The sequence below is a fragment of the Pseudomonas sp. KBN12P06040 genome, assembly GCF_037574965.1.
Taxonomy (GTDB): Bacteria; Pseudomonadota; Gammaproteobacteria; order Pseudomonadales; family Pseudomonadaceae; genus Pseudomonas; species Pseudomonas aeruginosa.
On sequence record NZ_JBBELS010000003.1, the window covers coordinates 1 to 50982 of the forward strand.

The 50982-nt window shown below is 59.4% G+C and carries 65 protein-coding genes and 2 pseudogenes; 8 read left to right on the top strand and 59 right to left on the bottom strand.

Annotated features, from left to right (window positions below; all coding sequences use genetic code 11):
- The 20 genes and pseudogenes from VQ067_RS33165 to VQ067_RS33260 form a co-directional block, all read right to left on the bottom strand.
- Nucleotides 1–1304: pseudogene (locus VQ067_RS33165) on the bottom strand (hypothetical protein); the annotation flags it as partial.
- A gap of 66 nt (nucleotides 1305–1370) precedes the next feature.
- Nucleotides 1371–2984 carry a type IV secretory system conjugative DNA transfer family protein gene (locus VQ067_RS33170; RefSeq protein WP_235195426.1) on the bottom strand — a complete coding sequence of 538 codons (1614 nt, stop codon included), beginning with the start codon at nucleotides 2982–2984 and terminating at the stop codon, nucleotides 1371–1373.
- The gene (locus VQ067_RS33175) at nucleotides 2977–3612 is read right to left on the bottom strand and encodes a DUF6012 family protein (RefSeq protein WP_033980993.1); all 636 of its coding nucleotides are present in this window, start codon (nucleotides 3610–3612) and stop codon (nucleotides 2977–2979) included. The genes VQ067_RS33170 and VQ067_RS33175 overlap by 8 nt, the downstream gene beginning before the upstream one ends.
- A gap of 66 nt (nucleotides 3613–3678) precedes the next feature.
- Entirely contained in the window at nucleotides 3679–4023 is a 345-nt protein-coding gene (locus VQ067_RS33180; RefSeq protein WP_033949710.1) for a hypothetical protein, read from the bottom strand.
- Nucleotides 4024–4025: 2 nt separating this feature from the next.
- The gene (gene virB11, locus VQ067_RS33185) at nucleotides 4026–5069 is read right to left on the bottom strand and encodes a P-type DNA transfer ATPase VirB11 (protein WP_126071769.1); all 1044 of its coding nucleotides are present in this window, start codon (nucleotides 5067–5069) and stop codon (nucleotides 4026–4028) included.
- Between the two features lie 262 nt (nucleotides 5070–5331).
- Entirely contained in the window at nucleotides 5332–6678 is a 1347-nt protein-coding gene (locus VQ067_RS33190; protein ID WP_126071749.1) for a TrbI/VirB10 family protein, read from the bottom strand.
- Nucleotides 6662–6970 carry a hypothetical protein gene (locus VQ067_RS33195; protein ID WP_121295125.1) on the bottom strand — a complete coding sequence of 103 codons (309 nt, stop codon included), beginning with the start codon at nucleotides 6968–6970 and terminating at the stop codon, nucleotides 6662–6664. Before VQ067_RS33195 ends, VQ067_RS33190 begins: the two co-directional genes overlap by 17 nt.
- A complete protein-coding gene (locus VQ067_RS33200) occupies nucleotides 6954–7259 on the bottom strand; it encodes a hypothetical protein (RefSeq protein WP_126071750.1) in 306 nt (101 codons plus the stop codon). The genes VQ067_RS33195 and VQ067_RS33200 overlap by 17 nt, the downstream gene beginning before the upstream one ends.
- Entirely contained in the window at nucleotides 7243–7971 is a 729-nt protein-coding gene (locus VQ067_RS33205; protein ID WP_235195430.1) for a TrbG/VirB9 family P-type conjugative transfer protein, read from the bottom strand. The genes VQ067_RS33200 and VQ067_RS33205 overlap by 17 nt, the downstream gene beginning before the upstream one ends.
- Nucleotides 7972–8060: 89 nt before the next feature.
- Nucleotides 8061–8876, bottom strand: a complete 816-nt coding sequence (locus tag VQ067_RS33210; RefSeq protein WP_003142959.1) for a virB8 family protein — start codon at nucleotides 8874–8876, stop codon at nucleotides 8061–8063.
- 331 nt (nucleotides 8877–9207) lie between these two features.
- Nucleotides 9208–10173, bottom strand: a complete 966-nt coding sequence (locus VQ067_RS33215) for a type IV secretion system protein (RefSeq protein ID WP_052150347.1) — start codon at nucleotides 10171–10173, stop codon at nucleotides 9208–9210.
- Between the two features lie 2 nt (nucleotides 10174–10175).
- Nucleotides 10176–10520 (bottom strand): hypothetical protein, encoded by a 345-nt coding sequence (locus VQ067_RS33220; protein ID WP_124120339.1) that lies wholly within the window; start codon nucleotides 10518–10520, stop codon nucleotides 10176–10178.
- 9 nt (nucleotides 10521–10529) lie between these two features.
- Complete coding sequence (virB5, locus tag VQ067_RS33225) at nucleotides 10530–11198, bottom strand: P-type DNA transfer protein VirB5 (RefSeq protein WP_033949718.1); 669 nt, start codon at nucleotides 11196–11198, stop codon at nucleotides 10530–10532.
- Between the two features lie 23 nt (nucleotides 11199–11221).
- Nucleotides 11222–11449, bottom strand: coding sequence for a hypothetical protein (locus VQ067_RS33230; RefSeq protein WP_033951589.1), 228 nt, complete (start codon nucleotides 11447–11449; stop codon nucleotides 11222–11224).
- Between the two features lie 2 nt (nucleotides 11450–11451).
- The gene (locus VQ067_RS33235; RefSeq protein ID WP_412060797.1) at nucleotides 11452–13914 is read right to left on the bottom strand and encodes a VirB4 family type IV secretion system protein; all 2463 of its coding nucleotides are present in this window, start codon (nucleotides 13912–13914) and stop codon (nucleotides 11452–11454) included.
- The gene (locus tag VQ067_RS33240; RefSeq protein ID WP_033951607.1) at nucleotides 13841–14239 is read right to left on the bottom strand and encodes a VirB3 family type IV secretion system protein; all 399 of its coding nucleotides are present in this window, start codon (nucleotides 14237–14239) and stop codon (nucleotides 13841–13843) included. Before VQ067_RS33240 ends, VQ067_RS33235 begins: the two co-directional genes overlap by 74 nt.
- A 10-nt stretch (nucleotides 14240–14249) precedes the next feature.
- Nucleotides 14250–14588 carry a type IV secretion system protein VirB2 gene (locus VQ067_RS33245; protein WP_126071751.1) on the bottom strand — a complete coding sequence of 113 codons (339 nt, stop codon included), beginning with the start codon at nucleotides 14586–14588 and terminating at the stop codon, nucleotides 14250–14252.
- Nucleotides 14569–15276 (bottom strand): lytic transglycosylase domain-containing protein, encoded by a 708-nt coding sequence (locus tag VQ067_RS33250; RefSeq protein WP_124176496.1) that lies wholly within the window; start codon nucleotides 15274–15276, stop codon nucleotides 14569–14571. Before VQ067_RS33250 ends, VQ067_RS33245 begins: the two co-directional genes overlap by 20 nt.
- A complete protein-coding gene (locus VQ067_RS33255; protein ID WP_235195427.1) occupies nucleotides 15277–15489 on the bottom strand; it encodes a hypothetical protein in 213 nt (70 codons plus the stop codon). It lies immediately after the preceding gene.
- Between the two features lie 90 nt (nucleotides 15490–15579).
- The gene (locus tag VQ067_RS33260; protein ID WP_031667928.1) at nucleotides 15580–16086 is read right to left on the bottom strand and encodes a transcription termination/antitermination NusG family protein; all 507 of its coding nucleotides are present in this window, start codon (nucleotides 16084–16086) and stop codon (nucleotides 15580–15582) included.
- Between the two features lie 267 nt (nucleotides 16087–16353).
- Here VQ067_RS33260 and VQ067_RS33265 point away from each other — a divergent pair, with 267 nt between their 5' ends.
- A complete protein-coding gene (locus tag VQ067_RS33265; RefSeq protein WP_023131924.1) occupies nucleotides 16354–16701 on the top strand; it encodes a helix-turn-helix domain-containing protein in 348 nt (115 codons plus the stop codon).
- A 27-nt stretch (nucleotides 16702–16728) separates the two neighbouring features.
- Here VQ067_RS33265 and VQ067_RS33270 read toward each other — a convergent pair whose 3' ends face one another.
- Entirely contained in the window at nucleotides 16729–17832 is a 1104-nt protein-coding gene (locus tag VQ067_RS33270) for a polyamine ABC transporter substrate-binding protein (protein ID WP_126071753.1), read from the bottom strand.
- Nucleotides 17833–17963: 131 nt separating this feature from the next.
- Here VQ067_RS33270 and VQ067_RS33275 point away from each other — a divergent pair, with 131 nt between their 5' ends.
- The 4 genes from VQ067_RS33275 (at nucleotide 17964) to VQ067_RS33295 (ending at nucleotide 20574) form a co-directional block, all read left to right on the top strand.
- Nucleotides 17964–18779, top strand: coding sequence for a LuxR C-terminal-related transcriptional regulator (locus VQ067_RS33275; RefSeq protein ID WP_126071754.1), 816 nt, complete (start codon nucleotides 17964–17966; stop codon nucleotides 18777–18779).
- Nucleotides 18780–19214: 435 nt separating this feature from the next.
- Entirely contained in the window at nucleotides 19215–19625 is a 411-nt protein-coding gene (locus tag VQ067_RS33285; RefSeq protein ID WP_126071755.1) for a hypothetical protein, read from the top strand.
- Nucleotides 19626–19664: 39 nt separating this feature from the next.
- On the top strand, nucleotides 19665–20207 hold the full coding sequence (locus tag VQ067_RS33290; protein ID WP_126071756.1) for a hypothetical protein: 543 nt from the start codon (nucleotides 19665–19667) through the stop codon (nucleotides 20205–20207).
- Between the two features lie 4 nt (nucleotides 20208–20211).
- Entirely contained in the window at nucleotides 20212–20574 is a 363-nt protein-coding gene (locus VQ067_RS33295) for a histone-like nucleoid-structuring protein, MvaT/MvaU family (RefSeq protein ID WP_033949742.1), read from the top strand.
- 60 nt (nucleotides 20575–20634) lie between these two features.
- On the opposite strand, the gene VQ067_RS33300 is transcribed toward VQ067_RS33295, so the two are convergent.
- The 22 genes from VQ067_RS33300 to VQ067_RS33405 all read right to left on the bottom strand — a co-directional run bounded on the left by VQ067_RS33300 (nucleotide 20635) and on the right by VQ067_RS33405 (nucleotide 30275).
- Nucleotides 20635–20931 (bottom strand): HigA family addiction module antitoxin, encoded by a 297-nt coding sequence (locus VQ067_RS33300; RefSeq protein WP_033981001.1) that lies wholly within the window; start codon nucleotides 20929–20931, stop codon nucleotides 20635–20637.
- 10 nt (nucleotides 20932–20941) lie between these two features.
- Nucleotides 20942–21220, bottom strand: a complete 279-nt coding sequence (locus VQ067_RS33305) for a type II toxin-antitoxin system RelE/ParE family toxin (RefSeq protein ID WP_003142937.1) — start codon at nucleotides 21218–21220, stop codon at nucleotides 20942–20944.
- A 123-nt stretch (nucleotides 21221–21343) separates the two neighbouring features.
- The gene (locus VQ067_RS33310; RefSeq protein ID WP_124119388.1) at nucleotides 21344–21652 is read right to left on the bottom strand and encodes a hypothetical protein; all 309 of its coding nucleotides are present in this window, start codon (nucleotides 21650–21652) and stop codon (nucleotides 21344–21346) included.
- A gap of 94 nt (nucleotides 21653–21746) precedes the next feature.
- Nucleotides 21747–22010 carry a hypothetical protein gene (locus VQ067_RS33315; RefSeq protein ID WP_033949747.1) on the bottom strand — a complete coding sequence of 88 codons (264 nt, stop codon included), beginning with the start codon at nucleotides 22008–22010 and terminating at the stop codon, nucleotides 21747–21749.
- Between the two features lie 148 nt (nucleotides 22011–22158).
- A complete protein-coding gene (locus VQ067_RS33320) occupies nucleotides 22159–22362 on the bottom strand; it encodes a helix-turn-helix domain-containing protein (protein WP_126071757.1) in 204 nt (67 codons plus the stop codon).
- Nucleotides 22359–22598 (bottom strand): anti-CRISPR protein, encoded by a 240-nt coding sequence (gene acrF / locus VQ067_RS33325; protein ID WP_033949750.1) that lies wholly within the window; start codon nucleotides 22596–22598, stop codon nucleotides 22359–22361. The genes VQ067_RS33320 and acrF overlap by 4 nt, the downstream gene beginning before the upstream one ends.
- Nucleotides 22595–23014 (bottom strand): anti-CRISPR protein AcrF3, encoded by a 420-nt coding sequence (gene acrF3, locus VQ067_RS33330; RefSeq protein ID WP_033949754.1) that lies wholly within the window; start codon nucleotides 23012–23014, stop codon nucleotides 22595–22597. Before acrF3 ends, acrF begins: the two co-directional genes overlap by 4 nt.
- Before the next feature lie 56 nt (nucleotides 23015–23070).
- The gene (locus tag VQ067_RS33335) at nucleotides 23071–23325 is read right to left on the bottom strand and encodes a hypothetical protein (RefSeq protein ID WP_033949757.1); all 255 of its coding nucleotides are present in this window, start codon (nucleotides 23323–23325) and stop codon (nucleotides 23071–23073) included.
- Between the two features lie 110 nt (nucleotides 23326–23435).
- Nucleotides 23436–24113, bottom strand: coding sequence for an SOS response-associated peptidase (locus VQ067_RS33340; protein WP_126071758.1), 678 nt, complete (start codon nucleotides 24111–24113; stop codon nucleotides 23436–23438).
- Between the two features lie 101 nt (nucleotides 24114–24214).
- Nucleotides 24215–24748 (bottom strand): hypothetical protein, encoded by a 534-nt coding sequence (locus VQ067_RS33345; RefSeq protein WP_033949763.1) that lies wholly within the window; start codon nucleotides 24746–24748, stop codon nucleotides 24215–24217.
- 32 nt (nucleotides 24749–24780) lie between these two features.
- Nucleotides 24781–25023 carry a hypothetical protein gene (locus VQ067_RS33350; protein ID WP_003142927.1) on the bottom strand — a complete coding sequence of 81 codons (243 nt, stop codon included), beginning with the start codon at nucleotides 25021–25023 and terminating at the stop codon, nucleotides 24781–24783.
- Nucleotides 25024–25313: 290 nt separating this feature from the next.
- Nucleotides 25314–25616 (bottom strand): hypothetical protein, encoded by a 303-nt coding sequence (locus VQ067_RS33355; RefSeq protein WP_164550116.1) that lies wholly within the window; start codon nucleotides 25614–25616, stop codon nucleotides 25314–25316.
- Entirely contained in the window at nucleotides 25613–25843 is a 231-nt protein-coding gene (locus VQ067_RS33360; protein WP_164550117.1) for a hypothetical protein, read from the bottom strand. Before VQ067_RS33360 ends, VQ067_RS33355 begins: the two co-directional genes overlap by 4 nt.
- A 56-nt stretch (nucleotides 25844–25899) precedes the next feature.
- Nucleotides 25900–26352: a hypothetical protein gene (locus VQ067_RS33365; RefSeq protein ID WP_074198637.1), complete on the bottom strand. Its 453-nt coding sequence runs from the start codon at nucleotides 26350–26352 to the stop codon at nucleotides 25900–25902.
- 14 nt (nucleotides 26353–26366) lie between these two features.
- Nucleotides 26367–27422 (bottom strand): DNA-binding protein, encoded by a 1056-nt coding sequence (locus VQ067_RS33370; protein WP_164550118.1) that lies wholly within the window; start codon nucleotides 27420–27422, stop codon nucleotides 26367–26369.
- Nucleotides 27423–27588: 166 nt separating this feature from the next.
- Nucleotides 27589–27783, bottom strand: a complete 195-nt coding sequence (locus VQ067_RS33375) for a hypothetical protein (RefSeq protein ID WP_033949778.1) — start codon at nucleotides 27781–27783, stop codon at nucleotides 27589–27591.
- Nucleotides 27784–27811: 28 nt separating this feature from the next.
- Nucleotides 27812–28000, bottom strand: a complete 189-nt coding sequence (locus VQ067_RS33380; protein WP_033949781.1) for a hypothetical protein — start codon at nucleotides 27998–28000, stop codon at nucleotides 27812–27814.
- A 378-nt stretch (nucleotides 28001–28378) separates the two neighbouring features.
- Nucleotides 28379–28861, bottom strand: a complete 483-nt coding sequence (locus tag VQ067_RS33385; RefSeq protein WP_042165505.1) for a hypothetical protein — start codon at nucleotides 28859–28861, stop codon at nucleotides 28379–28381.
- Nucleotides 28862–28876: 15 nt separating this feature from the next.
- Nucleotides 28877–29062: a hypothetical protein gene (locus tag VQ067_RS33390; RefSeq protein ID WP_073655361.1), complete on the bottom strand. Its 186-nt coding sequence runs from the start codon at nucleotides 29060–29062 to the stop codon at nucleotides 28877–28879.
- 76 nt (nucleotides 29063–29138) lie between these two features.
- A complete protein-coding gene (locus VQ067_RS33395) occupies nucleotides 29139–29360 on the bottom strand; it encodes a hypothetical protein (RefSeq protein WP_058130760.1) in 222 nt (73 codons plus the stop codon).
- A gap of 76 nt (nucleotides 29361–29436) precedes the next feature.
- Nucleotides 29437–29694, bottom strand: a complete 258-nt coding sequence (locus VQ067_RS33400) for a PapB/FocB family fimbrial expression transcriptional regulator (protein WP_071577160.1) — start codon at nucleotides 29692–29694, stop codon at nucleotides 29437–29439.
- Between the two features lie 290 nt (nucleotides 29695–29984).
- Complete coding sequence (locus tag VQ067_RS33405) at nucleotides 29985–30275, bottom strand: TrfB-related DNA-binding protein (RefSeq protein WP_033949796.1); 291 nt, start codon at nucleotides 30273–30275, stop codon at nucleotides 29985–29987.
- Between the two features lie 91 nt (nucleotides 30276–30366).
- On the opposite strand from VQ067_RS33405, the gene VQ067_RS33410 reads away from it, so the two are divergent.
- A protein-coding gene (locus tag VQ067_RS33410; protein ID WP_105446839.1) for an IS3 family transposase occupies nucleotides 30367–31523 on the top strand; the annotation gives its coding sequence in 2 pieces (ribosomal slippage) (nucleotides 30367–30625 and nucleotides 30625–31523; 1158 coding nt in all).
- 114 nt (nucleotides 31524–31637) lie between these two features.
- Here the strand turns inward: VQ067_RS33410 and VQ067_RS33415 are convergent.
- The 10 genes from VQ067_RS33415 to VQ067_RS33460 form a co-directional block, all read right to left on the bottom strand.
- The gene (locus tag VQ067_RS33415; protein ID WP_033949799.1) at nucleotides 31638–31865 is read right to left on the bottom strand and encodes a hypothetical protein; all 228 of its coding nucleotides are present in this window, start codon (nucleotides 31863–31865) and stop codon (nucleotides 31638–31640) included.
- A 21-nt stretch (nucleotides 31866–31886) separates the two neighbouring features.
- Nucleotides 31887–32273: a hypothetical protein gene (locus VQ067_RS33420; protein WP_033949800.1), complete on the bottom strand. Its 387-nt coding sequence runs from the start codon at nucleotides 32271–32273 to the stop codon at nucleotides 31887–31889.
- Between the two features lie 356 nt (nucleotides 32274–32629).
- Nucleotides 32630–33043 (bottom strand): hypothetical protein, encoded by a 414-nt coding sequence (locus VQ067_RS33425; protein WP_033981015.1) that lies wholly within the window; start codon nucleotides 33041–33043, stop codon nucleotides 32630–32632.
- A gap of 515 nt (nucleotides 33044–33558) precedes the next feature.
- Entirely contained in the window at nucleotides 33559–35073 is a 1515-nt protein-coding gene (locus VQ067_RS33430; protein WP_126071764.1) for a cell division protein ZapB, read from the bottom strand.
- Between the two features lie 2188 nt (nucleotides 35074–37261).
- Nucleotides 37262–38410 carry a replication protein RepA gene (locus VQ067_RS33435; protein WP_075116722.1) on the bottom strand — a complete coding sequence of 383 codons (1149 nt, stop codon included), beginning with the start codon at nucleotides 38408–38410 and terminating at the stop codon, nucleotides 37262–37264.
- Between the two features lie 261 nt (nucleotides 38411–38671).
- On the bottom strand, nucleotides 38672–39001 hold the full coding sequence (locus VQ067_RS33440; RefSeq protein WP_206437408.1) for a hypothetical protein: 330 nt from the start codon (nucleotides 38999–39001) through the stop codon (nucleotides 38672–38674).
- Entirely contained in the window at nucleotides 38994–39638 is a 645-nt protein-coding gene (locus VQ067_RS33445; RefSeq protein WP_033946165.1) for an AAA family ATPase, read from the bottom strand. Before VQ067_RS33445 ends, VQ067_RS33440 begins: the two co-directional genes overlap by 8 nt.
- 85 nt (nucleotides 39639–39723) lie before the next feature.
- Nucleotides 39724–41754, bottom strand: coding sequence for an LPD7 domain-containing protein (locus VQ067_RS33450; protein ID WP_164550119.1), 2031 nt, complete (start codon nucleotides 41752–41754; stop codon nucleotides 39724–39726).
- A 407-nt stretch (nucleotides 41755–42161) separates the two neighbouring features.
- Nucleotides 42162–42521: a hypothetical protein gene (locus VQ067_RS33455; protein ID WP_235195429.1), complete on the bottom strand. Its 360-nt coding sequence runs from the start codon at nucleotides 42519–42521 to the stop codon at nucleotides 42162–42164.
- A gap of 980 nt (nucleotides 42522–43501) precedes the next feature.
- Entirely contained in the window at nucleotides 43502–43858 is a 357-nt protein-coding gene (locus VQ067_RS33460) for a plasmid mobilization protein (RefSeq protein ID WP_033949811.1), read from the bottom strand.
- A gap of 292 nt (nucleotides 43859–44150) precedes the next feature.
- Here VQ067_RS33460 and VQ067_RS33465 point away from each other — a divergent pair, with 292 nt between their 5' ends.
- Together VQ067_RS33465 and VQ067_RS33470 are read left to right on the top strand one after the other, a co-directional pair.
- Nucleotides 44151–44438, top strand: a complete 288-nt coding sequence (locus VQ067_RS33465) for a hypothetical protein (protein ID WP_126071765.1) — start codon at nucleotides 44151–44153, stop codon at nucleotides 44436–44438.
- Entirely contained in the window at nucleotides 44435–44833 is a 399-nt protein-coding gene (locus VQ067_RS33470; protein WP_126071766.1) for a hypothetical protein, read from the top strand. The genes VQ067_RS33465 and VQ067_RS33470 overlap by 4 nt, the downstream gene beginning before the upstream one ends.
- Before the next feature lie 21 nt (nucleotides 44834–44854).
- Here the strand turns inward: VQ067_RS33470 and VQ067_RS33475 are convergent, their stop codons facing one another.
- The 6 genes and pseudogenes from VQ067_RS33475 to VQ067_RS33500 all read right to left on the bottom strand — a co-directional run.
- On the bottom strand, nucleotides 44855–45343 hold the full coding sequence (locus VQ067_RS33475; protein ID WP_033995777.1) for a hypothetical protein: 489 nt from the start codon (nucleotides 45341–45343) through the stop codon (nucleotides 44855–44857).
- A complete protein-coding gene (locus VQ067_RS33480) occupies nucleotides 45336–46091 on the bottom strand; it encodes a nucleotide-binding protein (RefSeq protein WP_033995779.1) in 756 nt (251 codons plus the stop codon). Before VQ067_RS33480 ends, VQ067_RS33475 begins: the two co-directional genes overlap by 8 nt.
- A gap of 137 nt (nucleotides 46092–46228) precedes the next feature.
- Nucleotides 46229–46372: pseudogene (gene ssb / locus VQ067_RS33485) on the bottom strand (single-stranded DNA-binding protein); the annotation flags it as partial.
- A gap of 503 nt (nucleotides 46373–46875) precedes the next feature.
- Entirely contained in the window at nucleotides 46876–49071 is a 2196-nt protein-coding gene (locus tag VQ067_RS33490; RefSeq protein ID WP_126071767.1) for a type IA DNA topoisomerase, read from the bottom strand.
- A 111-nt stretch (nucleotides 49072–49182) separates the two neighbouring features.
- On the bottom strand, nucleotides 49183–49515 hold the full coding sequence (locus tag VQ067_RS33495) for a TrbM/KikA/MpfK family conjugal transfer protein (RefSeq protein WP_033949823.1): 333 nt from the start codon (nucleotides 49513–49515) through the stop codon (nucleotides 49183–49185).
- Between the two features lie 2 nt (nucleotides 49516–49517).
- Nucleotides 49518–50982 (bottom strand): YadA-like family protein (locus VQ067_RS33500; protein ID WP_340081069.1); only part of this gene is annotated, 1465 nt, incomplete at its 5' end.

Sequence of the window (50982 nt, forward strand, 5' to 3'; positions counted from 1 at the left end):
CTGGCCAACGTCGCGGCGTCGCCATCCGCACGCGCCTGGGCCTCGGCGTCGACGCGCTGGTTGGTGTGGTCCTTCGCGCTGGCCAACGTCGCGGCGTCGCCATCCGCACGCGCCTGGGCCTCGGCGTCGACGCGCTGGTTGGTGTGGTCCTTCGCGCTGGCCAACGTCGCGGCGTCACCTTCCGCCCGTGCCTGGGCCTCGGCGTCGACACGGCTGTTGGTGTGGTCCTTCGCGCTGGCCAATGTCGCAGCGTCGCCATCCGCCCGCGCCTGAGCCTCGGCGTCAACACGGCTGTTGGTGTGGTCCTGGGCAGTTTTCAGCGTCGTCGCGTCACCATCTTCCCGGGCTTTCGCTTCAGTCTTGATCGCGCTGTCAGTGTGGTTGTTCGCGCTCGCCAAGGTTGCAGCATCGCCGGCGTGGCGGGCTTGAGCCTCGGCCGCCACTTGCTGATTCGCATGATCGATCGCCTCGCCGAGGACGCGTGCGTCCTCTTGTCCGCGTGTTTGCGCTTCGTTGGCGACAGCCTGGTTCGTGTGGTTCGTGGCCGTGCTGAGAACCCGGTTATCCTCGTCTGCCCGCTTCTGCGCCTCTGCGCTCACCTGGGTGTCGGTGTAGCCCTTCGCCGCGGCCAGGGTCGCGGCGTCACCGTCCTGGACCTGGCCGAGATTCGATGCATCGGTCCGCGCGGATCCTCCGGCAACGTTGGTGATCTGTCGTTCGGCGCCGGCGGCGCCGACAGATACGGTGTTGTCCCGGTTGTTGCTAGACCCTGTGCCGAGGGTGACGCTGTTGCTGGCCGTCGTCGTGGTTGCCTCACCGATCGCAACGGATCCCCGGCCCGTCATCGTATGACCGTTGCCAACAGCCGTGTTGCTCTGCCCGGTGACGTTGTTGCTGGAGCCAATAACCGTTGTTGTCCCGTTCGCCGCATCGATCTTGTTCGAGTCCCCGACCAGTTGGCCATATGCGTTAGAGACTGTGTTGCTCTCGCCTTTAACTGCGATATCGCTGTTGGTGACGGTGTTGTAGTTGCCAATGATCTCCGACGACATAGTGTTGTTCAGGGTGTTGTGGTTACCAACGATCACCTGGTCATTGGCCGAGGTCGCGCCCGAAAAGTGGGTATCGCGGTTGCCGGTTACGCTGTTCCCGTCGCCAGTGACAATGGTGTTGGTGAACCTGGAGTCAACCGTATTTGCAGCGTGAGCCACGCCTGTTGCGGTAACCATCAGGGCGACGCCCGTGATGAAGTGTTTTTTCGAACGGCAATAGAGTGCCGCCGCACGATTAACGCGCCTGCACATAGTTAGTTTTTCCTTTCAAATAAGTGTGTTGCTGATACAGCCCTTGCGAACTGCGATGGTGTGCGCTTACTGCTGCGCGTTTTTGGAAGTTCGTTTCTGTTTTACGTTTTTGGAAGTTGGTTTCTGTTTCGCGCTTTTGGAAGTTCGTTTCTGTTGTTCCGCTTTTATCTGTGCGTCATGCGGTGCCACCACTGCGGCTGTCTTCTCCTCGATCCGGACCGGAACGGTGATGCTCTTGAGTTTCTCCAAGTCTGCTGTCGGCAGCGCTGGCGGGAGCATGTTGGCCCGTTCCTGGAACACCGGCTCTTCGTACCAGAAAATTTTTCGGGCCCGAATGCTCAGCGACGGGTGTTCCTTCGTCGCCCCGATGAAGATCAGTTCCTCGTCATATGGCAGCTCGTTGACTTCCTGCGGCAGCATGAGCGGGCGGGCTTGCTCGCTGTAGCTGCGCCCTCTGGTGCGCTTGTCGCCGTAGTTCACTGAATCATTCGCGACTCGAACAGTGGTGTTGCCCAGCCGCTTGCTGTACTCGGTAGCGAGTTCGATATCGTTCGGCGTATAGACGATCTCGGCGTGGAACGCCTTCATGATCCCGTCGCCCCCCTCGCGGCCGTATGTACGTTCGGCCCGGAGCTGGTCTTTGCTCTGAAAGATGATCAAGAAGCGCAGACCTGCACCACGCATCAGCGCCGGCGCTGTTTCCATGACCTCCATCCGCCCCATCACGGCGATTTCATCGATCAAGAACAGCAGCTGGTGCTTCAAGCGCAGCGAACCATCGGCACAGTGCCCGCCCTGCTCGGGTAACACCTTTGAGTTCTCGTTGATCGCTTGCGAGAAGAACAGGTTCATCAGCGGCGCGAATTTCTTCAGCGCGTTACTCGTCACGCAGAAATAGACGCTGGTCTTCTCTTCCCGGGGCTTGGAGAAGTCGATGTCATCGCCCGAAAGAGCCCACGCAACCGTCTTCTCGCCGTATATGGCCAGCACGTCGCGCACAATGTCGCTCGTAGTCGACCAGCCCGAGGACTTGTTCTGCGAGGCGACATAGACGCTGTACAGCTCACGCCGGCATTCCTCTGAAAGCGCGTTTTCCCCGTCGGATCGATCGCTGATGACTTGCTGCGCCCACTGCCCCAGGCCGGTCCCCAACGAAGCCAGCTCGTAGAGCTGCGGCAGAGTGCAGGGCAGCTCTGGCGTTTCCATCAGGTACAGCACCAGGGCGCCGAACACGTTCGCGGCCTTGTTGTACCACTCTTGGTTTTTCGGGTTGTCCGACACGAACAGCACGCTGGCCAGGCTGCGAATGTCCCCCAACCGGTACAGCGGATCCCGGCGCAGGCCCGACAGCGGGTTCCAACGGTGGGTCTCCAGACGTTCCGGTGAGAATCGGAAAACTTTCTGCCCCATCGCTGCGCGGAAGCCCGCCGTCGTATCCCAGTTCTCGAACTTCGGATCGTTAACCACGACCGAATCCGGGTAGCTGAGCAAGTTCGGAATGACGATCCCCACACCCTTGCCGCTCCCTGGGGGAGCGGCAAGCATGACGAACGTCTGCCCGTAGGTCGCCAGGAACGCGTCTTTGCGCGGATGCTTGCCGAGCAACAGCGGGGGATACTGAGTGATTCGCCGCTGCGGCCGGGAAGGACTGTACTGTGGCACCCCTGCCGCGCTAGCCATAGTTGACCTCCTCGGCCCTCACGACGAAAGCCAACTCCCGCGACGGCAAGCGACTCTGGATATCGTTATCCCGAGGCAGCAGCCGACCGGGTTCGATAGTCGGCATGCGGAACTGCTCGCAAATTTCGACCGGCGACACAGGCCTGCGGGTCCTGTCGTCGAACGACGGTGGATCGAAGGTCGCCCGAGGGTAAGACAACCCAAGAGGACAACCTCGCTCCTTTGCTTGCTGCAACAGCACGTCGGTGACACGGTTCGGGAAGTCACCCATCTCGAAGCACAACCCGTTCCACAACACGGGGTAGTCCGTGACCGCATCGAACTCATCATCGAGCACGACGTATTCCACCCGATGCTGCACAACAATCTCGCCGGCGATCTTCCAGCGGGTGATGACAGTGAAGTACGGCACCTGGCCCGGCACGTCGATCAGCAACCCGTTCGTTGCCTTACGGCCTTTGTTCCGGCAAGCCACGTAGTAGCGCTTATTGGGAAATGGCTGGCGGGCCACTACGTCGTGCCCACCGGCAAGCAGTAGACCGAACTCTTTCACCTGCACGTCAACTAAATCGCAGGCAGAAGGGAAGGACCTAGGCACTAAGAGCCTAGGAGCGATGTGAATCAGCATGATTTTTCTCCGAAGGAGGATCCCGGCAAGCGGGAAAAGACGAAGTTGTGAAGCGCCTGCAGGCGCCTACTGGTACTCGCCGCGGTACTCGAACAGGCGCAGCTCGCGTTCGTTGGCGAACCGCGCGTCGCCGTGCAACGACTGTTTCGTTGAAAAGCGGCTCATGAAGGCCAGCAACGTGACCCCTACCGGCAGGAACGTCAGCGCTGCCGTTACGCACCAGGACCACGGCACATAGAGCAGTCGAGGATCGGACAGGGGCATCTTCGAAGCCACGAATAACGTGGTGAGCCCCACATCCCCTGGGTTCGCATCGGTCAGCCAGAGGAACAGTGCACCACCGGCATACAGCCCGCCGATGAAGAACAGCAGCATCAGGACCAGGACCAGCAGCACCACCTTCCACCACACGATCAGGCCCTCCCTTGGTTGAGCAGGGCCAGTTTGGCCTCCGGCTCGTAATGCACTTCAAGGATGTGGGTCCGTTCCATGTAGACCACGACGTCGAAGCTGATCCGCACTTGGCGTTCGATATAGGCCATGTCCAGGCCCTGGCCGACCACGGACTGCTTCACCAGGCCTCCGACCCGGGCATAGCCCGACACGCTGTCGTTGGCGTGCGCCGTGGTTACAGTGCCGGGGTTGCCGGTGTTGAGGATCTCCATGAAGTGCCAGGCTTCATCGCCCGTCAGCTCGGCCAAGAACAAGTGGTCGGGCTTCATCCGCAGACAGCTCGCCACCAGCTCCTTGGCCGTCACCGTCGCCCCGTACAGCAGGTGGACGTGGTTGGCGTGGAACGGCAACTTCATCTCGTTGATCTCCTCAATGGTGATCAACCGCCGGTCACGGGGGAACAGGTCCATCAGGGCTTTGCCGAGGGTGGTCTTTCCCGACCCGGGGCCGCCGAAGATGATGATGTTCAGCCGGTGCTGTATCGCCAGGGCAAAGAACTCGCTCCAGGCCCCGGCCGCGTGCAGTTCCTTCAACTCACGTTGCCAGTCCGCAAGCTCGACAGTCGAAGTCGCCACCGACTGCGCCTGGTCGAACCGGCCGCTGTCGATGTAGTCCTGCAGGCTGAATCGGTCGAGTGATGGCTTGCGCACCGTGAGCGATATCGTGCCCTTCTCGCATGCAGGAGGCATCACGATCTGGCAGCGCTCGCCGTTCGGTAGCTCGACGGTGTGGATAGGCGTCTCCGCCGAAAGATGGCGGTGGCTGTAGGCCGCCAAGGCGTTCGCGACCTGGCGGCAGAGGTCAAACGTCAGCCACGGCGCCTCTTCGCGTTGCCACCCGTCTACACCCTCGGTCCAGATCTCGCCGGGACGGTTGATCGCCACTTCACTGACGCCAGGCCTGTCCAGCCGCTCACTGATGCCGGCCTTGTTCAGGAAATCGCGCGCCAGGGTCGCCCCGTCCAGTTCATCACCAGTGTGCTGAGGCTTTCTCTCTTTCCACATCTGAATAGCTCCGAAAATTGGCTCAAGGACGGTGGACTGTTCCGGTGTGATACGGAGGACCTCGGCGTCCTTGGTTTTCATGGCTGCAACAAAATCCCGCATGCTGGCACCTACCGGCAGGCCAACCAATACGGCACAAACGGCAGATTTCTGATCGGCGCTAAGGCTATTTCCGGTTGCCTGTTCCAGCATCCGAACTACAAAGACAGGATCAGTGCGGGTAGGCCAGTTCGGGTTGAACTCGAAGCTCATATGCCACTCCTTAACGGTTCTCGAAGACCGTGGAAAAGTCGATATCGCGGGCAACCACTACGGTCATGACCGTGCCCGGCAGGATGTAGGCCGTTGGCGGAATGTTGATGCTGTTCTCCAGCGCCCGATCAGCCATGTTCTCGACGCTGCTTTCGGTGTTGTTCACCGTGTAGCCATCGGAGTTGTTCTTCTGCGAGCGGTTGACCAGGATCTGCATGCCATCCTTGAACACCGACAACATCACCGCGCCCATGAAGCGGTCGGCCAGGTGCTTGTCGATGTAGGCCTCGGTGCCGCTGGCCCCCATCGGCCCAGCCCCCAAGCTGTCCAGTCGTGCGCGTACTCCAGAGGCGGTTTCCAGCTCGGTCCAGGCAGTGAACACCCGGGTTTGGCCGGGCCGAACCTCGGTGCGCTGCTCTCCGGTCAGCCGGTCCCCGGCTTCAGCGATCACCGTGGACCCATCCGCCGAATACAACGGCTCTGTGAGTCGGCATTCGATCAGGCTCGGGTTGTCCGTGACGATCTCTGTGTACAGCACGCAACTGGTGTACGTGTTGTGCCGCACCAAGTACTTGCCCGGCGGAGCCAGGACAGCTTTGCTCGGAACGAAGGTAGTACCGCCCAATTGGTCCAGGCGTGCCCGTCCACTGTTCGTATCCGTATCCAAAGCCACGCCACCGCTTCCTGAGTCGGCTTGCCCTTGTCCCATCAGGTCCAAGGCTGTCGGTGGCGTGCCGGCGCCCGCTGCTGGTCGTCCTGCACCTGAGTTGGATCCGGTGGTCGAGGAGGCGTTGTAGGCCGAGCCACTGGCAACCTGGGCTTGCACCACAACCCCACCCGCGAGCTTCCGTTCCAGAGGGCTCGGCGGTACATCTTGATTGCTGGCCGTGGTCGTCGAACCAGCCGGAGTAGCAGAGGCGCTACCGCGCTCAACGTGCTCTGCCGGTGCCTCCGGCGCCGGTGTCCTTGCCGCTTCAGCCTCCGCGGCGGCCCTCCGTTGCGCCTCTTCCATTTCCCGGAGCTTCTGCTCTTTGATCCGCTGCATCGTGGCATCGTCCTGTTCCTGGACTTCCAGCGTTGCATCAGCCTTGACCTGGCTCTCGTCGATATCGCTGGTGTCTGAACGCATTTCCGAGATAACCCACATCCAGCCGGCAACAATAATCGCCACCACTACAAGAACGAGCACTCCGATCCCCACGTAGAGACCGCTCCGCCCCTCACGCTTGATCTTGCCCTTGCGCAGGTCGAATGCCCCGCGCGCCTGAGTCGACGCTTCTGCCGCTGCATCAGCCCCCTGCACCTGGTCGTCGGTCTGGTGGTCTTTCGGATCGAGCGTTTCAGTGTTCGAGGTCATTCTCTTCCCCCTTCCTTGCCGCTTCGTCCTTCTTCACCTCCGCGATCAGTCGGTCGATCTCGCTGCCACCGAACAGCACCGGGAAGACCACCAAAGCGGTAGCGACTATCGACCACAAGACCGCCCCGGCTTGCCACCAGCCCTCACCACCTGGGCTTAGCAATGCCGCCATGTCCTCGACAATGGACAAGGAAAGCCACAGAGCCAAGGCAAAGCTGAGACCGGACAAAACCCACGCAACGGGCCTTAATTGCGATTCCCATTTTTTGAAATCTTCAATGCTCGGTTTCACGGCTCACCTCCGGCTGTTGCGGGGCGCGCCCCTGTTTCTTCCAGCGGTACGCCACGCATCCGAGTAGGATCAGCGCCCTCATAAACCCAGCCAGAAACACCGCGGCGATAATTACCAAGTCCGCTAGCACTACCGTCATCCAGGCAATGGTGGCGGGCTCACGATCCAACTGGGCCCAGTTGACGAACCCAGCAATGAAGAACCCCACGAAGAACATGTGTGCGATAGCCATGACGAATGTGATCATCACCCAGTCATCGGCATTAAGCCCCTTATTGCTCGGTTGCATGTTTCACCTCCCGCACCTGCCCCGTGGTGGTGCCGTCGTAGTTGTAGAAACCGCCGCCCTGGTGCCGCGTCCGCACAGCCAGTACCTGCCGGTTCAGTCGGAAGCGGTATTCGTCGCTGATCCCGTGGACGACGACGATGTTGTGTACCTGGTGCCAGTTCGCCAGGGTTTCGGTTCCGTCCGGCAGGACGCGATAGACCACTGGCCGTGGCATGGCCGTGCTGAAGCGGAAGCACGTCAGCATGCCGTTGTCCCAGGCTTCCGAAGGAGACAGCTCCATGTCGCCGCGCTTCTGGTAGCGACGGTTCTGGAACGTGCCCGCGCAAGGGTCGGCGTTGAGGTTGCGGCCGGCGGTGGGCTTCTTCGGTGGTTCCGGGTAGCGAAAGCGCAGCAGGTACGTCATGTCCGCCACGCGCTGGGCCAGGCGCAGTTCCAAGACGTACACGCGGCGGTTGGTGTTGATGATCAGGTTGGTGTCCGGGTCCTGGTCAGACATAGGCTTGATCGCCACCAGATTGCCCGCCTGGTTCACACCGATGGTCCAGGCGCCGGGATCTCCACTGACGATCAGACCAGTGTCACCGTTGACGGTCTCGCCCTGCCCGAGCTGGATGAGCGAGGACCGTCCCACTACCGACTGCACTCGGTAGACGTTTTCCGGCGAGTACAGCGCGGTCTGGATACGCGCGTCGAAAGGAGACCCTCCACCCATTACCTCGGCGCCAGACGGCACCGCGGCGAGGCTGACCCATGCCCCGAGGATCAATGCCGCACACAGCGGCTTCAGCTTCTGGCTCTGCTTCATTGCGAACCTCCAACTTCCTGTGCCACCGAATACGCCGCCACGCCAAAGCCCAAGGGGTTCAGCCAGCGCTGTTTGCGGGTCTTCGGCGCGTTGCCGTAGTCGAAACTGATCGTGCCCAGCCATGTCACAGGAGCCATGCCGAGGACCGGCACACCGTTGCGATCGAGGACGGTCTTGGTGAAGCGAACCTGGGCGGTTCGGAACTTCTTCGTGCTGCCGGGCAGCGAGCCATCGGCATCCAGGAACACGATATTGTTGATGTCCACGCGCAGCTGCCGGTTATCCCCCAGCACCTGGGTGTACCCCTTACTCGACAACTGGAAGTTCCGGTACTCGGCGAACGCTCCCGAGTACGACAGCAGCCGGACCATGCCGTAGTTCACGTCGGCGCCGGCGAAGCTGTAGCTTTCGCGGAAACGCACATAGGTAGCCAGCCAGAACTCATCTTGTGTGTCCTGCTCATCGCCGCCGCCAGTTCGGTCTTTCATCACCGGCACAACGTCGGTGAACCCGGTGTTGTTGTCGACCCGTACCAGGAAAGCCTCCACTGTCTTCAGCGGCGTCAACCCCAGCACCGCGCCCACCGCCATGAAGGCCAGCAGGCCGAACACGATTGCGATCGCCCGCCAGGTCCTCGCCTTGCTCCGCTCCTGCTTGGCCACCGAGCTTTCGAACCAGCGTGCCGCGTCTGTGTACGCTTTCAGAGCCAGGCTCGCTTCGCGTGAGGCCTCCCCCACCAACGGCTGAGCCTCCAACTGTTGTTCGCGCTCGGCCAGCGCCTTGAAACGTTGCTTACTGCGCCCCTTTAACATCTCGACCTCCCGAGCCTTCCAGTGTCGAAACCCGTGCCGCCGGCGGGGTAGTCGCGGGCTTGCTTGTCTGTGCTTTTGCCTTCACCGCCGGTGGATTCAGGTCCACCCACGATCCCGTTGGCTGGGAAAGTTCAGGGGGCGAGCTGCACCCCGACAGGCAGGCAGCACAAAGCAGCCCGCCCCAAAAGAGCTTGGTCATGTCATTCACCTGTTTTCTGTGCGTCTGAGTGAGCCGATCCGGCTCAGAAATCACCCGGCAGAACGCCGGTTTGAAGGAAGTGCGCGGTTGGAGCTGGCATTGAATTCAGATTGACCGCCAGCGTCTTGGTTATCAGCTGATTCTGTTTCCTCGGGCCCTCGACAGAAGTCTGCGCCCAGCCCCTGCTACTCCTTTAGCCATCCGCATCGCCGGGTGCAGACCCAATCCACGTTTGACTAGACCACCAAGCCCTCCACCCGCTGAGGTCGGCGCCCCTGCCATGATGGTGGCCGCGTAGTTTGGGATCTCCAGTGCAATAGCTGTAAATGCTGAAAAGTAGAACAGGATGGAAAGGGCCCCTGTCAGGTCGCTCGGGATATTACCGTCATGGACAACGATCTCGTTGATGAACCTCATCTGCAAGCCGAGGATCACCGAGAACAGAACCTGAGCCAGCATAAAACCACCCAATACGCCTACCCACCCCCAAAACCATTGTCGGGTCTGAGGGAAGATTGCAAAGGCAATGAACAGCGGTCCTACTACCAAGATCACTGTGGTGCTGGCTTTTAATGTAACCAGGGTTCCGACTGCGACCAATAAGAACGGAATTCCTCCCAGGAGCATGTAAAAAATCCCAAGCCCTGAAAAGAAGGTTTCTGAGAAGTTGCTTATCGGATTAAACTTAAAAGCCTTCACCAAGTTCATTACAGAGCTAAAAAAGCCACTAATGAGCTGATCGACCTGGTTTGTGAACCTCCCGTCCCCTCCTGATAACGTCTGCGCCATCCACAAAGGAAGTCCTTGAACCACGGGCACTACCCAGTTCCAGTATGTTGCAACGCTGAACGCAATCGAAATCAAAAAGGCTATTTTGATGAATTCCATCGTAACTTCTTGAAACGGCACATCGAGCCCCGTCCAAAGCCAGCGAATGGCGCGCATCATCAGGTGAACCAACCAAAATGTCCCAAAAACCGCCCCCATGACCAGCATGACCTTGGCCATTCCGACCATGATCATGCTTTGTAGAGCGGAGTCGATGAACGTGTAGAGGTTCTTGGTGAACTCTACCTTGATGTTTCCATCTTCATCCATACCTACTCTCTCCGTTCATAAACATCCGAATTCCAGTAAATTTTCCCATCCTTAAACTTAGCGCTCCCCCCATTACCCTCCCAGACAAGAAGGTTTTCGTTTTCAATCCGGGCATTAGATATCTCAGGCTTCGAGTACTTGCTATTGAACGGGTACCATATGGTTTTCTGAACTTCACAAAACCCTTTGTCACAAGTAATATCCAGAAGAGCCGGCTTAACAAAACTGTTCCTTTCAACATCAATCCATGCCCCTTCAAAGCTCTTTCCAGACGGCTCAAAACATCCGGTCAACGCAGTAGCCAGCAACGCGGTTACTACCACTTGAATTTTTGCTTTCTTCTTCATCGCAAATCCTCACTTAGGTAGAGGTCTTTTACCGTTAAGGTAATCCATGACCTCTTGTGCTCGTTTGTCGCTCTCGATGCGTTCTTTCTGCTCCGTGAGCACTTTCATATTCGCCAGGCGCATCTGCTGGTTCTGTAGCTCCAGGAACTCTTGCTGGTAGCGCAGCTCCAGGTCCTGTTTCTGCTGTGGCGTCTGCACCTGGTCCAACTGCTCCCGCAACCGGGCCGCGTTCTCCACCCGCCGGTTGCTGGCCTTGTAGTTGCGTTCCAGGGCATCGGTCACGGCCAGCAGCTTGTCGAACTGGGCCTGCACCCGGCTGTCGCTTGATACCAGACCGTAGCGGTTCCGCAAACTAGCCATATCGCGAGCGCTGCTGTACACATCGGCCCAGTCGCCCAGGGGCAGTACCTGGTTCAACGTCGGGTCGTTTAGAAATCCGCCCAGCTTGTCGTTGCCATTGATGAGCGACTTGTAATGCTCATATTGCTGCCTGGCTTGCTCGATCCCGCGCTTAGCCTCGTTGAGGGCCTTCAACGCCTCTTCAGCCTGCTGTTTGGCATTCATCCCCAGCTGCAACACCGTGGCCGCATCTAAGGTCGGGATACCGCTGGCCTGTATCAACGGCGCAGCCGTTACCGTCACAGCGGCCAGCGCCGCCGCCAGTAAGGTCTTTTTCATCGTCTTTTTCCTGCAGATATGTTTCAGAAGTCCAGACGGCTCTTCACCGTCCGGTCCAGCTCAATGCGCCGATCAATCAGCGCGTCTATGAGCCGTTGCGTTGCCGCCGTCAGCACTTCTTTCCAGGGACTGGACTCGACGATAGGGTCACCGTCCAGAGCGAGTTCCAAGGCCTTGAGTTCACGCAGACTCAACAGAACCGGAACCGGGCGGCCCTGCTCTTCAGCGGGGTACTCGAAGTAGCTAGCCATCGCTACCCTCCCCCCTCGCCTTCAGTCACCAGGGACTGCCGCTGCATCTCGTCCAGGAACGGCTTCACCCACACTGCGGGATCGTCTGTTCCCAGCTCGGCACGGATCCGAGCGGCCACGGCCGCGTTCTCCGTCGTCGTGGACAGCAGCGGCAGCCAGTACTTCAGCTCGTCCCGCACCTCGGTATGCGTGGAAAGGTCCATCTTCAGACGCACCGACCGGGGCCCCTGTACAACCACTGCCTGGCGGTCGTACCGGTCCTGCTCGGCGACCGCCTCGAACAGCCGTCCCTCGATACCGAACTTCGCGTAGCTCTCGGCCGTGGCCTTGTCGTTGGCCAACCAGATCGAGGTCACCACCTGCTGCACGACTGCCGGCGCATACGGCGTTGCTAACGCATCTTCCGGCGACTGGGTATCCATCATCAGGATCTCTCCCCGCAGCCTGCCCGCCTTCAGCACCTCCTTGATCAGCTCCGCCGTGCTCTCGAAGGAAAGCGGCGCCCAGTACTCCGCGACGAAGTTCAGCAAGAGGCTGCCCGGCTGGGTCTGGTGCATCAGCCGCTTCATGAAGAACAAGGTCTTCAAGAGCACCTCCATTTCAGCCGGGTGCCTGCTGACATACTCCTTTTTCAGGATGTGCGTGCAGTCGAACGCAAGGCGTTGGTAGGCAGTGGGATCGAACAGGTTCCGCGGCGAGTCCAGCACCCATGCGCAGCTCCCTTCCCGACCGCCATCGGCACGCAGTCGACACCAACGCGACAGACGCGTGTGCAGGCAGTTTCCCCCCCTGGGGGTGATGTTCTGGAGCAACAGGGACATACCTCGGTGTTCAACCGTCGAGTGGGCCATCACCGCATCGATCGATGCCTGGATCTCCCGTTCCTCGACCTCATCCACCAGCCCGCCGCTACCGTCTTCCTTCTTCATCCCACCGGCGCAGGTGATCACCACATCGAGCAGAAATTGCCGCAACTGCGGCGTGTCCTGGAGCTGGAACGGGTTCAACCCGGTCGACACTCCCGGATCGATAGCGAAGTACTGCGTGCCTAGGGCCCGTAGCAGGTTCTCCAGAGAGTGGTTGTAGTCGATGCCGAACAGCATCGGCTTCCATCGGCTGAAGAAGGTCAACAAGACCGCCTCCAGAGTGGTCTTGCCAGCGCCCGTCATGCCCGTCACCGCGAGGTGTCCAGGCAATTTCTCGCCCAGGTTGTTCTGGCCTGGCGGGCTGTCGTGGGCGTTGAGCAGGAACATCCCGTCGCTGAGCGTGCGCATCGGCACCAAGGCGGAGCCGTCGCCAATCGGGTTGCCGCGTGCCTTGCCGCTGGGAGTGGCATGCAGGGAAAACCCGCAGGCCAGGTTCTCGGTGGATTTCATCATCGGGTACATGGCCTGCGTCACCCCGGGGAACTGGGTGTACCATGTGTACACGTTGCTCAGGGTCGACCGTACGAACGTCGCGTCCTTCGCGCTGAATAACGACTCCATCTTCGAACCGTTCGTGATCGCCTCGTCCGGCGTATCGCCGTAGACGATCAGCGAAGCGTGGTAGCGCCCAAAGCTCTTGATGCCCTGCGCGATTTCGCTCGCCGCATCATCCAGCTCGTCGGTCTGCTTCGACTCACCCTCTACCGAGGCCAGGTCCGCTATCTGTTTCTTGAAGTTGCGCTTGATCTCGTTGCGCTCCTCGAACATGAACGCCTGTACCAGGGTGAAGTCCAGCGGCTGCTCAATCGCCTCGTCCCACATCCCCGGCCGGCTGCCCTCGCTGGGGTAGTCGCGCAGGTCGTAGGTAGTAGCGAACCGCCGGCCACCGTGGTTCGGGCGGTTCTCGACGAAGTCATAGGCGCCGAAGCTGGTCACGCTATCGATGATCGCCTCGCCCAGGCGCGTATCGGACAACCGGACCGCTTGCTCACGGCCATTGAACAGCAGGCTGTAGAAGCGCCCGATCTGCGAGTAGAACGCCCCTGTCTCCGTCTCCTCCACTCCCAGCAGAACGGGTTCGAAGCGCTTGAGCATACTGATCGAGGTGATCAACAGGTCCTGCATGCGCCGGATACCGTCGTCCAGATCGCGGTACTTCAAGATCACCGCCAGGTGGTAGCTCACCTCCCGGTAGCTGCCCTGTTTGAACGGACGCACGTAGGCGTCGACGAACTCCTGCAGCACCGGTAGATCGAGCTGGTACTCACCGTCCAGCTCTAACTGGCTCTTGGTGACGTACGTCTGGAGCATCAAGCTTTTGCCTTCTTTCTTGCCGAGCGTGAAGAAGTAGCGGTTGAGCCGGTGGAACAGTTGGTCCAGGTCGGCCTTGTCACGGGTTTCGTGAGAAACGCCCTTGAGCCGGATCAAGCTCAGCAGACGGTTTCCCGTCAGGGTCACCATGTGCTCATGCACGTGATATTTCATCAGCGGCGCCAAAGCTTCCGCCGGCATGACGACGTTGTGCGAAACGCTTGCCATAGAACACACTCCAAAGGGGATTGATCGGCGTCAGGCACACCCCGCGGCCGTATCTCAGGTTCAAGGAAAAACGACGCATGGCGTAGACGATTCGGCGCATGTAGCGGGCGTCGAATGAACTCACCACGGAAAAGCCGACCAAGGCCAGGAACAGGGGCGAGGCCAACAGCAACGCCCCCCACCACGGAAACAGCAGGAAACCGATTGTGCCGACCACCAACAACGCGACCGCAATTCCTACGAAGGGCAGGATCGGCACACCCAGGAACGTCGCCGGGCGGCTCATGGCGTTGTAACTTGGGAACAGCAGTTCCTCATCGTTCATCGGCCAGCCCTCACGCAATCGTGCCGCCGCCAAAGAACGCCCAGGCCCACGCCCCGAGGAGCAAAACCCCACCCACTACGCCCAACACACCTACTTGCTTCACGTAGTCCATGAACGTAGTGCTGTGGTCGCCCGCGGCCCTGGATGACATCCAGCCAATGCCGACCCACAGCAGGCAGATCAGGGCGATGCTGCCACCCACGGCGAACATCCCCAGGCGGATATTTCTGCCCAGCGTCACCAGCTTCTGATCCCACTCGTCGGCCATCGCCATGTATGGCGTGTAGACGGCCAGGAATACCGCCAGCCGCTGCAACATCTCGCGGGACTTACTCTTCAGTTTTTGCATCGCTCTTTACCTCTCGATCCTGGTCTTCCAGGGGTTGTGGTTGTGCCTGCGGCTGACTTGCCGCCGGCGGGTCATAACGGGGGTACTGCCGAAGCACATCCCAGCTCTGGTAAGTCGGCTGGGGGGCGACGGGAACATTTGCCGTTCCGGCCGGAAGGGTTGGCGCAGCTGGAGGTTGTGCCTGAAGCGCCGGGACGTACGCTGGTAGATCCGCGTTGGCCAGAACCCGCTGAACATGGCTCGTTCCGCCAAATTCGGGCTCGGGCCGGAAGCCGGTGGTGAAGTTGCCGCTGTAGTAGCAGCTGTAGGCCTTGCGGATGGCTTCCTGGTCTGAGCTGCTGACCGGTCGCGCCTGGCCATAGCAGCGGCGCAGTTCCTCAGCAGAGCGTTTCAGGTTGTGGCAAGGCTCGAACATTTCGGCCACCTGCCGGGGATCGCTGGCATCGAAATGCTGCCGATGGACCTGGCCCAGCCCCACAGCGAAGCTCTTGCCCTCTTCCACCAGCTTTTTCACCGCCGCCAAGGCCTCCGCAAGGCTTTGCGGCTGACGCGACAAAGCACCGTCCTTCACACCGATGGCGTAAGGATTGAGGGCGGATTCGGCTTTAACGACGGGATACAGCGTGGAGGGATGGACAGCAGGAGCACATTGCAGGGCCAGCGCCATGAAGGCACTGGTAGTAAGCATTTAAATCTCCTTTTTAATCAGCTCTTGCAGCATTTCTTGCGCAGCCTGCTTCGAGAGTCGATCGATCATCCATTGCACAAATTGCGAGGGGGTGATCTGCACCCGACTTTCCTGGCTTACATCGATTGCGAGTTGCAGAAGCGTTTCAAATCGCTCATTGCCAACATAGACGTTTACCGTCTTCTTTCCGGTTCTCACTTTTGGAATTTCCATAGACTCTCCTTGAAATAGCAAAACCAGCCGAAAGGCTGTTATGCCTAACGACCGGTTCTGCGATGGGTTTATTGGAAACGCCGATGAGAGCTAGGCGATTGCACTACAAAGGCGTGACTGCTTCTTACTTTCCAAGCGTCGCCACAAATCTTGCTGCTGAAGCAACGCATAAAAAGCAACCTTACGGCGCTCATCATCTTGCATCAGCACAATTAGTCGAAGCGACTTTTCGAACTCGGATGGCAGATTTCTGTACTCGACTACATCGAGCCCCTTATCTGTGCGAAGCAGCAGTGTTTCCTTCAATGTTTCAATCACTGAGTCCGAAATCACATAAGGCGCACCACCAAACCGAACGAACCCTTGCACACCGGCTATATCCGTGATCGTCGTTGTGTGGACCACTTCAGGGTCGAAGCGAAGGAACAGATAGCCGGGAAAGAGCTGTCGCGTCGTCTTGCGCTGGGAGGGGCGATCTACCCTGCGACGAAGCTCCGTCCGCGTTGGTGCGTACAGCTCAACATCCAGAGCCTCCACCTTGCTCGTAACCCACTCCAGCGCATTGCGGTTATGGGTCATCAGGTACCAATTGCGCACTCTAAAATCCTCCCTTTTCGGGCACGCTCCTCCAAAACCCGACCCGTCTGGGGGGCGAATCTGGTACGGCATTCTGGAGCCGAAACACTGTATATGCATACAGTGTTTCTAAAGGTTACATTCGCTCGAACTCTCGATGCAAGAGAGTTTTGCTAGTGGGAATGATAGAGAAATTTCGCCAAAAGTAAACACGACAGCCTAATTTAGGCTGATCACCCTTTCTAGGTAGCCTAATCTAATGAAATCCTTGGATTTTCTGGAGAGATCATGGATACCCTCCGAAAATCTATCGGGGCCAAGATAAAAGCGTTCAGAACAGCCCGCTCTCTCACCCAAGACGAGCTAGCATCGGTTGTTGAAACGGACTCGGTATCCGTCAGCCGCTACGAACGTGGCGTCAGCACCCCGAGCGTTGAACAGCTCCTCAAGATCGCTCGTGCCCTGAACGTAACCCCAGGTGAACTCCTTCCCGTTGACCAGGACCTCGACAGGGAACGCCTCATCGCCCTCCGCCGGGATCTGGCCGAGAAAGCGCTCAAAATCGAATCCACCACTGCCCTGGAACAGCTCAACCGCCTGGCCGACTCTTTCCTCTTGGACAGGAAAAAATCCTAGGCCAGCCAAGCGGCCGATCTGGATGCTCTACAGCCCGCTCTTGATCCGGTTCCACACCCGCGTTCTGACCCGCTCGGCCTTCAGTGGCAGAGTTTCCAGGGGGAACAACCGCTTCATGGTTTCATCGTCGAAATACACAGCGGGATCTTCCCTGACTATTTTCTCCACGTACTGGAAGGACTCCCTGTTCCCATTTGGATAGCCGATATAGCTCGAAGACTTCGCTATCACGTCAGGCTTGATCATGAAGTTTATAAACTTCCTTCCCTCTTCGGGATGCGGCGCATCTTTGAGTAGCACCATATTCTCTATCCAAACAAGGGAGCCCTCTTTAGGAATGCTATATCCAATCTCCCGGTGGACTTTTCCGCTCTTATTGGCGTTTCTTGCAAGATAGGCCGTACCCTGCCACCCCACAGAAACACAAATATTTCCGTTGGTGAGGTCGGCTGTCAGCTTAGACGAGTCGAAGTATCGAATATAAGGACGCACTTTCAGAATCAGTGCTTGTGCTTTCTCATAGTCGGCAGGATTCTGGCTGTTGTAGGGGAGCCCAAGGTAGTTCAATGCGATAGAAAGAATCTCAGTGGAAGAGTCGAGGATCGCCACCCCACACTTCGAGAGCTTCGAAATGTTCTCTTCCTTGAAAATCAGATCCCATGAGTTGGTCGGCGCATCAGCGCCCAGGTACTGGCGCACCTTTTCTGCATCGTAGGCTATGCCCGTGGTGCCCCACAGGTAGGGGACCGCGTATCGGTTCCCGGGATCCGTGGCACTGAGGTTCTTCATCACCTGGGGGTCCAGGTTGGACCACTCTTTCAAGTCCTGGTGCTCCAGCTCCTGGAGCACCCCCGCCTTGATCAGGTTGGGCAGCAGGTTGGAAGTGATCACTACTACATCGTAACCGGACCGCCCGGCCAAGAGCTTGCCTTGTGCGAACTCACCACTATCGAAAGTGCCGGAAATGACTTTCACGCCCGTCTCTTTCTGAAAATCGCCGGTCACGCCTGGGGCGATGAAATCGATCCAGTTATAGAAGTGAACACTCTTCTCCTGACGTTGATCAGCCGACACGCCGGCAGAGCCGGCAGTGAAGGCAATAGACAAGGCAAGTGCAGCAATCCCTTTCATAAATACCCCATTAGTTAAACTACTAGAATTAATAGGTATCGCTAGATTTTTCCCTCATTCACTGCCGATATTATTCTCACTGGAAGGTCATTTCTATTGACCGGATTACCTAGTCCCCTGGGAGTAGTGAAATGGAAATCAGTTTGAAGGACATAGCTTGGCAGCGCTCGCTTGGGAACCTGCTCGACCACCTGGACCAGCCAGACTTTTGGTTGGTACTGGTGGAAACGGTACGGGAGTTCGTGCAGGTCGATAACTGGGTTTCTCTGGTATTTAGTGACTCCACACCAGTGATACTTTTCTACGCCGAGGAGGAAGAAGAGGAAAAAGACGAAAGGAAGCCCAACCATTTAATTGGCAAATACATAACCGGTTACTATCGCATCGATCCGTTCTATGCCGCCTCACGCTCTGCACCCGGCCCTCGGACGATCTATCTTCGAGATATCGTGACTCCCGCATTTAATAAGAGTCGATACTACATAGAGTACTTCGAGACGCATGTGGTATGCGATGAAATGCAATATAACATCCCTATTGATGAGCGCCGCACGCTTTGCCTGTCGCTGGGAAGCGAGGCGAAGTATACCGCCGAGAACATTGCGTTTCTTGAGATCATTCGCCCTTGGGTGCTTTCCCTCATGAGCAAGCGGCTCCACTTCGAGGAAAGCCTACAAGACGACAGTAGCCTATCGCTCAGAGTCGACAGCTCTGTGCTGAACGCTCTTGTCGCACCACTGACAGGGCGTGAATCCCAGGTCTTGAATCTGATGCTAGAGGGTAAGTCAAATAAGGAAATAGCTGACAAGCTCGCAATATCCGTATCGACAACCAAAGTTCACCGGCGTCACGTCTACGCCAAGTTGAACGTAAGTTCTCACTCCGAACTATTTGCCTTGCTCCTGAAAGACATGCCGTCTGTCGGAAACATAGTTTCTCAAACATAAAACATTTACATATAGGCGCAATGCGCCCAATATAAGTCTTGTTGGTGGCACGCAGAAAGCCACTCACCCCGAGGGGGCTAGTCGTTGCCACCGGGGAACGAGATGAGACTTTCAGATGTTGCGACAATCCGAACGAACTACCCCGAGGCGCATTTCTGGTTAGTTCGGCGGGGCTCAGCGGAGCGATGCGGTGAGCCGGTTCGAGAGTTCAATCCAGAACATATCGGAATCCGGGTAAACCGAATAGACATACTCCTCCCCGACTATCTCTTTTACGTCCTGGTCCATATCCACCAGGTCGGTTACTGGAAGACGATAGCAACAGGAACGCTGAGCCTAGTCAACATCCGTGTTTCAGACGTTCGCCAGATCGAGCTGTCACCACGGTGAGACGGGGGCCGAAAGGCCCCCTACTCTCAACTAGCGGAGCAAAGCATGAGAATCGAGTTACCGAGCATATCTGAGCAGCAGCGCGCCATCTTCGAGCAGGCCACGCAGGATGGAATCAAACAACTGAGGGCCAACCTCGACGCTCCGCGCCTCCCGTCGCAGTCTGAGGTCGACGAACAGGCCTACAGCCGGGCGCACCTGTTGCGCGAGCATGAAGGCTGGGAAGCCCCGCACCCGGATGTTATCTGCGCCTACTTCCGTCACTTCCAGGCACACTTTTCTGATTACAATACCGACGCCAAGTTGGCGGCGCTGCTTGGCCTGACCAGTGACCGACGTATCCGGGAGTATAAAAGCGGTGCGAGAACCATCCCTTACGGGGTGTGGCGGAAATTCCTAGTGATGACCGGCAGGACTCCGCAGGAAATAATCCAGGTCTTCGCTTTCATGGGGTGATCCATTCGTACAGACGTTTCCTGACTTTAGGAGGAACACATGGGACAACTTAAAAATATCTACTTCCCTGGCGTGAGTAGTGCGCCATCGTCTGCGCAATACGGAATTTTTCTTAGCCCTGAAAAGTCTTTTCCAGTCGCCAATATAGTCGTCGTACAGTCCGACAGACAAAACGACTACATGGGTACAAGTCTTTATAATACGGACGAAGGTCGAAACATTGTTCTCAATCGAATTCTAGAGAATGACCTACGAGGGATACGGCTGGACTATATCAATTTTTACGTCATCCTCGACTTGTCTACCACGCTTGAAGGCATGAAACTGCCGATCCACCTTGACTTCGACGATTACATCGCCAAAGAAAACCCCTACAATTGCACTCCTAGCGACACGACAACCGGACGCATCCTGCAATGGATTACGGGCGAAAAGACCTATTCCTACTGGAGCGGCCATGTCCTGGGGGGCTGTGCCCGCTTTTACACTGAACTGGATGACCAGAATCGTGAACCTCTCTCGGTCGATAGTGCGCGGGAACTACTGAACCGAGTGGGCTATAAAATCCCAACAAAGGAATAGAACAATGTCCAAGCTCGCCGCCTTCCGCGAAGCGGAACGCAAACTCCAGGAACAAATGCAGCTGCTGGAGAAGCTCAAGGCCGACAGCAGCCTGAAAAAGGAGCTGGAGTTCCGCGATGAACTGGAAAAGCTCATGAAGAAGTACGGCATGAGCCTGCGCAACATCATCGAGATCCTCGATCCCAGCGCCGTCGCGAACCGGCCTGCCGGCCAGGCCTCCTCGATCCGCCGGCCGCGGTCGGTGAAGGTCTACCGCAACCCGGAAACCGGCGAGGTGGTGGAAACCAAGGGCGGCAATCACCGGGTGCTGAAGGCCTGGAAAGAGCAGTACGGCGCCGATACTGTCAATGCCTGGTTGCAGGCCTGATAGACCGGCCCCAACGGAAAAGCCCCGCCGAAGCGGGGCTTTTTTATGCCGGCGTGACGGTCACGCCGCAATGTGGGCATCGTACAGACGCGGCACCTTCGGCTGAGCGCGCTGCTCTGCATGCCATAGCTCATAGGCCGCCTGCATGGCCAACCAGTGGCGGGCCCGGCCGATGCCGGCACGCTCAAGGCGCACGGCCAGGTCCGACGTGATCGAGGCGTGCCCATTGAGCACCTTCGACAGTTGGACCCGCGAATAGCCCAGGGCCTTGGCGAAGTCCGTGATAGTGATATCCAGCCCGGGGAGCACGTCCTCGCGCAGGATTTCCGCAGGATGCGGCGGGTTGTGCATACCCATATGTAGACCCTCAGTGGTAGTCCTGGTAGTCGACCAGCTCAACATCCTCGCCAACGAAGCGGAATGTCAGCCGCCAATTGCCGGAAACGCGGACGGACCAGTATCCGGCAAGATCCCCCTTCAGGGAGTGGAGTCTCCAGCCGACCTGATTCATGTCGCCTGGATTGTTCGCTTCGCTCAGGGCGAGCAGTTGGCGGCGTAGGCGCGGGGCGTGTGCCGCCTGGATCCCTTTGGTCTTGCCCGTCTTGAAGAAGACTTCCAGACCCTTGTGTCGGAAGGAGATAATCATCGTTAAGTGTAAACAACCTGTTAACGGGAGTTAAGCATAACTCGTTAACAGACTGTTTACAATGCCCCCGATGCTGCACTCCTGGAAGTAATGCCCGCCGACACGGTGGCGGCCCTACCCTGCCTATCGGTCCGTTCTGATGATTACTTTCGCGCCGCTACCGGTGACGATCGGACTGTTCGCACCATGCGTCGAGAGATTGCCGGATCCCGACATGCAATCGGCGCTCTGTCCCGCGGAGTAGGTCTTTCCGTCAATGACCACGACGCTGTTTTCGCCAACCACAATCGGCGAGTCAGGCCCGGTAGTTGTGCAGTTCTGCGCGCTGGTTGGACTGACTGTTGCCTTCAACGCGGGAGCTTTCTCTTCCGACGCATTGCAGCCAGCGACAAGAGCGAGCGTTGCCAGGGCCAGTACAAACAAATTCTTCATGGGCAGCCTTCATGACAGTTAGTTGAGCAAGTGGGGCATAGATAGGCGTAGGCCAATCTTGGTGGCATGGTCTGCTCCAGACGGGGAATGCTGGTCATGGCTGAACTCCGCCCTGCTCGGTGCTGGTCAGCAGGTCAAGCACCTGCTGAGGAGGAACGACAGTACCGTCGAGCGACCAGGTGAACTGTGGTACCGCCCCCATGTCGGCCATCACCAGCAGGCGACGGCCTGCGACCTGAAGGACGTCGGCCGCTACTGGCGGGCGGCGCCGGCGGATCAGTGCGTCCCGCCGCAGCTTGGTCATGAGGAATGCGGCCGGGTGTTCAACCTGGACTATGCGTGCTGCCGCGTTGTTCATGAGGGCGCTCCGTTACTGTTTCAAAATACTGATAGGACTACAGCTCGACGCGGAATTCGCGCAGGCCGATTCTTGGTGGCGTAGCGCTCCAGCTGGGTGAGCGAGGCGCCCGGGGCGCGGGGAGTGCCCTGCCTGCTCTGCCTGCTGGCTAGCTGTCGCTAGCCAGGCACTCAAGCGCGAATTGAACGGGATACGGCGCCTCTCTGCCGGCGGTTTCGCTGACGTAATTCCTCAGCGCGCGGGCGGTGATTCCGATCCGCCTGGCAGCTTCTTCCTGCTTCAGGCCGGCTCGCTCGTACAGCCCGCGCAGGTAGCGCGGGTCTGGATTGTGGTTGGAGGCGTCAGGTTTCACATTTTCACCCGCAGTTGTTCCGGTATGAACGCCATCACCTTGTTGCTGCCGAGAATGACGTAGTTCGGGTTCCCCCACTCCATGGCCATCTGCATGGCCTTCGCCGCGGCTGCGCCAGGATCGCTGCCAGCGCGGGTCCGGCCAACGACCATCTTGCCATTCTGCTCTACGTTGACCTCATAACTGCCTGGGTTCCAGGAAACTTCCGTCACCGTAACGACTGTTGGTCGGCTCATGCCTGTGGTTCCTCATACCGCAGCTTGAACCTGTCCTGAAAAATAGCCATTAGACGACCATGGACGTGGCTTCCCCAGGCGACGCCTACGTTCTGCGCAGCAGTGGCCAGCATTACGTTGGCGATGCGATACCACCACCCCCAATCGGCAAACGGGTTGCTCGCGACTCGTCCATCTGCGTTGAGCAGTGCCTCTTCCCACGCCTGGAACTCGCGATACTCGTCACGATTGGTCTCGTCCACCAGTCGCTGCAGGACGGTAGCCTGGAGCCCTTCATGGAGCTTGGCGGCGAAACCAGTGGCGGCCAGGACCTGGTCTTCTGTCAGGTTGTCGGGGTCTGCATCTTCCCAGGACTGGATGAATCGAGCTGCCTCGATAACCGAGCGGGCGACGATGCGATCTGAAATGGTGCTCATGGCTTGGATCCTTTTTGGCGCCTCGCCGTCGCGGCTGGCGTGGGTTTAGATTCGGCTCAGAGTTCCATTACATGAAACGGATAGCCAACGGACGTCTCCGTGCGGTTAGTGCCGTGCAGGTGATGGTAGGCCTGGAACATGCCGCTTCCGTTAGGCTCCCCGGTTTCACGGTATACGAGACCTTCGAATTTTTCGCCGAGGATCTGTTGGGCTGCGCTCTTCGCGGCGGCCGTAATGTCGGCAGCGTCAACCGTGAAGCGCTCGCCGGAGTTGTCGTTGTTTTTGCGGGGGTCGATGAGATAGGTATTCATTTTGTCATTTCCCTGTGCTCGCCTCGCCGTTGTGGCTGGCATGACTCACATCATAGGAACAATGTTCCTCTGTGTAAATAGGAACATTGTTCCTTTTGTCGGGTTTTCTGCTACGCAGGCTCGATCAGGTAGGCGCCCTGGTTGCGCACGTTGCCGACGTCGCGGCTGACCGCGTACCAGGTGAACGCCTCAGCTGGTTCGCCCTGGTGCAGCACGATTTGTTCCGCGCGCTCTGGCGGCGTCGCCGGGTCAAGCCACTCGCGGGCCAGGTCGGGTGGGAGCACGACCGGTCTCCGGTCGTGAATATCGACCAGGCCGCCGGCGGAGTCCGCGGTGATGATCACGAATCCATGCTGCTCGGCCTGCTCATCATCATCGAGCCCGGGGAACTGCCCGATCGCGGCGCACAAGACCGGCGAGCCGTCGGCGTGCTGGATGTGATACGGCTGTTTCCGCGTGCCGCCTTCGTCAACCCACTCGAACCAGCCGCTGACCGGCGTCAGCGCGCGATGGCGCCACGCGGCGCTGAAGAAGCGTCCATGCGCCACTTTCTCGACCCGAGCGTTGATCGGCGCCGCGCGGTCCCTAGCCCAGAAGGGCCGCCAGCCCCATCGAACGGCCTGGGCGACCAGCGCATCGCCTTCGAGCCGTAGCGTCGTCACGGCCGTCGATGGCGCGACGTTGTAGCGCTCGGGCTGTTCGCCGACGAGGTTGACCAGCGCGTTGGGCATCGACAGTGCGTCGACGAACTCATGAAGCCCTGTGTACTGCGAAAGCCTGCCACACATCGCTCACTCCGGTGGTAGATGGGCACTGGGTAAGGGTAGATGATGAACAAAAAGCCCCGCTCATGCGGGGCTTGTGCTTGCGTGGCTCGCCGGCGTGACCGTCACGTCCGCTCGTCGACTGCCGGCTCGGCGCGTAGCAGGGCCTGGTGCAGCTGGTTGATGTGCTCGACCGCCTTGTTGCCCCGGGCCAGGTGGCTGACCAGGATCTCGCTGGTCTTGGTGAAGCGGTGGCCGATGCGCACGGTGTAGGAGCGCAGGGCCCAGCTGATGAAGCCGGTGAAGTACATCGCGTCCTCGATGTCGCGCCACTTCACCCCGCGGTAGCCGCGGCGCCAGGGCAGGATGCCCTGGTAGAGCCAGACGCCCACGTCGTCGGTGTAGAGGTGGACGCTGCGCAGGTAGAGGAGCTTGTAGACGAACAGTGCCAGGGCGATGAGCAGGACGCCGGCACTGGCCGCCAGGCCGAGCTGGTAGGCCTGTTCGCTCGGCGCCTTGTGCAGCGTCCACCAGCCGAGGGCCAGCGCGCCGGCGCACAGGACCAGGAACAGCAGGACCGGGCCGACGTAGGCCAGCCAAGACAGGCGGTAGACCTGGTGCGGAGTGGCGTTGCGGGTGGGGTGTTCGTAGCCGTCCATTGGGGGCGATCTCCTTGGGTTGCGGGGTAGGACTACAGCTCGACGCGGAATTCGCGCAGGCCGATCTTGGTGGCGTAGCGCTCCAGCTGCGTGAGCGAGGCGAACACGCGCAGCGGTTCGCGGCGTGAGCGTAACGGGTAGTGGTGGCCACCGCCGGCATAGCGCACCAGCAGCTGCCAGCCCTCCCCGCCCGGGCCGCGGGTGACCAGGGTGTCGCGGGCGCCGCCGGCGGCGATCAGCGCCTGCAGGGCGTCTTCGGTGATCGACTCGCGCATCAGCGACGTACCTCCTTCGGCGTGACGCCGGCGGCCAGGCCGAGGGCGTGACGGGCGCGGCGGATCGCATCGAGGCGCTGGCCGTCGTGGGGGGAATCCTCGAGGTTGGTCATGGGGCACTCCAGGGGGTGAACGGGGGTAGGTTCGCGCGGCCGCCAGTGTAGGGGGTTCTGGTAGGCCAGTGTAAGGGGGCGTGGTCGCCGGGGGTTGAGCATCTGGCGACCGGGGCCTGGCTTGGCGAGGGGGGTGATTTAACAATCTGCCCGTTATGAGAAGTTCGCCTGTTACGGCTAATTAGAAATGTCACCCTCGATCCGCTTTACCGTTTCGTTGCCAATCACCCGCTTGCGCTCGTACAGCTCGGCCATTTCGTCAGCGCTGAATAGCCCCGTGTCGGCAACGCGCAGAATGTCCATCGCATCGAGCATGCCCTGGGCATAGCCAATGTCGAAACGGTAGGTGCGTACGTCGTCGGCCTTGGCCAGCGCGCGGAACGAACTTTCCAGCAGGTGCAGCAGCTCGTCGCGCTGCTGTTGAGTGGTCGTCTCGGCACTCATAGGGGCGGGTTCCTTGTTGGTCAGTGTGACGGTCACGCCTGGGCTTCTTCCAGCGCCTGCACGGCCGCGTCCAGGGCGTCCAGCGCCTCGCCCAGCTGCTCGACGGCCTGCTCCATCGCCTGACCCTTCTCGCCCTGTTGCAGGCTTTCCGGCAGGTTGTCGAAGCCGTCCTGTTCTTCCTCTTGCAACTGCTCGATGCGGTCGCGCAGCTCCTGCACCTGCTCGGCAATCTCGGCGAGCTGCTTGCGGCGGGCCTTGTTCATGGTGGGGCGGGTTCCTTTCGTTCGTTGGGTGTAGCACTGCGGGCGGTCCAGGCCGATCAGCCGTCAGCAGGGAAGCGAATGTTGCTCACGTCAGCACAGACCGACTCCACCCAAGCCACATGCTGACGCCACAGTTCCTCCGCCGTGATCTCCCCCGCCTCGAAGGCTTCCAGCAGCATCGGCGGGGAACCAGTCAGCGCCTGGAACTGCTCCAAGGCCGCATTTTGCTCAGCACTGAGCCTCTGGCTGTAGCACTTCGCAGCTTGGGGTCGCTTCGACTGACTAACCGGCACGGCTTTTCTGCCATCAGGCCGCTCAGCGCCTTTCAGCTCTTGCCAGGACAGAAGAACAGCAACCTTCGCGCCGACTTCTTCTGCTGCCCATAGCTGGACCGCCTCAATATCGGTGTCGTACTCGATAGGATCCAACGTCTCGACTTGGCGTGTGTGGCGATTGGCCTTGTCAGAGTCCTCGTTAATGGACATGAAATGGATGTGGTAACGATGCATAGTCGCTGACTCCTCTACTGGCCTTCCGGCTTGTTGGACTTGCTCCTGCCTTTTGCCGGCGACTTCGCCGTGGACGCCCCAACATGGGCCAGCAGTTGGGCGTTGCTTTCCCGCAGACTTTCAAGCTCACCCTCGACGCGTGCTGCTCGAAGCCCAGCGTCTTGAGCCTGCTTCCGAGCCTCGTCCCGCTCGGCCTGCACCTTGGTAAAACGCTGCGCCTGGGTGTTCGCTTCGGCTGCGGCGCGCTTGCGCTGCTCCTGAGCCAGTTCGTCGGCAGCCTGAAGCCGGAACACCTCTTTCTGTGCCGCATCCAGGCGCTGCTGGAGATCCTCGGCGCGAGCCGCAATCCCTTCCAGTTGGGCGTCTGTCCTCCCCTTCGCCTCGGCCAACTCCGCCTTCGCGCGGTCGATCGCTTCGGCCGCCACCGCCTTCACCTGCTCCAGTTCGGCCTGGTGACTCTGACGTGCCGCCGACAGCTCATTACGCAAGTCGGTTGCCTCGTCCCGGGCCCGCTGAAGCTCGCCCTTCAGGTCCTCCACCCGCTGGGTGATTTCCTCGGTACGGGCCTCGGCCGTGTCCGCCCGCGTGGTTTCATGTCCCAGCTCATGCCGCAGTTCGGCCAGCAGGGCGTCCTGTTCCTCCAAGCGGCGCTGGACACCTTCCTTCTCCTGCTGAAGCCGCTCCAGCTCGCCCTGCTGTTCCTCGTACAACTGGGAAAGCTCGACCCGGGTGCTCTCCATATCCTCGCGCTCTTGCGCCCAGTCTGCCTCGGCTTTGCGCAGATTGGCATTGGCCAGCTCCAGCGCCTCGGTCCAGAGGGCCGCGCCCAAGCCCAAGGCGGCCTGATGCAAGGCCGGGGGCAACTCAACCTGCACAAGCTCGGGCTTCGCGGTCTGCAACTGCCGCCATTCCTTCATGACCCGCGTAACCGTGTTCATGTCCGCCCGCGCCGCCCGGCGCACATCCGGCACCGGCGGGAAGCGCTCACGGCCCAGCTCGTCATAGAGACGGTCAGCCTCTTTGAAGATACGCGCCCGTATTTCCGCTTCGTTGCTGAGTTGTTCCGTCATATATCCCCCTGGTCGAGGTATTTTCAATAATAAGAATAATAATTTAATTATTATTATTATGATACTACCGCCCGACGAACGGGATCCCCGCCCCAGCCCGTTAACAGGCACAAAAAAACCGGCCATCAGCCGGTTTCTTCGGTTTGGTAGGCGCCGCCGTGATGCGTCACGGCCCTTCTTCGCCCAGGTTGAGGTTGTCCCCCTCGGCCGCATGCCAGCCCTCAACCCAGGACCGCGAGGCAGCCTCTCCTTCGCTGCGCGGACACATATCCAGAGCCAGGCCAGCAATGAATGCCTCCCGACCCATGCCGTACCAATCGGCAGTGAGCGGTGGCAGCTTGCGGGGGTCTATCAGCGTCATGGGGTGAGTTCCTTTCAGGGCGTGACGGTCACACATACGGCCAGCGGCGCGGGCACTTGGTTCGCTCGGCGGGCTCCTTACGAATCCGGTAGATGATCCTGGCCCATTCGGTGAAATCACTTCCAGGGCCTATCTGGTCCTCGTGGTAAATGTCGCGCAGCGCCTCGCGCCGCTCGCCCTCGTCCAGCCACTCATTGAAGCTCAGTTCTCGTTCCATCGGGTCAGATCCTGCCGGCAACGCCGGCGCTTGGGTGGGTGCCCCTCGAACGCGGGGCGGGTTCCCTTCTACCTCTATCCGTTATGCGAGGAAACACACGGGCGGTTACGTCGGCGCCGGCGGCTCGCCCTGGGCGTCGTCGCGTTCACGCCGGCGCGATAGATGGCGAACGCCTTATCGATCTGAGCTTGTCGCTCCTGAGCGGTGATCAGCCCCAAACGATACTGTTGGAGCGCCTGGTCAACACGCTCAGTCAGTCGAAGACCGGCGCCCGTCACGGCTGAAGGAGTAGTCATCACATGGCTCCCGCCGGCAGTGCCGGCTGTTCGGTGGGTGCCCCTCGGAGTGGCAGGGCGGGTTCCTTTCGATTCGTGACGGTCACGCGGTCTTTGCCGGCCGACGGCGCAAGGCACGCAACACGGCGGCTTCTAGTGCTTCCTTTCCGCCGTAGTCATGGCGCTGCGAATAGCTGGCGTACAGCTTGCGCAACGGCAACAGCAGCTCTTCGATTTCGTGGAAGCGCTTGGCGTCGGCCTCCAGCTTGTCGGTACGCTGCTCGGCTTCGGCGGCTTCGTCGCGTGAACGCCAGTCGATACGGGCCAGATCGTCCGACCATTGGCCTTGGTAGGTGGCTTCGCCCAGCTTGCGCACCTGTTCATCTGAAAAGCTCGCGCCCCGGTAGATACCGCCAACCGCTTTGCCCTTCAGGGCACGGTATTCAAACAGCATGCGTTCGCCCAGGGCGCCGTTGACGACCACAATCACTTCGGCACCCATTTTGCCGCTCTTCAGCAGGCGGCGGCCTGTATACACATAATCGCGCGCGACGAACTCGGCGCCGCCTTCTTCTTTCTTGGCCATCGGTGCGGATTCCTTTCAGTTCGCTCCTACAGCGCGAGGAATGATGTGCACCCATATGATGTGCATCCAAAGCAGCAGGCTGCCCACGACGCCGAAGGCGAGGAGGCACCAGACCGCCAGTTCTGGCAGCATCTGTTGGAAAGGGTGTTTGCGAGGCGGTGTCTCTGCTTCAGCCGCCACAGGCTTCGATTCTTTGTTCATCCTATTTTCCTAATATTGTTCCGTTGCTTGCCCCGTACCGCAGGACAGTTCGCCCAGCGTAAGCTGGGCGAGAGGGTCACTCGGTGTCATCACCGTCAAGGTCCGAAAGACTATCGGCGAGGTCGATATCGACCTGGTGCTGATCCGTTTCGGCTACGACGACAAAGCTGCAAGCGCTGTCCTGCTCTCCTGCGGCAATGTGCTCCTGGAAATAGCTGTCGGCAACGAACTGCGCAGCGTCCTTATGATCCCCATCGACTTCAACATCAATGGTCCAGGTGACGGTATAAGCGGCCATGTGCAACTCCTCATTGGTTTGTTTCAATGAGGGTATTTTACCTTTTAAGGTAAAATTTAACAACCTAAATTTACCATTAAAGGTAAAATTTACTTAACTCGGCTGCACGCTGACTTTCTTTTCGCAGCACCGCTAGGCGCCGCGAGAACTGGCTCATGTTCACTCCATACTTCGTCCAGGCCTCACTGGCCTTTACGCCATTGACCAGGTGTTCGCGAAGCGCATCGATCAACGGCTGCGCTCGGATAGAAGTGCCTTCCAAGAGCAGTTCAAAATGCCGCGGGTCGACTTCTCCTGGGGTTAGAAAGGAGTCTTTGGCGGTTCCAGGTTTCATGGGGCTACGTGTCCTGTATCTGTTCGTGGATCCGCCTCGATACCGAGGCGGTACATCGGTTCGCCGTCTTCGTTGCGGATCCACGCCACAACTGAGCAACGGCACTCATTCGCCAAGTCCTGAGCCTCGCGGGCCAGGTCCTCAAGGTGATACTCCGCACGGCTGCATGAGATCCTGGACTCGTCCAGCAGCTGGCCACGATCGCTGTAGAATCCTACGTTCATCGTTCTATGAAGAGCTGCGCAGGGGTTTGGAAGATGAATCATCCATGGGGGAAAACCTCCTCGGGATCAGTCGTTTTGCTCATACTGTGCTGCCATTTGCTTGACTTGTTCAGCCAGCTCTGGCGGTAACCAGACACCCACGAAAACAAGGCCTGCGGCGCCTTTCTGCAAGTACGGTTCTACACGCTTCAGCGCTGAGTTGACGTTCTGCGCGCTGCGTCCAGTTTGCCGCGCGACTTCGACCGGCTTCACGCCATCCACGTACACGCTCCGGGCGATCGCCAGGGTGTCGGGGTGTAGGCGTTTCATCGCCGGCAGGCACTTCTCCCAGTGCTCCAGGGTGTAACGTTCTGGCATCGTTCCATTCGCTCCACGGCTGTTATACTGACTGATCTTGCCCAGTCCCAGTGGACACCCCGTTAAGCGATAAACTGCAACGAGGTGAATCATGGCAAGACAAGCAACCCCAATGAAACAGACCCGCACCCGCCATTCCCAAGCCTACAAGGACGAAGCGCTGGCTTTGGCCGAGCGCATTGGCGTCAGCAAGGCTGCCGAACAGCTCGGCCTGCATGCTTCCCAGCTCTACGGCTGGCGGAGCAAGAAGCACCAGACTCAGTCCGGCAGCGAGCGCGAGCAGTCGCTGGCCGACGAGAATGCCCGACTCAAGCGGCTGTTGGCCGAGCACGCCGAGGAGCTGGCCATCGTAAAAAAGGCCGCCGCGTACTTTGCCAAGAGCCTCAAGTGAAGTACGCCTTCATGAGGACTCATACCGCGCATTTCTCGATCCAGGCCATGTGTCGCGTGTTGGGCGTTGCCCGCAGCGGTTACTACGCTTGGTGCTCTCGCAGGCCGTCAATGCGCCAGCGGCGAAGAGCCGAACTGGATCGGCAGGTCGCTCAGGCATACAGCGCACGCAAGGGCCGCAGCGGGGCTCCACGGCTTTGCCACGACCTGCGGGAAGCCGGCCTACCCTGCAATCGCAAGACGGTAGCCGCCTCGATGCAACGGCAAGGACTGCGTGCCAAGGCCGCCAAGAAGTTCAAGGCCACGACCAATTCTCAGCACTCCCTGCCAGTGGCAGAGAACTTGCTCAAGCAGGATTTCAAGGCATCTGCGCCAAATCAGAAATGGGTGGGTGACATCACCTACCTGTATACGGAGGAAGGCTGGCTGTATCTGGCAGTGGTCATCGATCTGTATTCACGGATGGTGATCGGCTGGGCCATGAACGAACGCATGACGGCCGACTTGGTTTGCGATGCCTTGCACATGGCGCTGTGGCGACGTAGGCAGCCTAATGACGTGATCGTGCATAGCGACCGCGGCAGCCAGTACTGCTCAGCGGCTTACCAGGAGCTGATCCGCGCCCATCACTTGCGATGCAGCATGAGCGCCAAAGGCAACTGCTACGACAATGCCTGTGCAGAGAGCTTCTTCCACAGCCTGAAGGTCGAGTGCATCCACGGCGAGCGCTTCACGAGCCGCGCCCAGATGCGTGAAACCGTGTTTGAATACGTCGAAACCGATTACAACCGCCAGCGGCGACACAGCACGCTGGGGCACATCAGCCCAGAGGCCTTCGAGGCCAGGATGTGTGCTTAAACCCGTGTCCACGGCTGCTGGGCAAGATCAGACGTCGCTCAGTTCGCAGAGCAAAACAGGGGCCCACAAGCGTTGCAGCGTTTGTGGGCCTCGCCTTTATCGGGCACGTCACGGTCAAAACTCAAACTCCATCTGCGGATCCTCCGGGTCACACTTTGGCAGGTTCAGGGGGTGACCCAGCTGCCGGCGAATCTCCGACAGCCAGGCCTTGTAAGGAGCATTCGTCCGAGGACCGAACGGATAGGCTTTCCTGAACTCCCGGCGCAACGCCTTCAGGTCTGATCGACCAACACGTCGAATGACCTCGTGGACAATCGGTGCCGCTTGCTCAACCCAGCTCATCACCTCCTTCCCTGCCCCGCTCTACACCCAACCTGGGGCTTCCTTGAAACCAGGTAGATCCTCGATAGCCGCCTCGCGGATCCGGGACAGCAGTTCGTAGGCCCGCGACTTGTAGTAGCCCGGTGCATCACATGAATTCCGATGGTACGTATCGGCAAGCTTCAGCAGTTCCAGCGCAGAAACCGACTCGGCCTGGCCGTCGAAGACGAATGGGATGCAGTGCCCTTCGTCATAGTCCAGGCCCCTGGAGCGGAACCGCACAGAGCGGATGTTTTCTTCGCGCAGGAGTTGGCCATCCTGCTGGATCTGCTGAAGTTCGAGCGCACAGGTAAGTCGATCGCTAGGGTAGACATAGCGCAGCAGGGTCGACAGGTGACGACAGCTCAGCACAAGGTTGGACTCACTCATGGGACATATCTCCGTTCGCATCGCAGAGCCCTTCGGAGCGGTTGCAGCCGCTGTTTCCGAGGGGGTTGAAGGGCCCGGCCGAGCCGGGCGCCAAGTGCAAGAGAAGTGTGCGATTAGCACCGGAGAAAATCAACCCTTTATAAACTATTTATTTATTCAGGGTTCATTAAAAAAGTCCGATTCGTCACTTCGGGGACCGAAGGTGCCAGGTCCTCAGCGCCGATGGCCACCTGCAGGATGTGATCGAGGTCGGCGTGCTCCACCAGCTGCTCACCGGCCGCGCCGGACGAATCCGCAGCACCAGGTCTTCAGCACCCGCGGATATCCAAGTGCGGTCCCTGAAGTGACGAATTGGCCTACTTAATCACCCCTGGACGGTCGACAAGGAAGTCAGGATCCGCAGGATCAACGTCCAGCAGCGAGGGCCAGGTGAGGCCGAGTTGTCGCCTGGCATGAGGCAAGCCGCAACCGGTGGCGTGACGATAGCGGCGCACGGCAGCTACTACATTCCCAGCCTTCACCAGGTCGACGCATTCCCGCCTGAGCACCTCCTCTGTCACCTCCTGGGAGGCGGCCTCAGCCTGCTCCTGCAGGCGGCCGATGAGCGCCCTCATGCCTGGGTAGTGCAATCGATCGGAATAGGCACGAATCGGGGGGATTCGACCCTGCAGCTGATCCTGATGACCACATTCAGGGCAACCGTCGTTGTCCAAGGGCAGCAACACGCAACAGACAGGGCAAATCACATCATCGAGCGTGAGTCTCTTCATGTTCCCTCCAACACGGCGTGAATCCGTAATCCTTTGAACCCCTTGGGATCCTGGGCGCCATCAATCGCGATGAAGGATAGCAACACACGTCTTCGGCAAACATCTGTCCCCGAAGTGACGAATTGCCCTATTCGAGTAGGTGTGGCAGTGCCAAAATACTGTATATACGCACATATAAAGGTAATGCCATGTCCTCCTCCCTACCACCGTTCAAGCCCATCACGCTTGCTGAGCTGCGGCAGATATGGGAAGCCCACCCTGCCCCCGACGTGCGCCGGCTGACTCTCGAAGTCGCCAGATACCGCCACGTCATCGCAGAGATAGATGGCCTGTATAGCAGTATCCACCAGTCATGGCGCGAGACCGTGGGCGGCGAACTTTGCGCCCTTCACCTACTGAAGGGCGTTATGGCAGCCGAACGTCAGCGGCTGTTGTAAGAGGGCATTACGTGACGCAGCAAGACGTTAAGATTTCATATTTACGAATTATGAATTCGTAAATATGAAATCTTAACGCTAATCGGCAATTCCTGTGACCCTCCGACGGTCCTCATCGGATTCATGATAGTCACCGTCGATCCCATGAAGCTTCAACCGGGCTTGTAATACTTCAACCGCCCGGAACGCCTTACCACGTTCAGCGACAACCTGGGCGTTCTCGCGCTCCAGTCCGCGAAGCCGCTCTGCCAACTTCGCCCGCTGCGCTTTTAGCTCATCCAACTGGCGGCGCAGTTGCGCTGCCGTGTCAAAAGCGCGGGCAGCCTCCTTCTTCTGGTAGTCCAGTGCAACGTATACGTCGGGGCTATGACCCAGCTGGGCAAGACCGTCCCGGGCGAACCAGGGCGTGGAGCCGAACACCCGCCCCAGGCGCTCGCGAATTTCGACGTTATCAAGCATCCCCTGATCAATGCGCAAAGTCTCCAAGGCGTCGACCGCCTGCCAAAGGTAATGCAGGTCAGCCAGCACCAGCGGGGCAGGTGACTCTGCGCCGTCACGCAAACGCTCGGCTTCGGCGCGGAAATGCTGGGCCAAGGCATACTGTTCCTTGAAGTCGGCAAGCCGCCGGCGCAGTTCTTCTTGCCACTGATCTCTCAGCACCTTCGCATCCTGGCTACGCCCTATTGCAGCCGCGTCAAACTCAGGTAGATCAGCGAAAAGACGCTCATACAACGCCGCCACCTTCGGCGCCTCGGATAGATCCAGGGCACAACCACGGAAGGCAAACCAGAAATCGCACGCCTCCAGCAGGTGACGCCGCTCGACGAGATCCAAGTTATACGGCTTGAGCCCTTCCAGTTCGCGCAACTTCTTGAGTTTTTCGCGGCGGCGTTTCTGCCGTTCGGCGCCGCTCAGCGGCTTTCTCGGGGCGGGTGAGTCACCGAACATCACCAGTTGGCCGTCACGCGTCACGCCGTCCAGCGCTTCGGCCAGCCACTGCGGGCGCTTCTTGATCCAGCGCAAGTCTTCTTTCGTGATCGGCTGCAAGCCTTCGGCCTCAATCTGAGCGGAAATCTCGGCGCGCACTGCTTGCTCAAGGCTGCGTCCCAGGTGATCACCGACAGTCATGTAGACGCCACGGTAGCCGGTAGAACTGATAAACGGCTTGTCGAAGTCAACCGCCGTAGCATCGAAACCGGGCGCCGAGCGCAGCCCCTCGCAGTCGTATTCGACAAGCACCCGCACGCCATCGACCTCGACCAAGAATTCGCCTCCCTGCCCCCAATGGGGAATCTGGCCAGGCTCGGCGGCGAACATCGCATCGAGCACCCGACCCGGCCTGGAGTCGTCGCCACGACACCCGAAGAAAGTGCAACCGTTGAGCTTGAACACAATCGCGTCATGCTCAAGGGCGGCACGCCGTCGCGCAGAGTCTTCCGCGGCGACAACCGCATCGTTGTAGATGGCTCGCACCACGCCAGCTCGCGCATGCATGGCCTCGGCATCATCCGGCAGGCTGGCCACTAGGGCCAGGAATTCGGGGTCGTCTTCCCGCTCCAGGTGCTGGCCTTTCTTCTTGCGGGGCTTGTTCATACGCACCTCACAATTAGTAATTATGAATTCATAATAATGTTATGCGCGAGCGCAATCGAAGTCAATAAATATGAATTCATAATTACTAGTTCATCATGAAAGGGTATCGCCACCCCGACAAGCCGCTGGCTCAGAGCGTCGCCGGCTCGCCCGCCAGAAAGTGGCCACGTGTACAGTTGGGAGTTCTTCATCACGCGCTGGCCAGCGACGTGCCACCTTGATGACGGGCCGCTTGTGAGAGTTGTTCATCACGCGGCGGCCGTTTTCCAGCACTACGGCAGCCAGGTCGATGGGAGTTCTTCATCACACGCGGCGCCAGGGCAGCGTAATCTGACGCACTCTTCTGAGAGTTCTTCATCACGGCCAACTGGCCAGGGGCAGCAGTACCAGTCACTCGACATGGCCATGCCGAGCTGGTCATTCGTGGGAGCTGTTCATCACGCGCCGAGCCGGCACCGACGACTGATTGCATGGGAGTTCTTCATCACGCTGGCCGAGGCCGCGGGCGCGGCTGGTGTCGCTGAAAATTCGGCCTCGCCAGAGCGCGCATAACGCGCGAACGGGGGCCGGGGAGGGGCGAGCCGTCGCCCAGGATGAGAAAATCGCTTCAGGGGCCTATCAGGCGGCGAGACGGCCATATTCTGAGCGCATCGCCCCGCCCCTTGTCTGAAAACTCGCTTTTGGGGTGTTCTGTCTGCGCTGAGGCTGCCAGTCCAGCGCGCACACGCGCCCGGTTGAGCGGTGAGGTGCAAAGCGCCTCGGCGCGATTTATCCGTGGACTTAGCGCCCCGTAGGGGTCGAGGCGCGAAGCGCCGAAGAGGGCGGCCGACTTGTCGGCCGGGCCGCTTAGACGGACTGTTGCACCGATCTGACAGGCAGCGCCAAGGTAGAAAGCCTCCCGTAGGGGCATTTTGGGCTGTTGCTTTGCTTTTGCTGTTGCTTTTCTTGCGATGTGTCAGGCAGATCGCTGATGGTGCGGCTTGCACGCAAGGTAGAGAGAGGCCGCCGTGGCGGCCAGCATTATTAAGACGTGCATGGATGCACGTCGAAGGCCGCCGAAGGCGGGGCGAAGCCAGGGATGGCGGAGGGTAGGCGCTGAGGTTCGACGCGCGCGGAGGTTGAGCTTATCCACGGAATCATGGGCATAATCTATCAGGGCTCTTCTCTTTATAAGGTTCTTCTAACTACGGGTAAAGCTATAGGGTGGAACCGCTGTTTTCGGGCTGAAAAGCCCGTGCGGCGCGGGTTTGAGGGCTGTGGAAAAGCTGTGCATGTGGGAGTTGTTCTCACGGGTTCTGAGAGTTGTTCTCCGGGGCCGTGGGAGTTGTTCTCACCCTCCTCTGTGGAAAAGCTCGCAAGCCATTGTAAATAAAGGGATTTTTCTTGGGAGTTGTTCATCACGGATAACTTTCGTTCTCCACTAAGTTGTCCACCGCGCAGCGGGCCGCCGTGGCGGCCGTGCGAGCTGCTGCAGGCGGTCGCCCAGGACGTGGCCACCGGCCGCGCCGGCAGCAACAGCTCGGCGCCGGCAGCGCCGTAGATGAAAGTTTCGGCCGCTACGAATGCCCGGAAAACCTTAGCGTACGATTTTTTCCGTTTTCTGCGGCCTCCCCTAGATGGCCAACTGCAGTACAACCCCTCGCCGGGGGGCAGAGGGCAGGGGGGCAGAGCTTCCCCCTGTCCTCTGCACAGTAGGGTCTGGAAGGCCTCTGGCGGCGTCCAAGCGCGCTCCGCTCGCCACCGGCACCCGGTCCACGCCCTCCAGCGCCTGCGGCGCCTCCAGGCGCGGCTGCGGCCTTGGATGGCGGCCTTGACTCCACCAGCGGCAAACACAACATCTTGCGTGGATCTGCCAACGATCGGACACAACATATGGGATCGGTGGTGGCGGAAACGAAACCGCCCGTGAGAGTTGTTCATCACGGGCGGCGAGTAGGATGGTCGGCGAGCGCGGCGTCACAGAAGGACAGTAGGAGGGGGGGGAACGCCTGGGCGAATCCGGGGAGGACTCCAGCCCGCCACCGACCGAAAGGGGTAGGCGTGCGATTCTATCGCAGCGCCTGGACGTGAGGGGAGCCCTCCAAGCGTATGAGCTGCGCAACGCGCTGCAGGTACGCGAGTCCGTCAAGGATTGGCGAGCAGGAGTGCATCGCGTAGGCCACGCGCAGCGACGTTTCCTGATGCTCCATCACTGGCCCCCGAAGGTCAGTTCGCCCTGGGCGAAATACTGGCGAGATACGTGGGTGGGGGAGGGCAGCAGGACAAGCCCCTTGTCCGTGACCTCGATGCGCGCATTGGGGTACGTCACCAGTACCAGCTTGAGGGCTTTCAGGAATCCTTTCTTGAAGTCCAACACCGCGCGCGGGCTGGAATAGTTGCTGCCGAACTGGCCCATCAGGGCTTCCCACGGGATCGGCCGCGTCTTCTTGTTCACGTAGAACATCCGGTACGTGAGCCAGGTGTAGATATCCATCGCCAGGGGTGCCCGGCGCAGCGCTCTGTATGCGCGCATGTCGATGGGTACGGGCCGGTCAATGCACTCGTCGTAGAAGTTCTGCGTCAGCTTCACATAGCTGCGCCAGGCGCCGGCCGTGTCCGTGGCCTGCGGCGTCCATAGCATGGTCTCGCTCTCGCCGGCAGGCGGATCGGGCGGGAGCTGCAGCGCAGTGTCGCCGAGGTCCAGAGGCATGGCCGGATCGCGCAGCGGCTGGCCATCTGCCCCGACAAGGCTGAGGGCATTAGGCCGTGGCCGCTCGAAATCGAAGTCGCTTGAATCGAACTCCGCGTCGTCGGCGATGGTGACGTTTTTCAGCTTGAAGCGGCGGCCCGTGCTCTCGGCCGAGGACGAGACGTTGACCATTGAGCCGAACAGCCTTTTCATCTGCTCGGCTACGCGCGTGCTGCTGCCGCGCTGGCCACCGCCGCGCTGAACCTCCAGCACCTCGCGCAGGAAGTAAGATAGCGAGTCGCCCAGCTCGACCACGCGCGAGCGCGTGCGAACGGCCTCGGTCGTTATCCATGCCATCAGCAGCCGCGGATAAACGCCGTAGGGGATACCGCCCGAATAGCCTGCGATGATGCGCAGCGAAATATCGCCGTTCTTGCGCGTGAAAACGTCCGTTTTCGGGTCTTTGTAGGGCATGGTCGCAATGACCAGGGCGCGGGTCATGAAGCCCAGAGCGCCTGCACTCTTTGCGTCCTCGGCTTCGATGGCAAGGTTGGCCTCGATCACCTCTTTAACCCATGCCGGCGTCCGGGCGCGGGTGTAGTCGCTGATGACTTCGCGGCGCTGTGCGTTGAGGTCTAACTGCCCCTGCTCTGCGGTCTGATCTGTCATTTATGGCCCTCCCTCGCTGTACTTGTCCCCACGTAAGGGGGCTCTGGTTGAAACTTGCTTATATTGACATTTAACTCCGGCCGCGAAAGCGTGGACGCAAAGGTTTGCCGGCGCCGGTTTTAAGGCTTAGCGTACGACTTTTTTCCGAATTCTGCGGGATCCCCAAAAGAGCTTATAGCCATTAAAAATGGGTCATTGCGGCCCATTCAGACAAACCAACTGCCAACTCATAGTTATGAATTGGCAGTTGGTAATAGTGAATTACGAAACGATATACCCTTTGGCCTCAAGAGCGTCGCGCACGATAGCAGACACAGTCTTGAGGCCTCCGTTCTCCCGCTTATTCCTAAGCGCAGCATCCTCCAGTTGCTCGATCATTGAAGGTGGCAAGCTGATGGTGACAGGCTTCGCCTTCTGCTTAGCGGGCTGCTTCGAGCCATATGGACGCCCCGCCAGCTCTCGCGTCAGAGCCTCGATTTCGGCGGGGGCAGGGGTCTGCTTAGCAGGTTTGGTGTTCCTACTGTCTGCAATCACCGGCTGCTCAGCTCCGGCTTTCTTAGCAGCGGCAGTTTGGCTACGCGGTTTAGCCACCGAACACCTCCTTGGCGAGTTGTGCGATCTCAGCAGCTGCCTGAGCGTTGTCGCCCTCCAGTACTGACTGACCATTCGAAATCGCATCCCGGTACGCCTTCCTATAGAAGCCGACAGCCTCAAGACTCTCGATCGATGGGAACTCCTGCAGGTAGTTTAGAAATTCCTTTCGCTCCGTCTCTTTGACGGCTGGATTGGTGCTCGCCATGCTGTGGTAAGCAAGCACACGAAGCTCAGGGTTCAGCACTCGTACCCGCTCAAACTGCTCCTGGAGTTCCTCCATGGTGTCGAGGTCCAGCTGGCTGCACTGATGGGGAGCGATGATGACGTCCGCAACGGTTGCACCTGAGATAAGTTCAATCGAGTTACGGCCCGCTACGTCAACCAACACATAATCGAACTTTGCGTCCAAAGTCTTGAGCGTGCTTGCGATGTTCTCGCGCTTCTCTACCAGAGTGATCATCGGCAGAATCTGCGACTCCTCACGCTCAGCATGCCACTTTGCACTTGAGCGCTGAGGATCCGCATCGACCAAGCAAACCTCTTTGCCTTCCCGGCGGGCGAGAGCTACAGCAAGATTCAGAACGGTCGTAGTCTTCCCCGATCCGCCTTTGTTGCCACCGACAATGACGATCATGACGCCTCCATGTAAGCGTGTAAGGTTGGTAATTCATAATTATGAATTACCAACCTTGTGTCAACACCTCTGGAGCAAGCTTGCGTCAGTCAGGCTCGGGGCCAGTCTCCTCGATCTCCAGCACCTCCACCTCGGCAGGAGCACTTGCGGACAGATCCTGATCGCGCTCGGCCTCTCCTTCCTTCCACTCTCTGAACTCCGCCCGTTTCTCCTTCGAAGACAACTGCTCGAAACGTTCTGGGTCAGCGGCCAACTGCTCCTTGGACCACTGCTTGAACTCGCGCTCGGTCGCGCGCCTGGCGATGTTCTTGTCGTGCTTCGCCTGCAGGTCCGGTAGAACCTCCGGGCTCGCCTGCTGCTCTGCTGCGCGTTCCTTCGGCGTGAGCGCTGATTGCCGCTCTTCGTCACGGGTAACAGGCGTAGGGGAGGGCGCTTCGCTGGCCATCTGTGCTTCGAACGCTCGGTCCTGGGCTTCGATCGCTGCGATCGCAGCATCCACATCGATCCAGTCGGTTTCCTGGCGCTGCCGCTCTTGGTCCTCCAGCTGAGCCTTCTGTGCTTCCTGCACAGCGTCCGGGACTGCACCATAGCGCTGCTCCGCCTGCTCTATGAGCGACCGGGCCAGTGCGTAGCCAGGCGAGACCAGCAGCTCTTCGCGCAACACCGGGTTCAGGCGCTCGGTACGGTCACGTACCACCTGTTGGAAGGTTGCCCGGTAAGCCTCATGCTCCATCAAGGATGCCACCCGCTCGCGGCCGGCCTCGCTTCCATCCTCGCCAAAGAGCACCTGCACTGCATGCTCCTCTGCGCGCATGCCCAGCATCGCCGGAGCCGTGCCCACCTCGGCCATCGATAGCCCACTGTTTCGCTCCCAGCGCGCCTCGCGCGCCAGGATCGCAGAGCCTTCCCCAGCATCCACGGCATGTGCGGCTTCCGGCGTGACCACCTTCCCGGGCTCCCGCTCGACCTGTCCCGCCTCTGCGGCCACCTCTGGCGCCGAACGCGCCACCGGCTCCGCCGCCCATCCTCGCCGCTGCACCTCGCGCTCCAGCTCCAGCCCCGTGCGCTCGTCCCGGGTACGCACCAACACCGGGACAGTGCCCATGTCCTTCAGGCGAATCGCCTGGCCCAGCCTGAAGTCTTGTGCCTCCATCGCGTCCTTCAGGCCGACGCCCCAGTACATCTTCTCGCCGGCCGCCGTCATCAGCCGCACGTAGTAGCTCATGTTCTGCTTCGGATCGTGCTTGTAGGGGGCGTCCCCATGGTCCAGCAGTACACCCTTGATCACGCTGGGGTCGTCCACTTCAGCTTCGGCCGAGGCTGAAGTCTGCTCCGGCCCGACAGGCTCCGGCTGGTCCAAGTCCGCAGCGGTGATAGTCGCCCCCTCCCGTTCGGCCTCGATCTCGGCGCGGCGTTCAGACAGCAGCTGGTTCATACCCTTGTCGGCGAAGTGCACGTCCAACCCGTTCTTCGCAACCGTCTCGACGACCAGGCGCTTGAACTCTTCGCTACCCTTGATCGTCAAGGTGCTGCCGAAGCGTTCCTTGGCCAGCTCCAGGGCGACTTTCACCGCGGATTCGCTCATCGCTTCGCGCCTCAACGTGATCGCCTTGCCGGTGTCGACGAACAACGTCTTGTCGGACTGCTTGTCGAGGTAATGCACGTTCTGGCTGAACCTCGCCCGCTTGGTGTAGAGGTCGGCAGCGCTAAGCTCCCTCGCTCGCTCGCGCTGTTTCTCGGTGCTCACATCTTGCTTCATCCGCTCCATCAGGCGCTGCATGCGCTCTCTTGCCGGGGCTGAACTACGCCCCCCGCTGATGGAGTTCTCCGGCGCGTCGTCGTTCGCGCTCAGCAACGCGCGAATCTCTTTACTACCCATACTGCGGTCCTCTTCTGGTGGTTGAGCCAACGTCGGCTCCTCGATCCGCTGACGCGCCTTCATACGCTCGAACGCCAACACCGCCAGGAGCTGCTGTTTCTCCTGGCGGCTGAAACGTTCGTCGGCAAAAAGGGCGCGGCGGGTTTCATGAAACTGCTGGTCGACCCGCCACAGCGCCCGGCGCTGCGCAGGTCCGATCTGGTTCTCTTCGTGGCAGCGTAGGAAGTACCCCGCCACAGTCGACGCCGCCTTCCCTTGAGCCCTCCAGGTTTGTTTGCCTCCAGCTCGCCGGACTGCCATAGGTAACGGGGCCGATTCCACGCCCGCACTTCCGAACAAGCGGCTCGCGCGCTGCTCCAGCGCCTTGATTGAGGCGCTGCGCAGCGGATTGACGTAGGGGGGAGGGGAGGGGAACCTCAAAGCCAGGCCAGGACCGGGCTTCCACTCGAAGTTCTTTCTGTCTCGGCTGGGTCGGCCGGGTCGGCTGGGCCGTCCACCAGGTGGTCGCCGGCGAGCAGAACTCGCCGTAACGGTAGAACCGGCCCCCGCGCCAGAGGAGAGTTCGGCCGAGCGCTGCTGCAACGCGAGCATCGACGTGTCACGCTCTGGCCCGCCGGTGGAAACGGGAGGAGGAAAGGGGAACGTCAGTCCTCGTCCTGCAGACGTTCGATCTCGCCCTGGGGCTTTTCCCTCAGTCCGCGAAGGAACGGGGGCAGATCGTCGCTGCGATCCTCCTCGTCCTCCAGTCCTTCCTCCTGCTCTTCCGTGGCGTACAGCATGTCGCAGTCCAGGATCTCCTCCTGGTTCTTGCTGTCCCAGGTGAACGTATGCATCGTGCGGCAGTAGCAGCGAGCGGTCACCTTCGCCGTATCCCTCCCTGTGATCTGCCACATCGCGGCCGGACAGGTCTTGCAGGCCAGCGGCAGATCTGGAAGTGCTTTCTCTTCCAGCTTCAACAGGACTTCGCTGATGACTTCCCGCTCGTTCGGAAGTATGTAAGCCATACTGTTCTCCATGTTTTAAATAGAACTGTGATTCACGCTGCGCCAGTAGGTCGTGACGTTGCGCAGGTGATGCTTGGTTGTAAAGTTTTCTAAATGAAGGGGTGGCCTTGCTTACGTACTTGATTTCTTTGGCTCGCTCCGGCCAGGCTCGCAGGCGCTCGTTAATTACATGTCTCTCCAACGGCGGCTTCTTCAGTTCACGATGGACGATGAAGCTGTCGTGAAAAATAGTGTCCTTCAGATTGGTGAACTTAGCGTCACCGGGTAGCTTTACAGCAAGGTATTCATTCTCCTTTCCTTCATTGCGCACGCGAGTTTCCCCGAACTCAGCCACCAGGTTATGGAACTGCTCGCGAGTGCGCACATCCCGCTCAACGATCAGTGCAACCAGTTTTTCTTTGAAATCTCTGTTTTTGCCGCGAAAGTCGTCTCCTTTGTACCTGGACAAGATACTCGAAGCATCCGTTGGATCAATGCGTATGCGATCCCGCGGGGAGGTAAGTTGATACTTCTGGTTTATGTATTCTTGAAAGGCCTCGAAATAAGCAACATGAGAATCGTACATTCCTCTTGGGTTCATTTCCCTGTCAGAAAGTAAATTACGCCGTGGAATGACGACGTGAATATGAGGCTTCCGAACTTCCATTTCGCCCGTCGCCTTGTTCTTTATTTCCTTTAGCCTAGGCAGATGAGCCTCGGCGTAAAAGTTGTATTCCTCCTTTCTGTACGCAACCATTAAGAACGATTCAAACTCTTCAGTTATCGCCTGTAGTGTTTCCCGCGGAATGTCGTCCTCCGCAAAAGACAGGGTGAAAGTCACATAGCGCTCTTGCCCTTCATCTTCAATGGACTGGTATATCCGCTGGGTTAAATCCAGGTCTCCACTAAGAATTACGCGCTCATCCAGTTCTTCGCGCGAATAATCGCGCCCGGCCTTATTCCCTTCCTCTAAATACTCCTTGACTCCGTTGTTATAACCGCTAACCCGAATCAGCATCGTCCACCCCCGATAAAAGTAGGGCATGAATTGCCGCAAGGGAATTCATGAGTTTGAGGTATAATCTTTCGGAGACAATTTCAGACTTGTAGGCCAGGTGAACCCGATGTGCTAATTGGTTAAGGTTGTTGCTCGCCTTGTTGTACAGAAAGAGTAACTTAGCATTGTCCTTGGATGGAGCAACGATAGTGACTTGATCCAGCCTCTCTAAGAGCAGCTTCCTAAAGAAATCGGACTTACTGATGCCCAGTTCCTTGAGCTTCTGTTCATAAGGGGCGAACTTTTCGTCCGGCACGCGAAAAGCCACGACCTGGCTACGGGCCGCCTTCTTGTCCGACATGTGATGACTCCGACGATGACTGACTCGACCGACTGGCCGCTTGCTTCGCAGCGTTACGCTGCGCGGGGTTTCAAAGGGGTGTCCCCTTTGGCACGTCGATTGTTGGAAGGGGCTTGCCCCTGTAAACAATCGGTCACGTGCCTCTGTTTTTCCTGGCGATATTCGCCACTAGACATACAGTAGGCAGAACATGGCATTGCATAGACACTCTCAAATCATTACATCCTGCAATCTAGACATTACCTGCCGATTCATGGCATACAACGGACAGTTCATAGACAGGTGATAGACAATGAGCCGATCCAGCCTGCAAGAAACCCTCCGTGCTCTCTCCTCCGGCACCGCCAATCGATCTCAGACAGCCCGCCTGAACGAGGTCTTTGATGATGTTGAGCGGGCACTGAAAGCGGGCGTTAGCAGGAAGGCTGTGCATAAAGCCCTTCTCGACGATGGTTTCACCATGAGCTTCGCCACGTTCGAAAATAGCCTTCACCGCATTCGTAAGCGCCGGGTTAAGTCAACGTGCAGCACGCCACTCGAAGCCCCCCTGCACGAGCCTGAACCGGAGAAACCACTGTGAAAGACGAAGACCTCCCAACCATCTTGGAGCCTGTCATTCAGGCCCTACGCTGCTCGATCAGTAAGCAGAAAGCCATCAACAACAACCTGCCGTTGCTGGAAAGCCTTCGGACCTATGGCTACTCCCATGCACTGATCGCCGGGATTCTCTCCAAAGAGTCCGAGAACGGGATTACTCCCGCGCTTCTGGCCTCGATGATGTATCGAGCGAGAAAGCGCAAAACTCATATGAAAGGGAGTAAACACCTTCCAGCAGCACCCGTTGAAGCTCCGGCAGCAAGTACAGGCTTCCGGTTTGGCCAGGGAAAGGTTGACCCTAACGCACCAATCCGAAGAAACACCTTCGAATGGGACTCGGTACCCAACAAAGAAAAGCTCTACGGTAAAAAGGAATAGCGCCTCCTAGAGGCGCTATCTTCACTTCTTGGATGCCTTATATTGGGTGTACCAGTAGTTGGCGTCCTTCATCGCATCCTTCACCGCGAAGTATGAGTACCCACCAACCCCCAATGTGGTTGAAGCAAAGAAGAAACACAGGGCCATCACGATAGAGAACTTGGTGTGGCTGACACCTTTGCTCCCCTCCAGGCTTTCCCGAACCACTTTCACCAGTTTCTTGGCCTCGGTATCTCGCACTTCGACAAGGGCGGTTTTCCCCTCCTCAACCAATCGCTCAACAGTCTGCTCGGCATCTTCGACGGCGCTCGCGATTTTCTCAATGCTGATCCCCATTTCACCAGGTATCTGCTTCACCGCGAGCACCAGCGGCTCCGTCATCCGTTCAAGCACTGCCTCAGTAGCAAACACTACGCTGAATATTGGGTCCTCTCGGGACACCTTTATATTCAGTTCAGCTAGGGCCCGCTTGCGAACCTCGTCCAGCACATCCGCCTGGCGTTCACTCATCGTCGATCACCTCCCTGCCGAATACCTTGTCCAGCTCGGTGAAGATATCGTTATACACTCGGCAAATTCGGCTCTTCGCAATAACTCCGAAGTCCTCGGACTGCTTAACCTCCTGTAACGTCAAATGTGCCTCTAGAACATTACGAATGTCTGCCGTGAAGGCGTCGCTGTTCCTGTCAATGACAGGACATATTCCTTGGATTATGTCTGAATTGCCCAAGATCAGCTCTGTCTTATCAAGTGGCTTCCCATCAAAAACGGGAACTCCCCAAAATTCATTCTGCCAGACCACCACTTTAGTGTTACTTTGCTCGGCGCGTATCATTTCAATGAGACGCTCCAGGCCATTAAAAGTATCATCCTTCGCTTGGCCAGCCGTAATAACAGTGTGGATATATAGCTGCTTACCTGCATCCTGGAGCGCCGACAACATACAGTTGTCACTGATGAACTTGAGCATCGGAATGAAAGTAGATGCGCCGTTATCAACGATGCAAACATCATCCGTGGATAAAAGCTCTTCAAACAGCGGATCAAAGAGCTTTTGAGAAATCACACCACCTTCCATGATCTTTAGCAAGCTGACATTAAGCGCCGCGAATTGGTAGAACGAACTGTTCACCGGATCAGTATCAGCACATGCCACGTTATATCCGCGCTCGATAAAGTACTGCGCCAAAGCGCTAGCGCTAAAAGACTTGCCGACGCCGCCCTTACCTTGAAGAACAAGATGAGAAGTATTTTTCATTGGATAATCCACTATAAATAACGGCGACCTTAGCCGCCGCACAGTTGAAGTTATTCAGTTTTCGCCAAGGTGACCGCTAGAACGGAATGTCGTCGTCGAAGCTGTCGTTGTCCTGGGCAGGCGGCGGCGGAGGGGAGGTCTTTCCTTTGCCCTTGTCGTAAGTCCCTCTCGCTGGTGGCGAGGGTGATGTTGGTCACCGCATTGCCGTTGGGCATGTAGCGGGTTTCCGGGTCACCACCGACGTTGCCAACCAGGATCACTTTGTTAACTCCACGTGCCATCTGTATTACCTCTCTCGTTCAAATCGATAGAAAGGGCGCGCATGGGTCTGTCCTGCATCAGCCCCCAATCGCGCCCAGCTGTCATCGTTGTTCCACTCGGCCACAACTTCTTCGAGGGAATGGCCGCTCACCATTGCCATGCGACACTCCTGCACCCGGCATTCAATCGAGTGCGTGAGATCTCCTGCGCCGCCAGGCAGAGTCCTGACGGTTGGTCGTTGGTGGCATACCGGGCACCCCTTGATACGGTCCTGTTTCATGGATGAAGTCCCAAAGTCGTAGGGCTCTGCCCTACTACCCGCTCTCGCCGTCGAGGACTCGGGAGCATGGGCGATGAAGCTGCCCTTGCTCCCGGTCGAAGGCTGTTTCTTTCCAGTTGGCGTCAAGTGTTCGCTGCGCCCGTGCCTCCGTTCAGCGGGTCGATGAAGCCGACCCGCCGAGCCGGGGGCGCGGCACCTGACGCGGTTGCTGATGTTTTTGAGGGGGGGGGGGAGGGCAGAGCGTTACGCGTAACGCTTCCCGTTGGTCTTGCTGGCCTTGCTGGTCTTCGGAAAATCGAACGCAACCTTTCCTTGGCCATCGAGGCGCAGGGCGGCGTCGAAGGCCTTGCCCTCTTTGTTCTTGAAGCCTTTGATCAAGCTGGTCTTGCCCTTGCTGAGTAGGCTTTCGAGGTGACTGGTGGTCAGCTCTTTCCCAGCGATGCTCGGGTACATGCGAAACTCGCACCCCTTGCACCCCACCACCTTTGCCGTCCTTACCAGCTCGCCACCGCACATGGGGCAGCGCGCCGCCAGCGGCTCGACCCCAGCACGTCCGGCAATGGGCATGTCGCCGAGATCGATCGTGCTGATCTGCTCACCGATGAAGGCCTCCAGCTCGTCCAGGAAGGCATCGACGGACAGCTCGCCACGCTCGATCATCACCTGCTGCTCATGCCACAGCGCCGTCATGTCGGGGGTCGTTGCGATCCGCGGTAGCGCCTGGATGAAGGCCACTCCGAGGGCCGTCGGAACCAGCTTCTTCTTCTCGATCGTGTAGAAACCGCGCTCCTGCAGCTTGCCCAACATCGCCGCCCGGGTGGCAGGGGTGCCGATGCCGCCACGCTCTCCAGCCTTGCCATCGTCGCGGTCCAGCAGCAGCGCCTTGATGCGAGGATCCTGCACGTATTTGGCCACCTGCTTCAGGTCTTTCAGCAAGGTCGCCTCGGTATACAGCGGTAACGGCTTGGTCTTCGCCTTGGAAACCGATACATCCAGGCAATGGCCTTGCTCCCCTCCAGCGAGAGCCGACAGTTCCTCGAACTGCGTAGCCTCCACCTCGCCCTCGCCCTCATCCTCTTCGCCGGCCTGGCTCGCCTCATCGGCTACCTCGCGCAGCAACTGGGTCCAGCCCGGCGCTGTAGTCTTGGTCGCGCTGGCCTCAAACACATGACCCTGCACATCAAACAGCGCCTTCACGGCCAAATACCGCTTCTCGCTCATGAACTGCACCAGGTACTGCCTGACGATCGCCAGGTAGACCGCTTGCTCGTCGGCGCTCAGCGCCTTCATGTCCACCACTACCGCGGTCGGGATGATCGCGGTATGCGCCGACACCTTCGAATCGTTGAAAGCCCGTCCCTTACGTCCTGGGTCAAGCTGCTCGAAGGTCGTCCGCAGCTCCGGTAGTGCTTGCGATAGCGCCGCCAGCGTTCCCGGCGCCTCGGCATGCTGCTCGGTGGACAAGTAGTTGCAGTCCGAGCGGTTGTACGTGATCGCCTTGTGCTTCTCGCGCAGCACTTGGGTGATCGCCAAGGTCTTTTCCGCATTGATCCCATGTTCACGGCTCATCTGCGCCTGCAGGTCCAGCAGCGAAAATGGCAACGGTGCGACCTGCGATTTCTCTTCCTGGACGACCGACACGACTAGGCCCGGCTGGCCGCGACACGCGTTCGCGATGCTGTTGGCATAACTCTCTTCGAGGATCCGCCCCTTTTCGTCAGTCGGCGCGTCATCCGCGACCAGCAGGCGCCCCCGGATCCGCCCCTTAAAGTCCAGCGCTGCCGATACGTTGTAGTAGAAAGAGCCCTTGTGAGCCGTGTGTGCGAGATATCGACTCACGATCAGGCCCAGGATCGGCGTCTGCACCCGCCCCACCGACAACACTCCTCGGCCCCCCCGCGCCTGAACCGCCAGGCTGTACGCCCGCGTCATGTTGAAGCCGTAAAGCTGGTCTGCGATGCTCCGCGCCTGGCCTCGCAACGACAGCCCAAGGAACTCGCTGTTGTCGCGTAGATTACCCAGCGCCTTCCGTGCCGCGGCGGCGTTCAGGTCGTTGATCAGGATCCGCTTCACCGGTCGACTGTTGCCGAAGTAGGCCAACACCTCGTCCACCAGCAACTGCCCCTCTTCATCCGGATCACCGGCATGCACGATCTCATCGGCCTGGGCGATCAGCTGGCCGACCACATCCAACTGGTCAGCTGTTCCAGGAATTGGCTGATATTTCACCGGCCGCAGCTTCAGCGGCAAATCCTCCGCATTCCACTTCGCGTACGCCGGGTTGTGCACTTCCGGCGGGGCCAGTTCGAGTAGGTGCCCAACGCACCAGGTCACCACGTCCTGACCACACTGGATACTGCCGCCTCGACGTTGACCGCCGCCCAGCGCTTCGGCGATCACCTGGCCCAGCTGGGGTTTCTCCGCTATGAACAACCGCATATAACCTCCTTAGTCTCCATCCTGCCCCTGGCCGAACAACGCGCAGCCGGCCCCGCGGTACGCCGCGAGGGCTACCGGTGAAGCGGTCCAGGGGGGATGACGTAGAACGAATCAGCCGGGGACGCGGCCGTACTTGTTGAGGATCTTCGACTTCGCGGCCGGGTCAGCGCCGAGTGCGCGAGCAGCTGCATCGGGGTCAGCCTCGGAACAACCGTTCAGGTACTGTTTGCGCTTCTCGAACGTCGGGTTCGGCTTGAACTTGCCTTTCTTCCTGACCTGGATGCTGAAGAACTTCTTCTCCGCCGCCCGACACTCACTGCCCCCACTGTTGCCGGTCGTCTTGCCGTACATGCACAACGCCACTTCGCAGGCGCTCATCGCCTGGGCCCCCGAGGAGAGTCCCACTGCTCCCGCGAGGGTCAGCGTTACCAGTAACTTTTTCATGGTCACCATCCTTTCACGACGCCGAACGACGCGCCCGACACCGCTTTGCTGGTCCCGATAGCGCCGCGGAACGTGACCACGGTCGAGTCGTTCACGTAGTGGTTCAAGCCGATGGCCATCGCCGAAGCGCTCTGCACCGTCCCCATGCCGAAACCGAACTGCGAGCGGCCGAGATCTTTTGGCCCAATGCCTATCGCCGCGGTGGCCATGGCCAGCGCGCCGATCGCACGGTACTCCTGCCGCATCTGCTGGTTCTCTTTGCGGACATAGTTGTAGGCGCCGGCGAGTGCATCGTTGAACGAGTTGTCGAGTGCATCGATGCGCTGGTCGGTGTAGTGATTCGCACTGTTCAGCGTGTTCACGTCGCCGGCGTACATGTCCTGCCGGATTGCCACTTCCCGGCTGTCTGTGTACTGGTTTGCGCTGTTGAGCGTCTGCAAGTCAGCGGCCTGCATCTGCGAGAGATTCACGGCGTCGGTGGCGGCCGTGCCGGCACGAACGTTCGTGATCTGCCGCTCGCCGCCGGCGGCGCCGACAGACACGGTGTTCGCGCGATCGGCAACCGACCCCGCACCGAGCGCAACGGATCCTGCAGCGGTCGCGCTCGATCCTTTGCCTACAGCGACCGAGCCGTCCCCGGCCTCTACTCCGCGCGCGACCGAGTAATCCTCAGTATGGCTCTTGGCGCTGGCCAACGTCGCGGCGTCACCATCCGCCCGCGCCTGGGCCTCGGCATCGACGCGCTGGTTGGTGTGGTCCTTCGCGCTGGCCAACGTCGCGGCGTCACCTTCCGCCCGTGCCTGGGCCTCGGCGTCGACGCGCTGGTTGGTGTGGTCCTTCGCGCTGGCCAACGTCGCGGCGTCACCTTCCGCCCGTGCCTGGGCCTCGGCGTCGACACGGCTGTTGGTGTGGTCCTTCGCGCTGGCCAATGTCGCAGCGTCGCCATCCGCCCGCGCCTGAGCCTCGGCGTCAACACGGCTGTTGGTGTGGTCCTTCGCGCTGGCCAACGTCGCGGCGTCACCATCCGCCCGCGCCTGGGCCTCGGCGTCGACACGCTGGTTGGTGTGGTCCTTCGCGCTGGCCAACGTCGCGGCGTCACCATCCGCCCGCGCCTGAGCCTCGGCGTCGACACGGCTGTTGGTGTGGTCCTTCGCGCTGGCCAACGTCGCGGCGTCACCATCCGCCCGCGCCTGAGCCTCGGCGTCGACACGGCTGTTGGTGTGGTCCTTCGCGCTGGCCAACGTCGCGGCGTCACCTTCCGCCCGCGCCTGGGCCTCGGCGTCGACACGGCTGTTGGTGTGGTCCTTCGCGCTGGCCAATGTCGCAGCGTCGCCATCCGCCCGCGCCTGAGCCTCGGCGTCAACACGGCTGTTGGTGTGGTCCTTCGCGCTGGCCAACGTCGCGGCGTCGCCATCCGCACGCGCCTGGGCCTCGGCGTCGACGCGCTGGTTGGTGTGGTCCTTCGCG

Bases quoted from the DNA above. Each gene is read 5' to 3' on its own strand.
- VQ067_RS33170 (WP_235195426.1), bottom strand. From the start codon at position 2,984: ATGGCTAGCGCGGCAGGGGTGCCACAGTACAGTCCTTCCCGGCCGCAG.
- VQ067_RS33175 (WP_033980993.1), bottom strand. From the start codon at position 3,612: ATGCTGATTCACATCGCTCCTAGGCTCTTAGTGCCTAGGTCCTTCCCT.
- virB11 (WP_126071769.1), bottom strand. From the start codon at position 5,069: ATGTGGAAAGAGAGAAAGCCTCAGCACACTGGTGATGAACTGGACGGG.
- VQ067_RS33190 (WP_126071749.1), bottom strand. From the start codon at position 6,678: ATGACCTCGAACACTGAAACGCTCGATCCGAAAGACCACCAGACCGAC.
- VQ067_RS33200 (WP_126071750.1), bottom strand. From the start codon at position 7,259: ATGCAACCGAGCAATAAGGGGCTTAATGCCGATGACTGGGTGATGATC.
- VQ067_RS33205 (WP_235195430.1), bottom strand. From the start codon at position 7,971: ATGGGTGGAGGGTCTCCTTTCGACGCGCGTATCCAGACCGCGCTGTAC.
- VQ067_RS33210 (WP_003142959.1), bottom strand. From the start codon at position 8,876: ATGTTAAAGGGGCGCAGTAAGCAACGTTTCAAGGCGCTGGCCGAGCGC.
- VQ067_RS33215 (WP_052150347.1), bottom strand. From the start codon at position 10,173: ATGGATGAAGATGGAAACATCAAGGTAGAGTTCACCAAGAACCTCTAC.
- VQ067_RS33220 (WP_124120339.1), bottom strand. From the start codon at position 10,520: ATGAAGAAGAAAGCAAAAATTCAAGTGGTAGTAACCGCGTTGCTGGCT.
- virB5 (WP_033949718.1), bottom strand. From the start codon at position 11,198: ATGAAAAAGACCTTACTGGCGGCGGCGCTGGCCGCTGTGACGGTAACG.
- VQ067_RS33230 (WP_033951589.1), bottom strand. From the start codon at position 11,449: ATGGCTAGCTACTTCGAGTACCCCGCTGAAGAGCAGGGCCGCCCGGTT.
- VQ067_RS33235 (WP_412060797.1), bottom strand. From the start codon at position 13,914: ATGGCAAGCGTTTCGCACAACGTCGTCATGCCGGCGGAAGCTTTGGCG.
- VQ067_RS33240 (WP_033951607.1), bottom strand. From the start codon at position 14,239: ATGAACGATGAGGAACTGCTGTTCCCAAGTTACAACGCCATGAGCCGC.
- VQ067_RS33245 (WP_126071751.1), bottom strand. From the start codon at position 14,588: ATGCAAAAACTGAAGAGTAAGTCCCGCGAGATGTTGCAGCGGCTGGCG.
- VQ067_RS33250 (WP_124176496.1), bottom strand. From the start codon at position 15,276: ATGCTTACTACCAGTGCCTTCATGGCGCTGGCCCTGCAATGTGCTCCT.
- VQ067_RS33255 (WP_235195427.1), bottom strand. From the start codon at position 15,489: ATGGAAATTCCAAAAGTGAGAACCGGAAAGAAGACGGTAAACGTCTAT.
- VQ067_RS33265 (WP_023131924.1), top strand. From the start codon at position 16,354: ATGGATACCCTCCGAAAATCTATCGGGGCCAAGATAAAAGCGTTCAGA.
- VQ067_RS33270 (WP_126071753.1), bottom strand. From the start codon at position 17,832: ATGAAAGGGATTGCTGCACTTGCCTTGTCTATTGCCTTCACTGCCGGC.
- VQ067_RS33275 (WP_126071754.1), top strand. From the start codon at position 17,964: ATGGAAATCAGTTTGAAGGACATAGCTTGGCAGCGCTCGCTTGGGAAC.
- VQ067_RS33285 (WP_126071755.1), top strand. From the start codon at position 19,215: ATGAGAATCGAGTTACCGAGCATATCTGAGCAGCAGCGCGCCATCTTC.
- VQ067_RS33290 (WP_126071756.1), top strand. From the start codon at position 19,665: ATGGGACAACTTAAAAATATCTACTTCCCTGGCGTGAGTAGTGCGCCA.
- VQ067_RS33295 (WP_033949742.1), top strand. From the start codon at position 20,212: ATGTCCAAGCTCGCCGCCTTCCGCGAAGCGGAACGCAAACTCCAGGAA.
- VQ067_RS33300 (WP_033981001.1), bottom strand. From the start codon at position 20,931: ATGGGTATGCACAACCCGCCGCATCCTGCGGAAATCCTGCGCGAGGAC.
- VQ067_RS33305 (WP_003142937.1), bottom strand. From the start codon at position 21,220: ATGATTATCTCCTTCCGACACAAGGGTCTGGAAGTCTTCTTCAAGACG.
- VQ067_RS33310 (WP_124119388.1), bottom strand. From the start codon at position 21,652: ATGAAGAATTTGTTTGTACTGGCCCTGGCAACGCTCGCTCTTGTCGCT.
- VQ067_RS33315 (WP_033949747.1), bottom strand. From the start codon at position 22,010: ATGAACAACGCGGCAGCACGCATAGTCCAGGTTGAACACCCGGCCGCA.
- acrF (WP_033949750.1), bottom strand. From the start codon at position 22,598: ATGAGCCGACCAACAGTCGTTACGGTGACGGAAGTTTCCTGGAACCCA.
- acrF3 (WP_033949754.1), bottom strand. From the start codon at position 23,014: ATGAGCACCATTTCAGATCGCATCGTCGCCCGCTCGGTTATCGAGGCA.
- VQ067_RS33335 (WP_033949757.1), bottom strand. From the start codon at position 23,325: ATGAATACCTATCTCATCGACCCCCGCAAAAACAACGACAACTCCGGC.
- VQ067_RS33340 (WP_126071758.1), bottom strand. From the start codon at position 24,113: ATGTGTGGCAGGCTTTCGCAGTACACAGGGCTTCATGAGTTCGTCGAC.
- VQ067_RS33345 (WP_033949763.1), bottom strand. From the start codon at position 24,748: ATGGACGGCTACGAACACCCCACCCGCAACGCCACTCCGCACCAGGTC.
- VQ067_RS33350 (WP_003142927.1), bottom strand. From the start codon at position 25,023: ATGCGCGAGTCGATCACCGAAGACGCCCTGCAGGCGCTGATCGCCGCC.
- VQ067_RS33360 (WP_164550117.1), bottom strand. From the start codon at position 25,843: ATGAACAAGGCCCGCCGCAAGCAGCTCGCCGAGATTGCCGAGCAGGTG.
- VQ067_RS33365 (WP_074198637.1), bottom strand. From the start codon at position 26,352: ATGCATCGTTACCACATCCATTTCATGTCCATTAACGAGGACTCTGAC.
- VQ067_RS33370 (WP_164550118.1), bottom strand. From the start codon at position 27,422: ATGACGGAACAACTCAGCAACGAAGCGGAAATACGGGCGCGTATCTTC.
- VQ067_RS33375 (WP_033949778.1), bottom strand. From the start codon at position 27,783: ATGACGCTGATAGACCCCCGCAAGCTGCCACCGCTCACTGCCGATTGG.
- VQ067_RS33380 (WP_033949781.1), bottom strand. From the start codon at position 28,000: ATGGAACGAGAACTGAGCTTCAATGAGTGGCTGGACGAGGGCGAGCGG.
- VQ067_RS33385 (WP_042165505.1), bottom strand. From the start codon at position 28,861: ATGGCCAAGAAAGAAGAAGGCGGCGCCGAGTTCGTCGCGCGCGATTAT.
- VQ067_RS33390 (WP_073655361.1), bottom strand. From the start codon at position 29,062: ATGAACAAAGAATCGAAGCCTGTGGCGGCTGAAGCAGAGACACCGCCT.
- VQ067_RS33395 (WP_058130760.1), bottom strand. From the start codon at position 29,360: ATGGCCGCTTATACCGTCACCTGGACCATTGATGTTGAAGTCGATGGG.
- VQ067_RS33400 (WP_071577160.1), bottom strand. From the start codon at position 29,694: ATGAAACCTGGAACCGCCAAAGACTCCTTTCTAACCCCAGGAGAAGTC.
- VQ067_RS33405 (WP_033949796.1), bottom strand. From the start codon at position 30,275: ATGCCAGAACGTTACACCCTGGAGCACTGGGAGAAGTGCCTGCCGGCG.
- VQ067_RS33415 (WP_033949799.1), bottom strand. From the start codon at position 31,865: ATGAGCTGGGTTGAGCAAGCGGCACCGATTGTCCACGAGGTCATTCGA.
- VQ067_RS33420 (WP_033949800.1), bottom strand. From the start codon at position 32,273: ATGAGTGAGTCCAACCTTGTGCTGAGCTGTCGTCACCTGTCGACCCTG.
- VQ067_RS33425 (WP_033981015.1), bottom strand. From the start codon at position 33,043: ATGAAGAGACTCACGCTCGATGATGTGATTTGCCCTGTCTGTTGCGTG.
- VQ067_RS33430 (WP_126071764.1), bottom strand. From the start codon at position 35,073: ATGAACAAGCCCCGCAAGAAGAAAGGCCAGCACCTGGAGCGGGAAGAC.
- VQ067_RS33435 (WP_075116722.1), bottom strand. From the start codon at position 38,410: ATGACAGATCAGACCGCAGAGCAGGGGCAGTTAGACCTCAACGCACAG.
- VQ067_RS33445 (WP_033946165.1), bottom strand. From the start codon at position 39,638: ATGATCGTCATTGTCGGTGGCAACAAAGGCGGATCGGGGAAGACTACG.
- VQ067_RS33455 (WP_235195429.1), bottom strand. From the start codon at position 42,521: ATGGCTTACATACTTCCGAACGAGCGGGAAGTCATCAGCGAAGTCCTG.
- VQ067_RS33460 (WP_033949811.1), bottom strand. From the start codon at position 43,858: ATGTCGGACAAGAAGGCGGCCCGTAGCCAGGTCGTGGCTTTTCGCGTG.
- VQ067_RS33465 (WP_126071765.1), top strand. From the start codon at position 44,151: ATGAGCCGATCCAGCCTGCAAGAAACCCTCCGTGCTCTCTCCTCCGGC.
- VQ067_RS33475 (WP_033995777.1), bottom strand. From the start codon at position 45,343: ATGAGTGAACGCCAGGCGGATGTGCTGGACGAGGTTCGCAAGCGGGCC.
- VQ067_RS33480 (WP_033995779.1), bottom strand. From the start codon at position 46,091: ATGAAAAATACTTCTCATCTTGTTCTTCAAGGTAAGGGCGGCGTCGGC.
- VQ067_RS33490 (WP_126071767.1), bottom strand. From the start codon at position 49,071: ATGCGGTTGTTCATAGCGGAGAAACCCCAGCTGGGCCAGGTGATCGCC.
- VQ067_RS33495 (WP_033949823.1), bottom strand. From the start codon at position 49,515: ATGAAAAAGTTACTGGTAACGCTGACCCTCGCGGGAGCAGTGGGACTC.